General features: G+C 67.9%; 56 protein-coding genes and 1 tRNA gene (2 of these 57 only partly in view). 16 read left to right on the top strand and 41 right to left on the bottom strand.

The features are described 5' to 3' along the window. Window positions 1-217 carry the 5' portion of a hypothetical protein gene (locus J2X20_RS27230; protein ID WP_310272489.1) on the bottom strand. The gene continues 185 nt to the left of window position 1, outside the view, so the window shows 217 of its 402 coding nt (coding positions 1-217); it begins with the start codon at window positions 215-217; the stop codon falls past the left edge of the window. Window positions 218-262: 45 nt separating this feature from the next. Then, complete coding sequence (locus tag J2X20_RS27225) at window positions 263-934, bottom strand: histidine phosphatase family protein (protein ID WP_310272486.1); 672 nt, start codon at window positions 932-934, stop codon at window positions 263-265. A gap of 52 nt (window positions 935-986) precedes the next feature. On the opposite strand from J2X20_RS27225, the gene J2X20_RS27220 reads away from it, so the two are divergent. Genes J2X20_RS27220 through J2X20_RS27210 form a run of 3 tightly spaced genes read left to right on the top strand, consistent with a single transcriptional unit; the run spans window position 987 to window position 3,334 of the window. Beyond that, on the top strand, window positions 987-1,436 hold the full coding sequence (locus tag J2X20_RS27220) for a GNAT family N-acetyltransferase (RefSeq protein WP_310272484.1): 450 nt from the start codon (window positions 987-989) through the stop codon (window positions 1,434-1,436). Then, on the top strand, window positions 1,429-2,088 hold the full coding sequence (locus J2X20_RS27215) for an alpha/beta hydrolase (RefSeq protein WP_310272482.1): 660 nt from the start codon (window positions 1,429-1,431) through the stop codon (window positions 2,086-2,088). Before J2X20_RS27220 ends, J2X20_RS27215 begins: the two co-directional genes overlap by 8 nt. 58 nt (window positions 2,089-2,146) lie before the next feature. Next, on the top strand, window positions 2,147-3,334 hold the full coding sequence (locus tag J2X20_RS27210) for a hypothetical protein (RefSeq protein WP_310272480.1): 1,188 nt from the start codon (window positions 2,147-2,149) through the stop codon (window positions 3,332-3,334). On the opposite strand, the gene J2X20_RS27205 is transcribed toward J2X20_RS27210, so the two are convergent. From J2X20_RS27205 to secA, 6 genes are all read right to left on the bottom strand, one after another. After that, the gene (locus J2X20_RS27205) at window positions 3,331-3,768 is read right to left on the bottom strand and encodes a GNAT family N-acetyltransferase (protein WP_310272479.1); all 438 of its coding nucleotides are present in this window, start codon (window positions 3,766-3,768) and stop codon (window positions 3,331-3,333) included. The genes J2X20_RS27210 and J2X20_RS27205 overlap by 4 nt on opposite strands. After that, on the bottom strand, window positions 3,765-5,894 hold the full coding sequence (locus tag J2X20_RS27200; RefSeq protein ID WP_310272477.1) for a prolyl oligopeptidase family serine peptidase: 2,130 nt from the start codon (window positions 5,892-5,894) through the stop codon (window positions 3,765-3,767). The genes J2X20_RS27205 and J2X20_RS27200 overlap by 4 nt, the downstream gene beginning before the upstream one ends. A 114-nt stretch (window positions 5,895-6,008) precedes the next feature. Next, on the bottom strand, window positions 6,009-7,238 hold the full coding sequence (argJ, locus tag J2X20_RS27195) for a bifunctional glutamate N-acetyltransferase/amino-acid acetyltransferase ArgJ (RefSeq protein ID WP_310272475.1): 1,230 nt from the start codon (window positions 7,236-7,238) through the stop codon (window positions 6,009-6,011). Between the two features lie 88 nt (window positions 7,239-7,326). Next, on the bottom strand, window positions 7,327-8,019 hold the full coding sequence (locus J2X20_RS27190; RefSeq protein WP_310272474.1) for a PEP-CTERM sorting domain-containing protein: 693 nt from the start codon (window positions 8,017-8,019) through the stop codon (window positions 7,327-7,329). A 31-nt stretch (window positions 8,020-8,050) separates the two neighbouring features. Further along, the gene (locus J2X20_RS27185) at window positions 8,051-8,584 is read right to left on the bottom strand and encodes a PEP-CTERM sorting domain-containing protein (protein ID WP_310272473.1); all 534 of its coding nucleotides are present in this window, start codon (window positions 8,582-8,584) and stop codon (window positions 8,051-8,053) included. Between the two features lie 217 nt (window positions 8,585-8,801). After that, window positions 8,802-11,546 carry a preprotein translocase subunit SecA gene (gene secA / locus J2X20_RS27180; protein ID WP_310272471.1) on the bottom strand — a complete coding sequence of 915 codons (2,745 nt, stop codon included), beginning with the start codon at window positions 11,544-11,546 and terminating at the stop codon, window positions 8,802-8,804. A gap of 170 nt (window positions 11,547-11,716) precedes the next feature. Here secA and J2X20_RS27175 point away from each other — a divergent pair, with 170 nt between their 5' ends. After that, window positions 11,717-12,055 (top strand): hypothetical protein, encoded by a 339-nt coding sequence (locus J2X20_RS27175; RefSeq protein WP_310272469.1) that lies wholly within the window; start codon window positions 11,717-11,719, stop codon window positions 12,053-12,055. 69 nt (window positions 12,056-12,124) lie between these two features. On the opposite strand, the gene J2X20_RS27170 is transcribed toward J2X20_RS27175, so the two are convergent. The 6 genes from J2X20_RS27170 to petA all read right to left on the bottom strand — a co-directional run bounded on the left by J2X20_RS27170 (window position 12,125) and on the right by petA (window position 16,322). Further along, window positions 12,125-12,200 (bottom strand) — tRNA-Thr (locus J2X20_RS27170). A 49-nt stretch (window positions 12,201-12,249) separates the two neighbouring features. Beyond that, complete coding sequence (locus J2X20_RS27165) at window positions 12,250-12,756, bottom strand: ClpXP protease specificity-enhancing factor (protein WP_310272467.1); 507 nt, start codon at window positions 12,754-12,756, stop codon at window positions 12,250-12,252. Continuing rightward, window positions 12,756-13,373: a glutathione S-transferase N-terminal domain-containing protein gene (locus J2X20_RS27160; RefSeq protein WP_056192820.1), complete on the bottom strand. Its 618-nt coding sequence runs from the start codon at window positions 13,371-13,373 to the stop codon at window positions 12,756-12,758. Before J2X20_RS27160 ends, J2X20_RS27165 begins: the two co-directional genes overlap by 1 nt. Before the next feature lie 136 nt (window positions 13,374-13,509). Beyond that, window positions 13,510-14,280, bottom strand: coding sequence for a cytochrome c1 (locus J2X20_RS27155; RefSeq protein ID WP_310272463.1), 771 nt, complete (start codon window positions 14,278-14,280; stop codon window positions 13,510-13,512). Window positions 14,281-14,300: 20 nt separating this feature from the next. Beyond that, window positions 14,301-15,704, bottom strand: a complete 1,404-nt coding sequence (locus J2X20_RS27150; protein ID WP_310272461.1) for a cytochrome b — start codon at window positions 15,702-15,704, stop codon at window positions 14,301-14,303. Window positions 15,705-15,725: 21 nt separating this feature from the next. Continuing rightward, a complete protein-coding gene (gene petA, locus J2X20_RS27145; protein ID WP_310272459.1) occupies window positions 15,726-16,322 on the bottom strand; it encodes a ubiquinol-cytochrome c reductase iron-sulfur subunit in 597 nt (198 codons plus the stop codon). 176 nt (window positions 16,323-16,498) lie between these two features. On the opposite strand from petA, the gene mscL reads away from it, so the two are divergent. After that, window positions 16,499-16,921 carry a large conductance mechanosensitive channel protein MscL gene (mscL, locus tag J2X20_RS27140; protein ID WP_310272458.1) on the top strand — a complete coding sequence of 141 codons (423 nt, stop codon included), beginning with the start codon at window positions 16,499-16,501 and terminating at the stop codon, window positions 16,919-16,921. A gap of 131 nt (window positions 16,922-17,052) precedes the next feature. Next, window positions 17,053-19,473, top strand: a complete 2,421-nt coding sequence (locus tag J2X20_RS27135) for a DUF1631 family protein (RefSeq protein ID WP_310272456.1) — start codon at window positions 17,053-17,055, stop codon at window positions 19,471-19,473. Here the strand turns inward: J2X20_RS27135 and pdxA are convergent. Beyond that, the gene (gene pdxA / locus J2X20_RS27130) at window positions 19,457-20,464 is read right to left on the bottom strand and encodes a 4-hydroxythreonine-4-phosphate dehydrogenase PdxA (RefSeq protein ID WP_310272454.1); all 1,008 of its coding nucleotides are present in this window, start codon (window positions 20,462-20,464) and stop codon (window positions 19,457-19,459) included. The two genes, J2X20_RS27135 and pdxA, sit on opposite strands and share 17 nt — an antisense overlap. Before the next feature lie 73 nt (window positions 20,465-20,537). Between pdxA and J2X20_RS27125 the strand changes: the two genes are divergently transcribed. Together J2X20_RS27125 and J2X20_RS27120 are read left to right on the top strand one after the other, a co-directional pair. Further along, window positions 20,538-22,337, top strand: coding sequence for a DUF885 domain-containing protein (locus J2X20_RS27125; RefSeq protein WP_310272452.1), 1,800 nt, complete (start codon window positions 20,538-20,540; stop codon window positions 22,335-22,337). Continuing rightward, on the top strand, window positions 22,334-23,242 hold the full coding sequence (locus tag J2X20_RS27120; RefSeq protein ID WP_310272450.1) for a M14 family metallopeptidase: 909 nt from the start codon (window positions 22,334-22,336) through the stop codon (window positions 23,240-23,242). The genes J2X20_RS27125 and J2X20_RS27120 overlap by 4 nt, the downstream gene beginning before the upstream one ends. On the opposite strand, the gene J2X20_RS27115 is transcribed toward J2X20_RS27120, so the two are convergent. Further along, window positions 23,239-23,985: a Nif3-like dinuclear metal center hexameric protein gene (locus tag J2X20_RS27115; protein WP_310272449.1), complete on the bottom strand. Its 747-nt coding sequence runs from the start codon at window positions 23,983-23,985 to the stop codon at window positions 23,239-23,241. The two genes, J2X20_RS27120 and J2X20_RS27115, sit on opposite strands and share 4 nt — an antisense overlap. A gap of 23 nt (window positions 23,986-24,008) precedes the next feature. Between J2X20_RS27115 and J2X20_RS27110 the strand changes: the two genes are divergently transcribed. Beyond that, window positions 24,009-25,172, top strand: coding sequence for a S1C family serine protease (locus J2X20_RS27110; RefSeq protein ID WP_310272447.1), 1,164 nt, complete (start codon window positions 24,009-24,011; stop codon window positions 25,170-25,172). Here the strand turns inward: J2X20_RS27110 and tatC are convergent. The 14 genes from tatC to J2X20_RS27040 all read right to left on the bottom strand — a co-directional run bounded on the left by tatC (window position 25,160) and on the right by J2X20_RS27040 (window position 33,598). After that, window positions 25,160-25,957: a twin-arginine translocase subunit TatC gene (tatC, locus tag J2X20_RS27105; RefSeq protein WP_310272445.1), complete on the bottom strand. Its 798-nt coding sequence runs from the start codon at window positions 25,955-25,957 to the stop codon at window positions 25,160-25,162. The two genes, J2X20_RS27110 and tatC, sit on opposite strands and share 13 nt — an antisense overlap. Continuing rightward, window positions 25,957-26,433, bottom strand: coding sequence for a Sec-independent protein translocase protein TatB (gene tatB / locus J2X20_RS27100; protein ID WP_310272443.1), 477 nt, complete (start codon window positions 26,431-26,433; stop codon window positions 25,957-25,959). Before tatB ends, tatC begins: the two co-directional genes overlap by 1 nt. After that, complete coding sequence (tatA, locus tag J2X20_RS27095; protein ID WP_310272442.1) at window positions 26,434-26,670, bottom strand: Sec-independent protein translocase subunit TatA; 237 nt, start codon at window positions 26,668-26,670, stop codon at window positions 26,434-26,436. It lies immediately after the preceding gene. 123 nt (window positions 26,671-26,793) lie between these two features. After that, the gene (locus J2X20_RS27090) at window positions 26,794-27,141 is read right to left on the bottom strand and encodes a histidine triad nucleotide-binding protein (protein ID WP_310272440.1); all 348 of its coding nucleotides are present in this window, start codon (window positions 27,139-27,141) and stop codon (window positions 26,794-26,796) included. Between the two features lie 11 nt (window positions 27,142-27,152). Then, complete coding sequence (locus J2X20_RS27085) at window positions 27,153-27,521, bottom strand: DUF4870 family protein (protein ID WP_310272438.1); 369 nt, start codon at window positions 27,519-27,521, stop codon at window positions 27,153-27,155. Beyond that, window positions 27,518-27,850 (bottom strand): phosphoribosyl-ATP diphosphatase, encoded by a 333-nt coding sequence (locus J2X20_RS27080; RefSeq protein ID WP_310272436.1) that lies wholly within the window; start codon window positions 27,848-27,850, stop codon window positions 27,518-27,520. The genes J2X20_RS27085 and J2X20_RS27080 overlap by 4 nt, the downstream gene beginning before the upstream one ends. Then, entirely contained in the window at window positions 27,843-28,232 is a 390-nt protein-coding gene (gene hisI, locus J2X20_RS27075; RefSeq protein ID WP_310272434.1) for a phosphoribosyl-AMP cyclohydrolase, read from the bottom strand. The genes J2X20_RS27080 and hisI overlap by 8 nt, the downstream gene beginning before the upstream one ends. Before the next feature lie 4 nt (window positions 28,233-28,236). Then, on the bottom strand, window positions 28,237-28,662 hold the full coding sequence (locus J2X20_RS27070; protein ID WP_310272432.1) for an NUDIX domain-containing protein: 426 nt from the start codon (window positions 28,660-28,662) through the stop codon (window positions 28,237-28,239). Further along, complete coding sequence (locus tag J2X20_RS27065; protein WP_310272430.1) at window positions 28,659-29,525, bottom strand: ATP-binding protein; 867 nt, start codon at window positions 29,523-29,525, stop codon at window positions 28,659-28,661. The genes J2X20_RS27070 and J2X20_RS27065 overlap by 4 nt, the downstream gene beginning before the upstream one ends. A 13-nt stretch (window positions 29,526-29,538) precedes the next feature. Next, a complete protein-coding gene (slmA, locus tag J2X20_RS27060; RefSeq protein ID WP_310272428.1) occupies window positions 29,539-30,168 on the bottom strand; it encodes a nucleoid occlusion factor SlmA in 630 nt (209 codons plus the stop codon). Window positions 30,169-30,179: 11 nt separating this feature from the next. After that, entirely contained in the window at window positions 30,180-30,866 is a 687-nt protein-coding gene (locus J2X20_RS27055) for a response regulator (RefSeq protein WP_310272426.1), read from the bottom strand. A 77-nt stretch (window positions 30,867-30,943) separates the two neighbouring features. After that, the gene (locus tag J2X20_RS27050) at window positions 30,944-31,624 is read right to left on the bottom strand and encodes a pyrimidine 5'-nucleotidase (protein WP_310272424.1); all 681 of its coding nucleotides are present in this window, start codon (window positions 31,622-31,624) and stop codon (window positions 30,944-30,946) included. Then, on the bottom strand, window positions 31,621-32,526 hold the full coding sequence (gene argB / locus J2X20_RS27045; RefSeq protein ID WP_310272422.1) for an acetylglutamate kinase: 906 nt from the start codon (window positions 32,524-32,526) through the stop codon (window positions 31,621-31,623). Before argB ends, J2X20_RS27050 begins: the two co-directional genes overlap by 4 nt. Before the next feature lie 67 nt (window positions 32,527-32,593). Further along, window positions 32,594-33,598: a dienelactone hydrolase family protein gene (locus J2X20_RS27040; protein ID WP_310272420.1), complete on the bottom strand. Its 1,005-nt coding sequence runs from the start codon at window positions 33,596-33,598 to the stop codon at window positions 32,594-32,596. 46 nt (window positions 33,599-33,644) lie between these two features. On the opposite strand from J2X20_RS27040, the gene J2X20_RS27035 reads away from it, so the two are divergent. From J2X20_RS27035 to J2X20_RS27020, 4 genes are read left to right on the top strand one after another with little or no spacing between them, the layout of a single operon-like run. After that, window positions 33,645-34,538, top strand: coding sequence for a cation diffusion facilitator family transporter (locus J2X20_RS27035; RefSeq protein ID WP_310272418.1), 894 nt, complete (start codon window positions 33,645-33,647; stop codon window positions 34,536-34,538). After that, window positions 34,535-34,975 (top strand): D-aminoacyl-tRNA deacylase, encoded by a 441-nt coding sequence (dtd, locus tag J2X20_RS27030; protein WP_310272415.1) that lies wholly within the window; start codon window positions 34,535-34,537, stop codon window positions 34,973-34,975. The genes J2X20_RS27035 and dtd overlap by 4 nt, the downstream gene beginning before the upstream one ends. Beyond that, window positions 34,975-35,331: a cupin domain-containing protein gene (locus tag J2X20_RS27025; protein ID WP_310272413.1), complete on the top strand. Its 357-nt coding sequence runs from the start codon at window positions 34,975-34,977 to the stop codon at window positions 35,329-35,331. Before dtd ends, J2X20_RS27025 begins: the two co-directional genes overlap by 1 nt. Window positions 35,332-35,384: 53 nt before the next feature. Continuing rightward, window positions 35,385-36,113: a hypothetical protein gene (locus J2X20_RS27020; RefSeq protein ID WP_310272411.1), complete on the top strand. Its 729-nt coding sequence runs from the start codon at window positions 35,385-35,387 to the stop codon at window positions 36,111-36,113. Window positions 36,114-36,125: 12 nt separating this feature from the next. On the opposite strand, the gene J2X20_RS27015 is transcribed toward J2X20_RS27020, so the two are convergent. The 10 genes from J2X20_RS27015 to J2X20_RS26970 all read right to left on the bottom strand — a co-directional run bounded on the left by J2X20_RS27015 (window position 36,126) and on the right by J2X20_RS26970 (window position 52,970). Continuing rightward, complete coding sequence (locus tag J2X20_RS27015; protein ID WP_310272408.1) at window positions 36,126-39,416, bottom strand: GH36-type glycosyl hydrolase domain-containing protein; 3,291 nt, start codon at window positions 39,414-39,416, stop codon at window positions 36,126-36,128. Then, the gene (locus tag J2X20_RS27010; RefSeq protein ID WP_310272406.1) at window positions 39,413-40,135 is read right to left on the bottom strand and encodes a carboxylesterase family protein; all 723 of its coding nucleotides are present in this window, start codon (window positions 40,133-40,135) and stop codon (window positions 39,413-39,415) included. Before J2X20_RS27010 ends, J2X20_RS27015 begins: the two co-directional genes overlap by 4 nt. Further along, window positions 40,132-43,092, bottom strand: a complete 2,961-nt coding sequence (locus tag J2X20_RS27005; RefSeq protein ID WP_310272403.1) for a glucosidase family protein — start codon at window positions 43,090-43,092, stop codon at window positions 40,132-40,134. Before J2X20_RS27005 ends, J2X20_RS27010 begins: the two co-directional genes overlap by 4 nt. Then, window positions 43,089-43,901 (bottom strand): carbohydrate ABC transporter permease, encoded by an 813-nt coding sequence (locus J2X20_RS27000; protein WP_310272401.1) that lies wholly within the window; start codon window positions 43,899-43,901, stop codon window positions 43,089-43,091. Before J2X20_RS27000 ends, J2X20_RS27005 begins: the two co-directional genes overlap by 4 nt. After that, a complete protein-coding gene (locus tag J2X20_RS26995; RefSeq protein WP_310272399.1) occupies window positions 43,898-44,794 on the bottom strand; it encodes a carbohydrate ABC transporter permease in 897 nt (298 codons plus the stop codon). The genes J2X20_RS27000 and J2X20_RS26995 overlap by 4 nt, the downstream gene beginning before the upstream one ends. Continuing rightward, on the bottom strand, window positions 44,791-46,059 hold the full coding sequence (locus J2X20_RS26990; protein ID WP_310272397.1) for a sugar ABC transporter substrate-binding protein: 1,269 nt from the start codon (window positions 46,057-46,059) through the stop codon (window positions 44,791-44,793). Before J2X20_RS26990 ends, J2X20_RS26995 begins: the two co-directional genes overlap by 4 nt. A 1-nt stretch (window position 46,060) precedes the next feature. Continuing rightward, window positions 46,061-47,482, bottom strand: a complete 1,422-nt coding sequence (locus J2X20_RS26985; RefSeq protein ID WP_310272395.1) for a glucoamylase family protein — start codon at window positions 47,480-47,482, stop codon at window positions 46,061-46,063. Between the two features lie 62 nt (window positions 47,483-47,544). Then, window positions 47,545-50,478: a TonB-dependent receptor gene (locus J2X20_RS26980; RefSeq protein WP_310272393.1), complete on the bottom strand. Its 2,934-nt coding sequence runs from the start codon at window positions 50,476-50,478 to the stop codon at window positions 47,545-47,547. A 43-nt stretch (window positions 50,479-50,521) separates the two neighbouring features. Next, window positions 50,522-51,526 carry a LacI family DNA-binding transcriptional regulator gene (locus J2X20_RS26975; RefSeq protein ID WP_310272391.1) on the bottom strand — a complete coding sequence of 335 codons (1,005 nt, stop codon included), beginning with the start codon at window positions 51,524-51,526 and terminating at the stop codon, window positions 50,522-50,524. Window positions 51,527-51,611: 85 nt separating this feature from the next. After that, window positions 51,612-52,970, bottom strand: coding sequence for a GH1 family beta-glucosidase (locus J2X20_RS26970; protein ID WP_310272389.1), 1,359 nt, complete (start codon window positions 52,968-52,970; stop codon window positions 51,612-51,614). 198 nt (window positions 52,971-53,168) lie between these two features. Between J2X20_RS26970 and J2X20_RS26965 the strand changes: the two genes are divergently transcribed. From J2X20_RS26965 to J2X20_RS26955, 3 genes are read left to right on the top strand one after another with little or no spacing between them, the layout of a single operon-like run. After that, window positions 53,169-53,567: a hypothetical protein gene (locus tag J2X20_RS26965; RefSeq protein ID WP_310272388.1), complete on the top strand. Its 399-nt coding sequence runs from the start codon at window positions 53,169-53,171 to the stop codon at window positions 53,565-53,567. After that, window positions 53,564-53,767, top strand: a complete 204-nt coding sequence (locus tag J2X20_RS26960; RefSeq protein ID WP_310272385.1) for a DUF1737 domain-containing protein — start codon at window positions 53,564-53,566, stop codon at window positions 53,765-53,767. Before J2X20_RS26965 ends, J2X20_RS26960 begins: the two co-directional genes overlap by 4 nt. A 58-nt stretch (window positions 53,768-53,825) precedes the next feature. Next, window positions 53,826-54,317: a VOC family protein gene (locus J2X20_RS26955; protein WP_310272382.1), complete on the top strand. Its 492-nt coding sequence runs from the start codon at window positions 53,826-53,828 to the stop codon at window positions 54,315-54,317. A 36-nt stretch (window positions 54,318-54,353) separates the two neighbouring features. Here the strand turns inward: J2X20_RS26955 and J2X20_RS26950 are convergent, their stop codons facing one another. Continuing rightward, window positions 54,354-54,382, bottom strand: the end of a protein-coding gene (locus J2X20_RS26950) for a tripartite tricarboxylate transporter substrate-binding protein (protein WP_310272379.1). Its footprint extends 940 nt past the window's final position; only the last 29 of its 969 coding nucleotides appear in the window; its start codon lies beyond the right edge, outside the window; the stop codon is at window positions 54,354-54,356.

Here is a 54,382-nt window from a genome sequence, read left to right as displayed (position 1 = left end):
GGCGTTCCAGTTCCGTCACGATACTTACCGAATGCCCCGAGAAGGCATAGCGTTCATCCGCCGAGGCCACCGCGGAATTCTTGAATTGCGCATGCGCGCGCGACCGGAACTTGGCGCGGGCCTGCCGTTCCGACTTCTGCATCGCGAACCAGCTCCAGACCAGGCCGGCACCCACGAAAAAGACGGCCAGCCCGATCTCGACAGAGGAAATCTTCATCGTCACTCCACCACGACGACGATTGTCGCGGTGGGCGCGAACACCTCAGGCGTGCGTGATGTGCACCCGCGTCTGCGCCGTATCCAGATGCGGCAGCGTATTGAAGGTGACGAGGTGGTGACGCTTGGGATTGAAGGCGAACTCGGTGACGGCCGAGTTGCGGATGCGCAGGTTCAACTCCACAAAGGTCTCGGGCGGCGTGCTCAGCACCTGGGCCACGGCGGTGGCGATGGGGCCGCCGCTGGAGACGATCAGCACCTGCTTGCCCACGCCCAGGGCCAGCACGCGGGCCAGGGCGTCGGCCACGCCGGCGGCGAAGTCGGCATGGCTGGGCATGCCCATGGGCGCCGTCTCGCCGCTCATCCAGGCCAGCAGCCCCTGGCGGAGCAGGCGGAAGTGCTGCTTGACCATCTCCGGATCGGTCGGCTTGCCCAGGGGCTCGGGATGGATGGCGCGCACGACGGCCTCGCTGTCGTACTCGTTGAGCCCGGGCAGCGCAACGGCGGGCAGATCCTCGCCATAGCCTTCGACGATGCCGGCCAGGGACTGGGCATGGCGCTTCAGCGTGCCGGTGAAGACGGCGTCGAAGCGCTGGCCGCGCTCGCGCCAGTAGGCGCCGAGATGGCGGCATTGCTCATGGCCCTTGGCGCTGAGCTGGTCGTAGTCGGCCGCGCCGAAGCTGGCCTGGCCGTGGCGGACGAGGTAGAGGCTTCCCATGGCCTGCATCATGGACCGCAGAAAGGCCTGCAGCTGTCGCGACAATGACGCCATGTCCCGACTCCGACAAGCCACCCGCGACGACACGGCCGAGCTCTGGCGCGTGCGCTATGCCGTCACCGAAAACAAGCTGACGCCGGGCCGCATCTCCGATGCCGAGCTGCATGCCTATCTTGAGGACCATGGCCGCGGCTGGGTGGTCGAACTGGAACCCGGCCGCATTGCCGGCTTTGCCATCGCCGACGCGCGCGATGGCCATATTTGGGCCATGTTCGTCGACCCGCCCCTGCATGGCCAGGGCTACGGCCGCCAGCTGCACGACGTGATGGTGGAGTGGCTGTTCGCCCAGGGCCACCCGCGCCTGGACCTGGGCACCATGCCCGGCTCACGCGCCGAGGCCTTCTACCGGCGCGCCGGCTGGAAACCGACCGACGAGGGCCTGGATGCCTACGGCGACAAGCGCTTCGAATTGCTGAAACAGGATTGGAATCCCCATGCTTGAAACCCACGTCATCGAGACCGGCCCCAACCCCGGCACGAGCATCATCGTGCTGCACGGCCTGGGCGCCGACGGCTATGACTTCGTGCCCATCTGCGGTGAGCTGGATCTGAAGACCCTCGGCGCGGTGCGCTTCGTCTTTCCGCATGCGCCCGAGCGGCCGGTCACCATCAACGGCGGCTATGTGATGCGGGCCTGGTACGACATCCTGGGCACCGACCTCGTCAAGCGCGAGGACGAAGCCGGGCTGCGCGAGTCGCTGCGCCAGATCAGCGAACTCATCGCCGGCGAGCGCCAGCGCGGCATCCCGGCCGCGCGCATCGTGCTGGTTGGCTTCTCGCAAGGCTGTGCCATGGCGCTGATGACGGCTCTGCGCTATCCCGAGCGCCTCGCCGGTGCCGTGGGCCTGTCGGGCTATCTGCCCCTGGCCGCGACGACGTCGGCCGAGCGCTCAGCAGCCAATGCCGACCTGCCCATCTTCATGGCCCACGGCACGCAGGACCCGGTCGTCGTGCCGGCCCGCGGCACGGCCAGCCGCGACGCGCTGCGCGCCCTGGGACATGAGGTCGAGTGGCACGACTACCCCATGCCGCACTCGGTCTGCATGGAAGAAATTGAAGATCTGAACGCCTGGCTGCTGAAACAACTGGCTTGAATTCGCTCCTCTGTTTTCGCCATCGGCATGCGGCGGCCTCGGGCAAGATCAAGTAGTCATGGAGCGCCTGGCCGAACAGATCGTTGACTGGCACAACCGCCACCCGCTTGCGCGGCGCATTGCTGTGGGCGATGTGCACACCGTGGGCGTGGTGGCCCTGCCCTTTGTGCGCGCCTCGGCCGAGGCCGGCGCCCTGGTGGAGCCGGTGCTGACGGATGTCGTCAGCGCCTTTGACGAACTGCACGGCTCGCCGCCGCTGTCGCGCTGGGCGGCCTGGCAGCAGCGCCTCAAAGCTCTGCCGGCCCTGCTCAGCCGGCGCCCGCGCACGCAATGGCGGGCCTTCAGCGAGAAATTCCTGCCCGGCCTGAGCCCGGCCCAGGTCGAGCGCTTTGCGCTGGCCCATGGCTTTGCCGAGCCGCCCGCCACGCCGGAGAGCAAGCCCTGGCGCGTCATCGTCATCGACGAGAGCCTGGCCAGCAGCCACGGCGGCTGGCCCTTCGAGCTCTATCTGATGACGGCCGGCATCGACGTCGGCAGCGCCCGCACCCGCGTGCTGGCCGGCCGCGGCATCCCTTCGGAGATTGCCGGCCGGCGGCTTTGGGACCCGATCCGACTGGGTGCGGCCGCCACCGTGCTGGCGGTCTTGATCGCCGTGGGCGCCTGGGCGCTGTGGCCCAAACGCGCGGCCGAGCCGGTCGCTGCACCGCCCTCAGCGGCGGCATCGGCTGCCTCGGCACCGGTGCTGCCGGCATCTGCCTCGGCGGCCTCCGCTCCAGCTTCGGCCGCGGAAGCGCCCGCCAGCGAGGCTGCCAGCGACGCGCCACCGCCCGACATCCGCCCCCGCCTCGTGGAGCGCACCGACGGCATCAAGCGCCCGCCCATCCTGCGCTCGGACAAAGCCTCCGAGGTGTCCGCTGAAAAGCCCGCCGACAAGCCCGAGCCTGGCGCCAGCAAACCCGAGCCCGCCGACCCGCGCCTGATTCGCCTGGCCCAAACACCGGACAAGATCGTCGTCGCCCTGGTCGGCCCACCGGGCAGCAAGGCCGAGGCCGAGGCCCTGCTGGCCAAGATGAAGGCCGGCCTGGTCGGCGTGCACAGCGACCCCAATGCCCTGCAGGCCGACGTCATCCAGACGCCGGAAGGCTGGCGCGCCACCATCTGGCCCTTCCCGAGCCGGGAGCAGGCCCAGCTGATCAACGCGACGCTGGTGGCGCGCGGCCTCAAGACCAAGGCGGTGAACTTCTAACGCCGGATGACGAAGGCGCGCTTGTCGCCGGCGTCGAAGCCGCAGCGCTCGTAGAAGGCCCAGACCGCGGGGTCCTTGCGGCCGGTGGTCAGCACCACCTTGTAGCAAGCGACCTTCCAGGCTTCTTCGATGGCATGGCGCACCACCGTCTGGCTATGGCCGCGACCGCGGTGGTCGGCATGGGTCACGACGTTCTCGATGACGCCATAGCTGCCGCCGCCGCGTGTCAGGTTGGGAATGACGGCGAGGTTGCAGCTGGCGATCAGCGCTTCGCCATCGAACACGCCGAAATGGCGCAATCCCGGATGTGCGAACACGGCGAGCACCGCCTCTGGCGAAGGCGGCGCATCGCCAGCGTTCAGATGCTGATAGAGATCAACAAGGGCATCGACATCGCCGATGCCCAGATCACGGATCGCGACCTCTCCCTTCACTTGACCTCGAGCTTCATCGTGTTGGCGATGAAGGCCAGGATGTCGCTGCGCTCCTCGATGATCTTGGAGGTCGGCTTGCCGGCGCCGTGGCCGGCATTGGTCTCGATGCGGATCAGCTTCGGAGCCGGCCCCGTGTCGGCGGCCTGCAGCGTGGCGGCGTACTTGAAGCTGTGGGCCGGCACGACGCGGTCGTCGTGGTCGCCCGTCGTGATCAGCACGGCCGGGTATTTGGCGCCGTTCTTGATGGTGTGGACCGGCGAGTAGGCATACAGCGCATTGAACATCTCCGGGCTGTCGGCGCTGGTGCCGTAGTCGGTGGCCCAGGCCCAGCCGATGGTGAAGTTCTGGTAGCGCAGCATGTCCATCACGCCGACCTGCGGCACGGCAGCGGCAAACAGATCCGGGCGCTGGTTGGTGACCGCGCCGACCAGCAGGCCGCCGTTGCTGCCGCCGTTGATGGCCAGCGTCGCCGGGCTGGCGACCTTGTTCTTGACCAGCCATTCGCCGGCGGCGATGAAATCGTCAAAGACGTTCTGCTTCTTCAGCTTGGTGCCGGCCTCATGCCAGGCCGAGCCGTATTCGCCGCCGCCGCGGATGGAGGCGATGACGTAGACGCCGCCCATCTTCATCCACGTGGCCGCCGTGACGCCATAGCCGGGCGTGATGGAGATGTCGAAGCCGCCGTAGCCGTAGAGCAGGGTCGGGTTGTTGCCGTCCAGCTTCAGGCCCTTCCTGGCGGCGATGAAGATGGGGAAGCGGGTGCCGTCCTTGCTGGTGACGAACTCGCGGCGCGTTTCGAACTCGTCGGCGTTGAAGGCCGTCTTGGGCTTCTTGAACAGGCTGACCTTGCCGGTCTTGACGTCGTAGCGGTGGATCTCGGCCGGGGTCGTCAGGCTGGTGTAGCTGAAGAAGGTTTCCTGGTCGCCCCAGCGGCCGCCGAAGCCGCTTGCCGTACCGACGCCGGGCAGCTTGACCTCGCTGAGCTGCTTGCCGTCGGCGCCATGCACACGCACCAGCGTCGCGGCGTCATGCAGATAGCTGAGCAGGAAGCGGCCGCCGACGGCGGAGGCCATGGTCATGGCGTCGGGGCCTTCGGCGACCAGCGTCTTCCAGCCGGCAGGGGCGGGATTCTTCAGGTCGATGGCGACCAGCTTGCCACGCGGCGCACCCTTGTCGGTCTTGACGATGAGCTTGCCGCCGACGGCGGCGATGGCGCTGTACTGCGCATCGAAGTCCAGCGTGATGGGCTGGGGCTTGCCGCCGGCGAAGGCGCCCTTGGGCAGGGGCAGGACCATCAGGCCGTTCTTGCTGCCGGCGCTCTTCCAGACGCTGATCAAGAGCAGCTGGCCGTCGTCCGACACCTCGGTGCCGAAGCCCCACTCCTTGTCCTCGCGGTTCTCGGCGACGAGCACGTCCTCGGCCTGCGGCGTGCCCAGGCGGTGGTAGTAGAGCTTCTGGAAGTAGTTGGCGCCCTTGAGCTTCTCGCCTTCCTTGGGCGCGTCGTAGCGGGCGTAGAAGAAGCCCTTGCCGTCGATCGTCCAGGAGGCGCCGCTGAACTTGACCCATTCGATGGTGTCGGCGAGGTCCTGGCCGGTGGCCAGGTCGCGCACCTTCCAGGTTTGCCAGTCGGAGCCGGCGCCGGCGATGCCATAGGCCAGCAGCTTGCCGTCGCGCGAGGGCGCCAGGCCGCTCAGGGCCACGGTGCCGTCCTTGCTCATGGCATTGGGGTCCAGGGCGACGGCGGGCGTGTCGGTCAGGGACTTGGCCGTGTAGATGACGTTCTGCTGCTGCAGGCCGTCGTTGCGGGTCCAGAAGTAGCGGCCGCCTTCATGGAAGGGGATGCCGAAGCGCTCGAAGTTGTAGAGCTCGGTGTAGATGCGGCGCGCCGGCAGGCGCTGCGGCATGGCGGCCAGGAACTTGTCGGTGACCTCGTTCTGCTGGACGACCCAGGCCTTGGTGTCGGCGCTGTTGTCGTCTTCCAGCCAGCGGTAGGGGTCGGCAACGGCGGTGTCGTGATAGGCGTCGACCTGGTCGACCTTGCGCGTGTTGGGGTAGCTGAGGCCCTGGGCCTGGGCGCTGGTGGCGAGAACGGCTGCGAGGGTGATGGCAGACAAGGTGAGCTTCATCGAGCGGTATCCGGGGTATTCCGTGAAGGCGCGGATTGTCGGCGCCACCCGCAGGCGGCGCCGATCGTCATGCGATGAAGCCCTGACAGCAATAACCCCAACCGGGGCTCGCGCTCAGCTGCGGTAGTCGGCGTTGATGCTGACGTAGTCGTGACTCAAGTCGCAGGTCCAGACCGTGGCGCTGGCCGAGCCGCGGTTCAGGCCGACGCGGATGGTGATCTCGGACTGTTTCATGACGCGCTGGCCGTCTTCCTCGCGGTAGGTCGTCAGGCGCCCGCCCTGGCGGACCACGGCGACATCGTCCAGGTCCAGGTCGATCAGCCCCTGGTCCAGGTCGCCAATGCCGGCATAGCCCACCGCCGCCAGGATGCGGCCCAGATTCGGGTCGCTGGCGAAGAAGGCGGTCTTGACCAGCGGCGAGTGGGCAATGGCATAGGCGGCCAGCTTGCACTCGGCCTCGTCGCGGCCGCCCTCGATGGTGATGGCGATGAACTTGGTCGCACCCTCGCCGTCGCGCACGATGGCCTGGGCCAGCTCCTGGGCCAGGGCGATCAGCGCCCCGCGCAGGACCTTGGCGTCGGCGCTGTCCAGCGAGGTGATCTCGGCATGCGCCGCCTTGCGGCTGGCGATCAGCATGAAGCAGTCGTTGGTGGACGTGTCGCCGTCGATGGTGATGCGGTTGAAGGAGGCGTCGGCGGCCTCCTTCACGAGCGGCTGCAGCAGGGCCGGGGCGATGTTGGCGTCGGTGGCGACAAAGCCCAGCATGGTGGCCATATTGGGGCGGATCATGCCGGCGCCCTTGGAGATGCCGCTCAGCGTGACCGGCACGCCGCCGATCTGCACGCGCTGCGACGCGGCCTTGGGCAGGGTGTCCGTCGTCATGATGCCGGCGGCGGCCTCGGCCCAGTTGTCGGCCTTCAGCGCCGCCAGGGCGGCCGGCAGGCCGGCCGTGATGCGGTCCACCGGCAGCGTCTCCATGATGACGCCGGTCGAGAAGGGCAGGATCTGCTCGGGCGCGCAGCCGATCAGGCCGGCCAGGGCCTTGCACGTCTCGCGCGCACGGGCCAGGCCGTCGGCGCCGGTGCCGGCGTTGGCATTGCCGGTGTTGATCAACAGGGCCCGGATGGCCGCGCCGCCGGCCAGATGCTCACGGCAGATTTGCACAGGAGCGGCGCAAAAGCGGTTGGTCGTGAAGACGCCGGCCACGGCCGCGCCCTCGTCCAGCGCGATGACGCTGAGGTCGCGCCGGTTGGCCTTGCGCACGCCGGCCATGGTCACGCCGAGGCGCACGCCCGGCACGGGCAACAGGGAGGCGGGATCGGGGGCGGTGAGATTGACGGGCATGGCGCGCTCGGTTGATCAGGGAAAGCGCGCCGATTCTATGAAGCGAAAAAGGCTCCCGAAGGAGCCTTTGCAAGGAGCCGCAAGCGGATCAGCGCGGCAGGCGGCGGCGGGCCATCAGGCCAATGGCGCCCAGGCCGGCCAGAAACAGGGCATAGGTCTCGGGCTCGGGCACCGCGTTGACGGCACTCGCCACGACGAGGTCCTGGTAGGTGGCGTTGCTGAGCTTGGTCAGGCTGTAGAGGCCCGGACCGTTGTAGCTCTCGGCGGCCGACAGGTAATGGGAGGCCAGGGCCTGCACCGAATTGTTGATGCCGTTCTGCTGGCCGGTGGCGCCGGCGGTCTTCAGGAAGAAGTTGCCGTTCCCCTCAGCGATGCTCAGCGTGCCGCTGCTCTCGCGCATGATTTCCCAGACGGCGAGCTGGAAGGCGGCCTGCTGGTTGCCGGAATGGACCGAAGCGAAGCTGCTGGAGTACAGGCCCTGCAGCAGCGAGGCCTGGCTGGCGCTGAAGCTGTCGACCGTGTAGGTCTTGAAGTTGGGCGTGACGCCATCGCTCTTGAAGCTCAGCGCGAAGGACTGGCTGGGCTCGACGCAATAGGCCAGGAAGCTGCCGGTGGCGGCGTCGGTGAAGTTCAGGCCGCCGGTGATGTAGTTGCTGGTCATCGACGTGTTCAGCACCGGAGCGCTGGCATCACGGCTCACGAAGCGAACGCTGACGGTGCTGACGGCAAAGGCCGGCGTGCCGATCAGCAGGGCGGCGGCGAGAGTCAGGGGCTTGAACATGATGGGACTGCTTTCGTGAAGGGGCTGCGGCTCAGCGGGCGCGGCGGCGGGACAGGCTCAGACCGGCCAGGGCCACGGCGACGAGGGCCAGGGCGGTCGGCTCGGGCAGGTCGTTGGCGTTGTTGGTGCGGCCGTCCAGCGTGACGGTGTAGCCTTCCAAGCCCTTGGCGCTGAAGCCGTTGCCGATGACATGCAGCTGCCAGTTGCCGGCGGGCAACCAGTGCGGGGCCAGCGTCCAGGTCTCGGTGCCGAACACGTCCTCGTCCACATCGATGCCCGCGCCGAACTGGGTCAGGGCGACGGTGACCGGGCCGCGGGTCAGGTAGGCGGAGGTGACATCGACGCCGGCCAGTTCTTCACCGGAGAAGGTCAGCAGGCCGCCGGACATCAACGTCGCGCGGCTCAGGTTGAAGCTGAACAGGTCGTCGAAATGGGCGGCGGCACCGCCGCTGGACATGATGGCGCTGTTGGAGAAGCTGAACGACACCGGCGTCGCGGCGGCGTTCGCGCCGGTGGCGGCGGCCACCAGGCCGAGGGCTGCAAGCGCTTTGGACAACGTTTTCATCGTGGACTTTCGAGTTCTCTATACGGGTCTACCCGAGGGCATGGACTGCACTCTAGGGGGGTAAGCATCTGAGGAGCACCCCCCATGCGCGTGGCGGCCGGGGGGGTTTGTGCTCAAACGCACGCTCTTCCCCCCGGATGGGGGCCCCTGCAAGGGGGCGCCGCAATGAAAACGGGCCGGCAAGGCCGGCCCGTGAGGCATCTGGAGCGCCGGCGGATCAAGCCAGCTTGCCGTGGCAGAGCTTGAACTTCTTGCCGCTGCCGCAGGGGCAGGGGTCGTTGCGGCCGATATGGCCGTACTCGGCCAGCAGGGTGGCGGGGTCGACGTCCTGGCTGATGGAGCCGTCCTCGTTGGGGTGCTGATAGGTCACGTTGGACACGGCCTCGGCGCGGCGCTCCATGGCCTCGGCGGCCTGGTTGGCCTCTTCCTGGCTCTGGATGCGCACATTCATCAGCGTGCGGGTGACTTCCATCTTCACCAGGTCCAGCAGCTGCGAGAACAGCTCGAAGGCCTCGCGCTTGTATTCCTGCTTGGGATTCTTCTGGGCGTAGCCGCGCAGGTGGATGCCCTGGCGCAGATAGTCCAGGGCCGCCAGGTGCTCGCGCCAGCGCTGGTCGATGCTCTGCAGCAGCACCATGCGCATGAAGGGGTTGAACTGCTCGATGCCGACGCGGTCCAGCTTGCCCTGGAAGAGGTCGTCGCCGGCCTTGATGACGGCCTCGAGAATGTCCTCGTCGGTGATGGAGTCGCTCTTCTTGACCAGCTCGGTCACCGGCAGGTCAATCTGCCATTCGCCTTGCAGCACCTGCTCCAGGCCGGGCAAGTCCCACTGCTCCTCGACGCTCTCGGCGGGCACGAAGGTGCGCACGACGTCGGTCAGCGTGGATTCGCGCAGCGAAGCGATCTGGGCGATCAGGCTCTCGGCCTCGAGGATGTCGTTGCGCTGCTGGTAGATGACCTTGCGCTGGTCGTTCGACACGTCGTCGTACTCGAGCAGCTGCTTGCGGATGTCGAAGTTGCGGGCCTCGACCTTGCGCTGGGCGCCTTCGATGCTGCGCGTGACGATGCCGGCCTCGATGGCCTCGCCCTCGGGCATCTTGAGCCTGTCCATGATGGCGCGCACGCGCTCACCGGCAAAGATGCGCATCAGCTGGTCGTCCAGCGACAGGTAGAAGCGCGAGGAGCCCGGGTCGCCCTGGCGGCCGGCACGGCCACGCAGCTGGTTGTCGATGCGGCGGCTCTCGTGACGCTCGGTCGCGATGATGCGCAGCCCCCCCTCGGCGCGCACCTTGTCGTGCAGGCCCTGCCACTCGTCCTTGAGCTGCTGGATGCGGCGCGCCTTCTCGTCGGCGGGAATCGCGTCGTCGGCCTCGATGAACTGGATCTGCTTCTCGACATTGCCGCCCAGCACGATGTCGGTGCCGCGGCCGGCCATGTTGGTGGCGATGGTGATGACGCCCGGGCGGCCGGCCTGGGCGACGATCTCGGCTTCCTTGGCATGCTGCTTGGCGTTCAGCACGTTGTGCGGCAGCTTGGCCTGGTCCAGCAGCTTGGAGATCAGCTCCGAGTTCTCGATGGACGTCGTGCCCACCAGCACCGGCTGGCCGCGCGTGTGGCAGCTGCGGATGTCCTCGATGACGGCGTTGTACTTTTCCTTGTCGGTCTTGTAGACCAGGTCCAGCTCGTCCTTGCGGATGGTCGGGCGGTTCGGCGGGATGACGACGGTCTCGAGGCCGTAGATCTCCTGGAACTCATAGGCCTCGGTGTCGGCCGTGCCCGTCATGCCGGACAGCTTGCCGTACATGCGGAAGTAGTTCTGGAAGGTGATGGACGCCAGGGTCTGGTTCTCGGCCTGGATCTGCACGCCTTCCTTGGCCTCGACGGCCTGGTGCAGGCCATCGCTCCAGCGGCGGCCACTCATCAGGCGGCCGGTGAACTCGTCGACGATGATGACCTCGCCGTTCTGCACGACGTAGCTCTGGTCCTTGTGATAGACGTGGTGGGCCCGCAGCGCAGCATTGAGGTGATGCATCAGCGTGATGTTGGCCGCGTCGTAGAGGCTGGCGCCTTCGGCGATCAGGCCGGCCTCGGTCAGCAGCTGCTCGGCAACCTCGTGGCCGTCTTCCGTCAGATGGATCTGGTGCGACTTCTCGTCCACCGTGAAGTCGCCCGGCTCGATGACGCCCTCGCCGGTACGCGGATCCAGCTCGCCGATCTGCTTCTTCAGCTTGGGCACGACGGCGTTGATGCGCAGGTAGACGTCGGTGTGGTCGTCGGCCTGGCCGGAGATGATCAGCGGCGTGCGCGCCTCGTCGATGAGGATGGAGTCGACCTCGTCGACGATGGCGTAGGACAGGCCGCGCTGCACGCGGTCGGCCGTCTCGTAGACCATGTTGTCGCGCAGATAGTCGAAGCCGTACTCGTTGTTGGTGCCGTAGGTGACGTCGGCGGCATAGGCCGTCTGCTTCTCCTCGCGCGGCATCTGCGGCAGGTTGATGCCCACCGACAGGCCGAGGAAGGTGTAGAGCTTGCCCATCCACTCGGCGTCGCGACGCGCGAGGTAGTCGTTCACCGTGACGACGTGGACGCCCTTGCCCGTCAGCGCGTTCAGGTAGACCGGCAGCGTGGCCATCAGCGTCTTGCCTTCGCCGGTGCGCATTTCGGCGATCTTGCCGTCATTGAGCACCATGCCGCCGATCAGCTGCACGTCGAAGTGGCGCATCTTGAGCGCCCGTTTGCTGCCCTCGCGGCAGACGGCAAAGGCCTCGGGCAGGATGTCGTGGACTGTCTCGCCAGCGGCAATGCGCTGCTTGAATGAGGCCGTCTGGGCCCGCAGCTCGTCGTCGCTCAGCGCCTCGTACTTCGGTTCCAGCGCGTTGATCTGCTGCACGGTGCGGCGGTACTGCTTGAGCAAACGCTCGTTGCGGCTACCGAAAATCGAGGTGAGAAGCTTGGGCAACATGCTGCGAAGAATGAGGAGCTGCGCGGCACCGAAAGGATGGACCGACCGGTGAGAGGCGCGAATCTGAGGGCACGGCGAGGCATTGCAAGACGGACTTGCCCGGCCGCGCAAAACGGCGCAGTTTAGCAGCGGGCTTCCGGCCGGACCGGCCGCCTCACTACACTGCGGCTATGGCCACCCCGCCCCGCTATCTCGCTCCCAAGAGCGTGCGCGCCAGCATCCCGTCACCGACGCCGGTGGCCGACGCCCTGCGCGCCCACGCGGGCCTGGCCCAGCTCAATGCGCGGCTGGAGGCCTCGCGGCGGCGGCTGCGCATCATCGCGCCGGCGCTGCCGGGCACCCTGCTGGCCAGCCTGCAACCGGGGCCGCTGGACGAGGACGGCTGGAGCCTGCTGGCCGCCAACGCCGCCGTCGCCGCCAAGCTGCGCCACCTGCTGCCACGCCTGGAAGCCCTGCTGGCCCAGGCCGGTCTGCCCGGACAGATCCGCATCAAGCTGCTGCAGAAATAAGAAAACCCCAGCGCCGTCAGGCGATGGGGTTTCAATAAAACCCACTGTCGCGAGACAGTGGGTTTCTGTTGGTGCCGGCTATCGGATTCGAACTGATGACCTACCGCTTACAAGGCGGTTGCTCTACCAACTGAGCTAAGCCGGCGAAAGACGGGATTCTAGACGTTCACTGCACGCGCTCGCGCGCGGGCTCGCTATTTCACGCGCTTCAGCGAAGGCCGCGGGCCGCCGCTGGGCGCTTCCGGTGGGGTCGGCGTGTCGTCGCCCTCGTCGTCGGGGGTTTCGCTGGCCAGGCGCAGGCCGCTGCGGCGCGGCTCGGGCGTGGGCACGCTGGGGAGAGGCGCGCCTTCGGCGAGCGGTTCGGGCGCGGGGAAGGCCATGCCCTGGCCGTTCTCGCGGGCGTAGATCGCCACGACATGGTCCACCGGCACGATGATCTCGCGCGCGACGCCGCCGAAGCGGGCCTTGAACTGGATGAAGTCGTTGCCCAGATCCAGGCCGCTGGTCGCATCGAAACCGATGTTCAGCACGATCTCGTTGTTGGACACGTACTCCATGGGCACCTGCACCGAACGGTCGACATGGACCGCGATATAGGGCGTGAAGCCGTTGTCCGTGCACCAGTCATGCAGCGCGCGGATCAGATACGGGCGGGTGGAGGTACCCCCACCTGCGCCGCCGGAAGCGGGGGTCTGGTCCATCAGCGTCGCATGACCTTTTCGGACGGCGTCAGCGCCTCGATGTAGGCGGGGCGGCTGAAGATCCGCTCGGCGTACTTCAGCAGCGGCAGCGCGTTCTTGGACATGTCGATGCCGTAGTAGTCCAGGCGCCACAGCAGCGGCGCGATGGCCACGTCGAGCATCGAGAAGTCGTCGCCCAGCATGTACTTGTTCTTCAGGAAGATCGGGGCGAGCTGGGTCAGGCGGTCGCGGATCTGCGAGCGGGCCTTCTCGAGCTGCTTGTCCGTCGCCTTGGTCGTCGTGCCGCGGCCTTCGAGGATGTTCACATGGGCGAACAGCTCCTTCTCGAAGTTCAGCAGGAACAGGCGCACGCGGGCACGGGCGACCGGGTCGCCGGGCATCAGCTGCGGATGCGGGAAGCGCTCGTCGATGTACTCGTTGATGATGTGCGATTCGTACAGGATGAGATCGCGCTCGACGAGGATGGGCACCTCGTTGTACGGGTTCATCAGAGCGATGTCTTCGGGCTTCGCGAACAGGTCAACGTCACGGATTTCGAAGTCCATGCCTTTCTCGAACAGCACAAAGCGGCAGCGGTGCGAGTAGGGGTCGGTGGTACCGGAGTAGAGGACCATCATGGCTTGGGCTCCCGAGGGGTCAGTCAATCAAAACACACGCGGCGCGACGCCGCGCAAAAAGCAAACGCAGTGGGTGGCTGAACGCCCTCCCCACTGCGTGTTTGGCGCCCCTTTGGGGTGCGCCGGGACTTGGCAGTTACTTCACGTCCTTCCAGTACGAGGCGTTCAGACGCCAGGCGAACACGGTCAGGAAGCCGAGGAAGATCAGCACGATGACGCCGAGCTGGAAGCGCTGGCCCTGTGCAGGCTCGCCCATCCACTGCAGATAGGCGACCAGGTCGGCCACGGCTTCGTCGTACTGGCGCTCGGTCAGGGTGCCGGGCGTCAGCTGCTGATAGCCGGCGAAGACATGGGTCTTCTTCTCGTGGTCGTGCGGGTCGGCGACTTCCTCGAACTTGGCGGCGCGCTGGCCCTGCAGCTCCCACATCACATGCGGCATGGCGACGCTCGGGAAGGCCAGGTTGTTCCAACCCGTGGCCTTGGTGTCGTCGCGGTAGAAGTTCCGCATATAGGTGTAGAGATAGTCGGCCCCCGAACCCTTGGCGCCGTCGGCGCGCGAGCGGGCGATGACCGACAGGTCGGGCGGGTTGGCGCCGAAGAAGGCCTTGGCTTCCTTGGCGTCGAGGCTGACCTTCATGGTCTCACCGACCTTGTCGGCCGCGAACAGCAGGTTGTTCTTGATGTCGGCTTCGGTCAGGCCCAGGTCGCGCATGCGGTTGTAGCGCATGTAGGCGGCCGAATGGCAGTTCAGGCAGTAGTTGACGAACAGCTTGGCGCCGTGCTGCAGCGCGGCCATGTCCGACATCTTTTCCTTGGGGAACTTGTCCCACTCGATGCCGCCGCTCGAGGCGTGGGCGGCACCGGCCAGGCTCAGCGAAGCCAGCAGGATGGCGATCAGCTTTTTCATTGGTGTTCTTGCTCCGCGGCTCAGTGGGCGTGGAAGGTCACACGGTCAGGCACAGGCTTGGGCGTCCCCAGGCGGCTCCACCACGGCATCAGCAGGAAGAAGCCGAAGTAGAACAGCGTGCCGGCCTGGGCCACCAGGGTGCCCATGTCGCTCGGCGGCTGGATGCCGAGATAGCCCAGCCACAGGAAGAAGACGACGAAGACGCCGTAGACGTATTTGTGCCAGTCGGGGCGGTAGCGGATCGACTTGACCGGGCTGTGGTCCAGCCAGGGCAGGAAGAACAGGATGATGACCGCGCCGCCCATGACGACCACGCCCCAGAACTTGGCGTCGAAGACCTTGAGCAGGAAGATCAACACGCCGGCCGCGACCAGCAGGGCCACCTTGGCGGCGCCGCCGAACTTGCCCTTCAGGAAGCTCACGACGGCAGCAATGCCGATGACGCCGCACAGCACGTTGACCATCACGTCGGTCGTGGCGCGCAGCATCGAGTAGAACGGCGTGAAGTACCAGACCGGGGCGATGTGGGCGGGCGTCTTCAGCGGGTCGGCCGGGATGAAGTTGTTGTACTCCAGGAAGTAGCCGCCCAGTTCCGGCGCGAAGAAGATGATGGCGGTGAAGACCATCAGGAAGATGCAGACGCCGTAGATGTCGTGCACCGTGTAGAAGGGGTGGAAGGGCACGCCGTCCAGCGGGCGGCCTTGCGCGTCCTTGTGCTTCTTGATCTCGACGCCGTCGGGGTTGTTGGAACCGACGTCGTGCAGGGCCAGCAGGTGAGCCACGACGAGGCCCAGCAGCACCAGCGGCACGGCGATGACGTGGAAGCTGAAGAAGCGGTTCAGCGTGGCGTCGCCGACGACGTAGTCGCCGCGGATCATCAGCGCCAGGTCCGGGCCGACGAAGGGCACGGCGGCGAACAGGTTGACGATGACCTGGGCGCCCCAGTAGGACATCTGGCCCCAGGGCAGCAGATAGCCCATGAAGGCTTCGGCCATCAGGCACAGGAAGATGGCGCAGCCGAAGATCCAGACCAGTTCGCGCGGCTTGCGGTAGCTGCCGTAGATCAGGCCGCGGAACATGTGCAGGTAGACGACCACGAAGAAGGCCGAGGCGCCGGTGCTGTGCATGTAGCGGATCAGCCAGCCCCAGGGCACGTCGCGCATGATGTACTCGACCGACGCGAAGGCCAGGCCGGCATCGGGCTTGTAGTGCATCACCAGGAAGATGCCGGTGACGATCTGGATCACCAGCACCAGCAGGGCCAGCGAGCCGAAGATGTACCACCAGTTGAAGTTCTTCGGCGCGTAGTACTCCGACATGTGGACCTTGTAGGCGTCGAACGCGGTCGGGAACCGGTTCTCCAGCCAGGTCATGGTCTTCACGCCAACCGAGGCGCCTGCGGGAGCTTCTTTGAATTCAGCCATGTCTCGTCCCGTGTTTCCTGTTTAGGCCTTCTTGCTCTCGCCGATCAGCACGCGGCTGTCGGACAGGAACATGTACGGCGGCACCTCGAGGTTGTCCGGCGCGGGCTTGTTCTTGAAGACGCGACCGGCCATGTCGAAGGTCGAGCCGTGGCAGGGGCACAGGAAGCCGCCGTTCCAGTCATCCGGCAGCGAGGGCTGGGGGCCGGCGGCGAACTTGTCGCTCGGCGAGCAGCCCAGATGCGAGCAGATGCCCACGACGACGAGGAATTCGTCCTTGATCGCGCGGGTTTCCTTGTTGACGCCTTCCGGCAGGGGGAAGGCCTTGCGTTCGGAATTCGGGTCGGCCAGCTGGGCATCGTTCTTCTTCAGGCCCGCCAGTTGTTCCGGCGTGCGGCGCACGACCCACACGGGCTTGCCACGCCATTCGACGGTGAGCTTCTCGCCCGGCTTGATGCCGGAGATGTCGACCTCGACGGGGGCTCCGGCGGCCTTGGCGCGCTCACTGGGCGCAAAAGTGCTGACGAAGGGCACGGCCGTCGCGACGCCACCAACGGCGCCGGCACAACCGGTTGCAATCAACCAGGTCCGCTTGCCTTGGTCCACTTGCTGGTCACTCATGAGGGTCCTCTAAAGAGACTTCTGATCAGGGGCAACTCAGGATTCTAGCGGACGCTCACTGCACCTCCCGGACTCGCGCTAAGCTGCCGACCCGAGGTTTACCCGGCTTCTGGCCCCTGGCACTTGGCGCCAACATCGCCCCCGGCCATCCCACTGACACCGCCAAGGAGGCGTGAATGAGTTTCTTCTCCGAGTTCAAGGAGTTTGCCGTCAAGGGCAATGTCGTCGACCTGGCCGTCGGCGTGATCATCGGCGGCGCCTTCGGCAAGATCGTCGACTCCCTGGTTGGCGACGTCATCATGCCGGTCGTCAGCAAGATCTTTGGCGGCCTGGATTTCAGCAACTACTTCATTCCGCTGGCCGGCCAGACTGCCTCGACCCTGGCCGACGCCAAGAAGGCCGGCGCCGTGCTGGCCTATGGCAGTTTCCTCACCGTGTCTCTGAATTTCATCATCCTGGCCTTCGTCATCTTCCTGATGATCAAGCAGATCAACCGCCTCAAGCGCGAGCCCGAAGTCGCCCCCGCGCCGACCGAGCCTCCGCCCACGCCGGAAGACATCCAGCTGCTGCGCGAGATCCGGGATTCGCTGAAGCGCTAAGCTCTCGCCCCGCTCCGCCGCCCGGTAAGCAATGGTTACCGGGCTTTTTTGTGCCACGGATTTGGCAACTGGCTGAAAACTCGCGCTTGTTGCAGGCGCGATACTTTAGAAGCCGCTCGTGCCACCAGTTGATGAACGCGCCAGAGATTCGCCTGAACCCGCACCTCGAAGCCTCGCTGACCCGCATCCGTCTGGCGGGTGAGCAGGCGGCTGAGCGCTGCGCGGAAGGCCTGGGGCTGTCGGCCTTGTCGGCCGGCAACATCAAGCGCCGCGACACCCTGCTCGCGGCTCAATTCGTGTTCCGCCAGCAGCAGGCGGTGTTTTCCCAGAGATTCGTGCAGAGCCTGCGCCGCCAGGTCGCCGCGGAGCAATCCGAAACGCTGCCCGCCACGGCCCCCACCGCCAAGAAGAAGGATTGGGGCGAGCTCTCGCTGATGGACGACGACCAGGTCAACAACCTGGTGGCGGCCGACCGCATCGGCCTGGCCATCGGCCACCACTGCGAGTGGGAACTGCGCGAGGTCGAGTCCTATGTGGCGGGCATCCAGGTCGGCGAGCGCAACCCGCTGCGGCCCGAACTCATCGCCCAGGGCCTGCTGGATGCCATCCAGGCCATCACCGACGACCCCGTCACCCGCCAGACCCTGACCGACGAGCTGACCCGGGCGCTGGCCCAGGAAATGCGCGCCTGCTACGCGGACATTGCCGAGTTGCTGCGCTCGCGCGGCCTGCGCCCCCAGGACCTGCGCGTGCGCGCCACGCCGGACGGCGCGGCCTCGCGCCACGGCGCCCTGAATGCTCCCACCCAGCCGGGCGACCTCGATTCCAGCCATGGCGGCATGTCCACCCGCGGTGGCTACGGCGGCTCCGGCTCCGGCTACGGCGGCTCGGGCCATGGCGGCCTGGGCCAGGGCGGCGGCCGCAACACCGGTTTCGGCGGCATGGGCGGCTATGGCGGCCGTGGCGGCGGCGGTGGCCTCGGGCGCGTCGACCCGCAGATGATGGACCTGCTGCGCCGCCTGGCCCAGGCGCCCGGCGCCTACGAGCCCGCCTACGACAGCCACGGCAACTCCGGCCGCATGGGCCTGGACACCGTCAGCGGCGAGCCCAGCAGCGCCTGGGGCCAGATGCCCCTGCCGACCAACCTGATCCACCAGCATCGCGACGAGCTGCGCCAGCTCGCCACGGGCCGGCTGGACCACATGGTCATCGACGTCGTCGGCAGCCTGTTCGACCAGATCCTGTCCGATCCCAAGGTGCCGCCGCAGATGGCGCGCCTGCTGGCCCGCCTGCAGCTGCCGGTGCTGCGCGTGGCCCTGGGCGACGAGACCTTCTTCTCGTCGCGCCGCCATCCGGTGCGCGCCTTCGTCAACCGCATGGCCTCGCTGGCTTGCGCCTTCGACGATTTCAGCGACGACCCCGGCCGTTCCTTCCTGGCCCATGTGCGTGATCTGGTGCAGGACGTCGCCCAGGGCGACTTCGACCGCATGGACGTCTACACGGCCAAGCTGGACGACCTCGAAGCCTTCATCACCGAGCAGACCCGCAACACGCTGAAGGCCGCGGGCGACGCCGCCGCCGTCGTCGAGCGCCGTGAGACCGACCTGCGCCTGCAGCAGCGTTACGCCCTGCAGCTGCAGCAGCAGCTGGCCAAGGTGCCGATGCAGGACTTCCTGCGCACCTTCCTGGCCCAGGTCTGGAGCCAGGCCATCGTGCTGGCCTCGCGCGAGGGAGCGCCGGAGCGGGCCCTGCGCCTGCGCACCCTGGGCCGCACCCTGGTCATGAGCGTGCAGCCAAAGGGCGGCACGGCCGCCCGCGCCGACTTCCTGCGCGAACTGCCCAATCTGATGCGCACCCTCAACGAGGGCATGGATCTGATCCGCTGGCCGGACGGCCCGCGCAAGGACTTCTTCGGCGTGCTGCTGCCCGCCCATGCCGAATCGCTGAAGGGCCAGGCCCCGAGCGCCCTGGACACCAATCTGCTGATCAAGCAGCTGGACCAGATCTTCGGCGTCGCGCCGCCGGCCGAGGCCGATCTCGCCAAGCCCATGGCCGGCGAGAGCGCGCCCGGCGAGCTGGACGCCAGCCAGCGCCTGACGCCGGCCGAGGCCAAGAGCCTGGGCTTGGTCGAGGACGCCAATGTCGACTGGAACGGCGAGCTGGACCTGGACCTGTCGGGTAACGACGCCGTCGCCGCGGCCGAGCCGCTGCAGGCCGTGGACATCTCCATCGATGGCCTTCCCGCCGCCGAGGCCGCGTCCGAACCCAGCGGCGGCGCCGGGCTGATGGACAACATGCAGATCGGCTTCGCCTACCAGATGCACACCGGCAGCGAGTGGCAGAAGGTGCGCCTGGCCCATGTCAGCGCCGGCCGCAGCTTCTTCATCTTCACGCACGGCAGCCGCCACCAGGAGACGGTGACGATGACGGCCCGCATGCTGCGCAAGCTCTGCGAGTCCGACCGCATGCGCGCCTTCGAGAACGCCTACCTGCTCGAGCGCGCCACCGCGCGCGCCCGCGCCCAGCTCGCTGCGCTCACGCCGGCGCGCTGAGCCGTCGAGCCATTGCCAATGCCGCACCTAGGCTCGCCGGGTCGGCCAAGCCGCGCCCCGCGATGTCAAAGGCCGTGCCATGGTCGGGACTGGTACGCACAAAGGGCAGGCCCAGGGTCACGTTGACGCCCTGCTCCACGCCGAGGTATTTGACCGGGATCAGGCCATGGTCGTGCACCATGGCGACGACGACATCGAACTCGCCGCGGCGAGCGCGCATGAAGATGGTGTCGGGCGCATAGGGGCCGCTGGCGTCCATGCCCGCCGCCCGCGCATCGGCGATGGCGGGCGCGATGTGCAGGATCTCCTCGTCGCCGAACAGCCCCCCCTCGCCCGCATGCGGGTTCAAACCCGCCACCGCGATGCGCGGCGACGCCAGGCCCATGCGCCTCAGGGCCGTGTGGGTGATGCGCAACGTCTCGCCCACCGCCTCGCGGGTCACACGCGCGATGGCCTCGCGCAGCGAACAGTGGATGGTGACCAGCACCGTGCGCAGCTCCTCGTTGGCCAGCATCATGCGCACCGGCACGCCACCCGCCAGGGCCTGCAGCATCTCGGTATGGCCGGGATAGGGCGAGCCGGCCGCATGCAGGGCCTCCTTGTGGATGGGCGCCGTGACGAGGGCGCGCGCCCGGCCGGCCTGGATCAGGCCGACCGCCGCCTCGATGCACTGGGCCGCGGCCGCGCCCGCGCGGGCATCGACCTGGCCCAGCGGCACGTCGGCCAGCCCAGCCGGCAAGCCTGGCGGCTGCCAGACCGGCAGGCAGCGCGGCGGCACGCGACCTAACTCCTCAGGCCCGCGCAGTTCGGCCACCGCCAGGCCGGCACCAACCGCCGCGACGGCACGGCGCATCACGGCCACGTCGCCCACGACCAGGGCGCCGCGCGGCGCCTGCTCAAGCCACAGCTTGGCGATGATCTCGGGACCGATGCCGCAGGCATCGCCCATGCTGACGACCAGGGGCTGGCCTAGGGAGTTTTCCGGGGTCATGCGTCATTCTTTCATCACGTCGGGGGGCGCGCTGGCAGACTGCCCGCAGCCCATACACGATGTGGAGATTCCCTTGCGCCCCACTCTCGTTGCAGCCCTGATCGCGGGCCTGCATCTGACCGCCCCGGCGGCCGCCCAGACGGCAACGCCCAAGCCTCCCGCCACCGCGCCCGATGCCGCCACCAAGGCCCACCAGGCCCTGCAAGCCCTGTTCGACGAAGCCTGGGAATCCGAAACCCGCGCCGCGCCGGAATGGGCCACGCTGCGCGGTGACCTGCGCTTCAACGACAAGCTCAGCGACCGTTCCGAGGCCGGCATCGCCGCGCGCGACGCCTTTGCGCGCGACATGCTGGCCCGTGCCCGCGCCGTGGACGCCAGCCCGCTGAACGATACCGACCGCGTCTCCCTGGCCCTCTTCATCCACCGCTACCAGCAGGACGTCGCCCTGCAGGGCTTTGCCGGCTGGCGCACCCTGACCCTGGGCACCCTCTCCGGCGCGCAGTCGGCCCTGGCCGGTTTTGCGCGCAATGTGCCGGTCAACAACGAGGCCCAGGTCAGGCAATGGCTGGCGCGCCTGGCCGCCTACCCCGCGCGCGTCGACCAGGAGATCGCCATCCTGCGCCACGGCCTGGCCCTGGGCTGGGTCACGTCCAGGCCCGTGCTGGCCCGCGCCATCGCCCAGATCGAGGGGCAGTTGCCCGAGGACGTCACCCGCAGCCCGGTCTACGAGCCCTTCACGCGCATGACGGTGGACGCCAGTGTCAAGGCCAACTACCAGGCCCAGGGCCAGGCGGCCATGCGCGACATCTTCTACCCGGCCCAGCGCAAGCTGCTGGCCGTCCTGAAGGACGAGCTCGGTCCCAAGGCGCCGGAAAGCGGCTCGCTGTCGACCTATCCCGGCGGCGACAGGGTCTACGAAGCACTGATCCTGCGCCATGTCACCTTGCCGCTGGCCGCCGGCGACATCCACGCCACGGGCCTGCGCGAGACCGCGCGCATCCGCGCCGAGATGGAGAAGGTCAAGGCCGAAGCCGGCTTCGACGGCGACCTCGCCGCCTTCAAGAAGTTCCTCTACAGCGACCCCAAATTCCTCAATCACAGCGCCGAGGAATTGCTGGACGGCTACCGCAGCATCGCCAAGCGCATCGACCCCGAACTGCCCAAACTCTTCGCCCAGCTGCCGCGCTCGCCCTACGGCATCCGCGGGATGCCGCCCTATACCGGCGAGGGCGCGGCCGACAACTATAACGGCCCGTCTCTGGACGGCACGACGCCCGGCTGGTTCAACGCCAACGCCATCGCCTTCAAGCGCCGGCCCAAATGGGCCATGGAGACCCTGGTGGCCCACGAGACCGTGCCCGGCCACCACTTGCAGATCTCGCGCCAGGTGGAACTGGGTGAACTGCCCAACTTCCGCCGCCAGTCGCAGTACTCGGTCTTCAGCGAAGGCTGGGCCCTGTATGCCGAGACCCTGGGGCCGCAGATCGGCCTGTTCCGCGACCCCTACGCGCGCTTCGGCCATCTGCAGGCTCAGATGTTCCGCGCCGCCCGCCTGGTCGTCGACACCGGCCTGCATGCCCTGGGCTGGAGCCGCGACAAGGCCACCGCCTACATGATCGAGCAGACCGGCCACGACGCCACCTTCATGACGGCCGAGGTCGACCGCTACCTGGCCCAGCCCGGCCAGGCCCTGAGCTACATGATGGGCGAGCTGAAGATCAAGGAATTGCGCGCCCGCGCCGAAGCCGCCCTGGGCGCCAGGTTCGACCAGCGGCGCTTTCACATGGCCCTCATCGACCAGGGCGCCATGCCGCTACCGCTGCTGGAGCAGCGCATCAACGCCTGGATCCACAGCGAGAAAGCACGACCATGAGCTACGCAATTGGCACACCCGGCCAACCCTGGGGCCCGACCGAGGTCGCCGCCTGGCGGGCGCGCCTCGTCAAGCAACGCAGCTTTGCGCAGGACGTGCTGGCCGCGATCGATGCACTGCGGCAGCACTTCGACGTCAGCGAATACGGCGCGCTCAGCTACGACGGCGAGCGCTTCCCGCTGCTGGCCATCCGCAGCCGCGGCTGGCGCGAGGACCTGCCGGTGCTGGTCGTGACCGGCGGCGTGCATGGCTACGAGACCAGCGGCGTGCACGGCGCCCTGCAGTTCGTCCGCGAACACGCACACGAGCTTGCCGGCCGTGCCAATCTGCTGGTCGTGCCCTGCGTCAGCCCCTGGGCCTACGAGCGCGTGCAGCGCTGGAACTTCGACGCCATCGACCCCAATCGCAATTTCCGCGCGGGCAGCCCGGCGGCCGAATCGGCCGCCCTGGTGGCCCTGCTCGAACCGCTGCGCGGCCGTGTGCTGATGCATATCGACCTGCACGAGACCACCGACACCGACGAATCGGAGTTCCGCCCCGCCCTGGCCGCGCGCGACGGCGAGGTGTTCGAGCCCGGCGTGATCCCGGACGGCTTCTACCTCGTCGACGACGCCGAAGCGCCCCAGCCGGAATTCCAGCGCGCCGTCATCGATGCGGTGGCGCGGGTGACCCATATCGCCGAGCCCGACGCATACGGCCAGATCATCGGCTGCCCGCTGCAGTCGCCTGGCGTCATCAGCTTCGCCGTGCGCAGCCGCGCCCTGTGCGCCGCCATCACGGGCGCCCGCTTCAGCACGACGACCGAGGTCTATCCCGACAGCCCGCGCGCCACGCCCGAGCAATGCAACCAGGCCCAGGTGGTCGCGGTACGGGCCGCCATCGACTACGCCTTGGCAGCCGCCTAGGCTGGGTTGTCCACGTCGATGAACTGCCAGCTCAGGCCCAGGTCCTGGGCCACCTGGGCGCCCACACCCTGCACCCCATAGCGCTCGGTGGCATGGTGGCCGGCCGCGATGAAGGCGACGCCGGTCTCGCGGGCGTAATGGGCCTGGGGCTCGGAGATCTCGCCGGTGATGAAGACATCGGCGCCGGCCGCGATGGCCGACTCGAAATAGCCCTGGGCGCCGCCGGTGCACCAGGCGACGCGGCGCAGCGGGCGGCCGTCGCCGGGCACGGCCGTCACGTTGCGGCCCAGCACCTCGCGCAGCCTGGCCGTCAGTGCCTCGAGATCGGTCGCCTCGAGGGCCGCGCTGAAGCCCAGGTCCTGTTCGCCAAAGCGCCGGTCCGCCGTCCAGCCGAATTGCGCGCCGAGCTGGGCGTTGTTGCCGAGCGTCGGATGCGCATCCAGCGGCAGGTGGTAGGCGAAGAGATTGATGTCATGGGCCAGCAGCCTGGAGAGACGCTGCTTCATCCAGCCCGTCACACGGCCGTCCTGGCCGCGCCAGAACAGGCCGTGGTGGACCAGGATGGCATCGGCCTTGGCCGCGATGGCCGCGTCGATGAGGGCCAGGCTGGCAGTGACCCCGCAGACGAGATGGCGGACCTCTGCCCTGCCCTCGACCTGCAGGCCGTTCGGCCCATAATCCTTGAAACGCGCGGGCTCGAGCAACTCGTTGAGTCGATGTTCCAGCGCGGCGCGATCGGTCATGGCTTGGGAAGGATGTTGGGGTGTTGAAGCGGCTCTGGCTGATTTTCGCGCAGGCGGTCACCATCGCCCTGGCCGCCCTTTTCGTCGTCACGACGCTGAAGCCGCAATGGCTGCAGGCCGCCCGCTTGCGCGACGCGCCCATCGCCGCCACCGCCCGCCAGATCGCCCTGCCCCCGGCTCCCGCGGCCTCCGTCGTGCGCGCCGGCTTCTCGCAGGCGGCGCGCATCGCAGCACCGTCGGTCGTCAGCATCACGGCCAGCAAGGCACCCTCGCGCGCCAGCCGGGCCCACGAGCAGCTGTTCGGCTTTCCCTTCGCGCCGCGCCAGCCGCGCGGCACCCCTCAGCTCGGTCTGGGCTCGGGCGTCATCATCTCGGCCGACGGCGTGCTGCTGACCAACAACCATGTCGTCGAAGGCGCCTCGGACATCGAGGTGCAGCTCAACGACGGCCGCCAGGCCCAGGCCAGGCTGATTGGCACCGATCCCGAGACCGATCTCGCGGTGCTGAAGATCGAGCTGACCGACCTGCCCGCCATCCCGCTGGGCGATGCCGCCAATCTGCAGGTCGGCGACGCGGTGCTGGCCATAGGCAACCCCTTCAACGTCGGCCAGACGGTCACCTCGGGCATCGTCTCGGCCCTGGGCCGCAACCAGCTCGGCATCAACACCTTCGAGAACTTCATCCAGACCGACGCGGCCATCAACCCCGGCAATTCGGGCGGCGCCCTGGTGGACGGCGATGGCCGGCTGGTGGGCATCAACACGGCCATCTTTTCGCGCAGCGGCGGCAATCTGGGCATCGGCTTCGCCATCCCCGTGGACGCGGCGCGGCAGGTGGCGTCCGCGCTGCTGCAGGACGGCGTCGTCGCGCGCGGCTGGATAGGCGTGCAGACGCGCGAGCTGACACCCGAGCTGGCGGAGGCGCTGAAGCTCGGCGATGCCAAGGGCGTGCTGATCGGCGGCGTCGTCAACGACGCGCCGGCCGCCAAGGCGGGCATCAAGCCGGGCGACGTGCTGATCCGCGTCGGCGCACACCCGGTGGCGACGCCGGCGGAGCTGCTGGCCAGCGTGGCGGCCTTGAAGCCGAAAAGCCAGGTTGAGGTCGCCGTGCAACGTGCCGGCAAGGCGATGAGCTTCCAGCTCGCCGTGGCGCAGCGGCCCAGGCCGCCGCGCGATCAGGACGACTGATTGGTTTGATCGACCTCTTCAGGCGCCTTGGTGTGGCGCACGAAGTAGGTGGAAGCAAACAGTCCCACCTCGTACAGCAGGCACATCGGGATGGCCAGGGCGAGTTGCGAGACGATGTCGGGCGGCGTGATGACGGCCGCGATGATGAAGGCGACGACGATGAAATAGCCGCGCCACTCGCGCAACTTTTCCACCGATACGATGCCCATGCGCACCAGCACGACAACGACGATGGGCACCTCGAAGGCCGCGCCGAAGGCGATGAACATATTCATTACGAAGCCCAGATAGGCCTCGATGTCGGGCGCCGCCGTGATGCTCTTGGGCGCGAAGCTCTGGATGAAGGCAAAGACCTTCTTGAAGACGAAGAAGTAGCAAAAGGCCACGCCACCAAAGAACAGCAGCGTGCTGCTCACCACCAACGGCATCACCAGGCGCTTCTCATGCGAGTACAGGCCGGGTGCGATAAAGGCCCAGGCCTGGTAGAGCACGATGGGCAGGGCCAGCATGAAACCCGCCAGCATGGTGATCTTGATGGGCACGAAGAAGGGCGCGATGACATTGGTCGCGATCATCTTGGTGCCCTCGGGCAGATTGGCCACCAAAGGCGCCGCCAGCCAGTCATAGAGCTGGCTCGGGCCCGGATAGAAGCACAACACGCCGAAGCAGACAGCGATGGCGATGATGGCGCGCAGCAGGCGGTCGCGCAGCTCCATCAGGTGGGCGACGAAGGGCTGCTCGGTGCCGGCCAGTTCGTCGTGGTCAGGCTTTTGGAAGGAGCTCATCAACGGATACCGGGCGGCCGGAAACGCGCCACGCGGGCCGCGCCGGACTGGGTGTGGCGGCGCACGCCCGCCTTCTGCTTGAACCACATCGGCGTCGCCCCGCGCTTGAGGCGCCAGTTCTTCTTCGGATGGCGGTATTCAGGCGGCGGAGGGGCGATGGTCGTGCCGGCCTCGTAGGCCGAGTCACTGGTCACGTCGCTCCAGGTCTGGTTCAGCGCCTGGGTGGCGGAGTCGACCTCCTGGCGCACGCTCTGCTCGACATCGCGCGCCGCCGTCTCGAACTGGGACTTCATCTTCTGAAGCTCCTCCAGCTCGATGGAACGGTTGACCTCGGCCTTGACGTCCGCGACATAGCGCTGCGCCTTGCCCAGCAAGGTGCCGACCGTGCGCGCCACGCGCGGCAGCTTCTCGGGGCCGATGACGATGAGCGCCACCGCGCCGATCAGCGCGATCTTGTCAAAACCGAAGTCGAGCACTTAGGACTTGGTCTTGGCGTCGACGTCGACCGTGTTCGGATCGTTGACCTTGTTGGCCGTGACCTGCTGCGGGGGCTTGCCCGGCTCCTCCGTGGACGAGCCGTCCTTCATGCCGTCCTTGAAACCCTTGACGGCGGCGCCGAGGTCGGAGCCGACATTGCGCAGCTTCTTGGTGCCGAAGATGGCGATGACGACGACCAGAACGATCAGCCAGTGCCAGATGCTGAATGAACCCATGATGTTGACTCCTTGTGGACTGGCTCAAATTCTAGGTGAGGGATGACCCTAGCTTTAGGGGTCATCTTGCGGCGGGAGCATCTTCCGGTGCGATCGTGCTCAAGCCTTAGGTTTGGTCACAATTCAGCCCTTCAACCAGGGGCGAGGGCCGCCCATCACATGCAGATGCAGGTGATACACCTCCTGACCGCCATCGGGACCGGTGTTGATGACATGCCGGAAGCCGTTGGTGACGCCCAGTTCCTTCATCAGTTTCGGGCCCAAGGCCGTCATCTTGCCCAGCAGGGCCGCCTCGGCCTCGGTCACGTCGGCCATGGAGGCGATATGGCGCTTGGGGATGATGAGGACATGGACGGGCGCCCAGGGGTGGATGTCGTGGAAGGCCAGGACGTCTTCGTCCTCATAGGCCTTCTTGCTCGGGATCTGGCCGGCGACGATCTTGCAGAACAGGCAGTTGGGGTCGTGGGTCACGGGGATCTCCTTCAAACCGGCATGCGCTTGCCGTCATTCCAGTTCAGGAAGCCCTTGATGAGACGGTACATGACCCAGATCCCATCAATGGCCAGGATCAGGAAACCCACGCCGATCCATACGGTCACGAAACCCAGGATGCCCCAGACCAGACTCCACCAGAAGGTACGGATCTGCCAGGTGAAGTGGCTCGCGTAGATCGTGCCCGCCGTGTCCTCGCGCTTGATGTAGTTGATGATGATGGCCGCAATGCCTGAGAGGCCCGTGAAGGGGCTCACTGCATAGAGGATGTAGATCACCATCGTCAGCTGCTTGAGATTGGCCAGCTTCTCGTTGGGAACGCCCGGCTCCAACGCGGCGGGGCTCAAGTTGTCGCTCATGGGGAGGCTTTCGGGTTGCGGGAGGCGAATTCTTCCAGGCCCGACAGGCCTTCGCGGCGGGCCAGTTCGGCCAGCACGTCCTCGGGCTTGAGCCCGAAATGGGCCAGGGCCACCATGCTGTGGAACCACAGGTCGGCGACCTCGTAGACGACCTTCTGGGCGTCACCATCCTTGGCCGCCATGACGGTCTCGGTGGCTTCCTCGCCGACCTTCTTCAGGATGGCGTCCAGGCCCTTGTCGAAGAGCTTGGCGACATAGCTGGTCGTGGGATCGACCCCTTTGCGAGAGGCTATGACCGCGCCGACGCGGGAGAGGATGTCGTCACTCATAGATCTTCTTCGGGTCTTTCAGCACCGGCTCGGCGGCGCTCCAGACGCCGTTCTCCAGCTTCTGGAAGAAGCAGCTGTGGCGGCCCGTGTGGCAGGCGATGCCAGGGTCATGACCCAGCTGGGTGATGGTCAGCAGCACGACGTCGTTGTCGCAGTCCATGCGGATGGCATGCACCTGCTGGAAATGGCCGCTCTCCTCACCCTTGTGCCAGAGCTTGTTGCGCGAGCGGCTGAAATAGACGGCCTGGCCGCGCTCGGCCGTCAGGGCCAGGGCCTCGCGGTTCATCCACGCGAACATCAGCACGTCGCCCGTGCCCTGCTCCTGGGCGATGACGGGCACCAGGCCCTTGTCGTCCCATTTCACTTCATCAAGCCAGCTCATGGTTTCAGTCTAGGTGAGTCGGGCCGGCATGGCCGCGCTCTTCGGCAAACCAGTTCAAGACCGGGATGGTGCCGGGCAGCACCGGCTTGACCTGCACCGGCAGGTTGGCCCAGGCCATCTGCTGGTTCTCCAGCATCTGGAACTCGCCGGTCCACTCAAACACCTTGCAGAAGTTCAGCCGCACCAGGGCGTGGGGGTAGTCGAAGATCTCGGTCTTCCACGGGTGGGCGGCACCAATTTCGATGCCGATCTCCTCGCGCAGCTCGCGGGCCAGCGCCTGCTCGACGGTTTCACCGGCCTCGACCTTGCCGCCCGGGAATTCCCAGTAGCCGGCGTAGACCTTGCCTTCGGGCCGTGAAGTCAGCAGGAACTGGCCGTCAGGCGCGACCAGCACGCCGACGGCGACTTCGGTGATGAGACGCTCGCTCATTGCGCCCGCCCCGCCATGTCGCGCGCGAATTGGAAGGCGACGCGGCCCGAACGCGAGCCGCGCTCCAGGGCCCAGATCAGGGCCGGCTGGCGCGCGCCTTCGATGGCCGCCTCGTCCAGGCCGAAATGGCGCAGCCACTGGGCGACGATGGCCAGGTATTCGTTCTGGCTGAAGGGATAGAAGCTGATCCACAGGCCGAAGCGCTCGGACAGGGAGATCTTTTCCTCCACCGCCTCGCCGGGGTGGATCTCGCCATGCTCGCCGTGGGTGCCGGACAGGTTGTCCACCATCTTTTCGGGCAGCAGGTGGCGGCGGTTGCTGGTGGCGTAGATCAGCACGTTGTCGCTGGCCGCGGCGACCGAGCCGTCGAGGACGCTCTTCAGCGCCTTGTAGCTGGCCTCGCCTTCGTCGAAGCTCAAGTCGTCACAGAAAACCACGAAGCGCTCCGGGCGGGCCGCGACCTGTTCGACGACGTCCGGCAGGTCGACCAGATCGGCCTTGTCGATCTCGATGAGGCGCAGGCCCTGGCTGGAGAACTCGTTCAGCACGGCCTTGATCAGCGAGCTTTTGCCCGTGCCCTTGGCGCCCGTCAGCAGCACATTGTTGGCCGGCTTGCCGGCAACGAACTGGGCGGTATTGCGCAGCAGCCTCTCCTTCTGCGGCTCGACTTCCTTCAGGTCTGACAAGGCGATGCGGCTGACCGAGCGCACCGGCTCCAGGCAAAGCGCGCCGTGCCGGCGGCGGGCGCGGAAGGCGGTCGAGGCGGCCCAGTCGGGCGGCGTGGCGGCGTGGGGCAGGACGGCCTCGAGCCGGGTCAACAGACCTTCGGCGCGGGCGAGAAAGGATTCCAGGGCGGCGGACATCCCGCCAGTGTAGTTAGCCGATGCTCTTCAGCGAGGCTTCCATCTGCTCCGTCGGCAGCCGCTTGAAGCCCGAGCGGGCATAACGCTGCAGCCGGCCGATGATGAAGCTGACCCAGACCGAGGCCTGGGCATTGGCCTGGACCGTGGGCGTCATCGAGCCTTGCGCCTCGGCCGCGGCGCGCAGCACCTGGCGCAGCGAGGACTCGATGCGGTCGAAGAACTGGTTCATGCGCGCCACCAGGCGCTCGTTCTCGAAGACCAGGGCGTCGCCCACCATCACCCGCGTCATGCCAGGGTTCTTCTCGCCGAACTGCAGCACGACGCTGGCAATGCGGGCGGCCTTGCCCGGCGGCGGCAGCGGATTCGGGTTGTCGGCGATCTGGTTGACCAGGCCGAAGACGCTGGTCTCGATGAAATCGATCAGCGCCTCGAACATCTGCGCCTTGCTGGCGAAGTGGCGGTACAGGGCCGCCTCGCTGACGTCGAGCTTGGCGGCCAGGGCCGCCGTCGTGATGCGGTCGGCACCCGGCTGCTCCAGCATGCCGGCCAGCACCTGCAGGATCTGCGTGCGGCGTTCGCCGGGCTTGGGGCGCTTCCTGGGGGGGGGACTGGGGTTTTCGGCGGCGGGCTGGTCGGCATCCATGGCGGCGGATGCTAATCCCGCAGCCAGCCCAGCCGGCGCGCTTCGTAGATCGCTTCCACCTTGGAGCGGACATGCAGCTTGCGGTAGACCCGTTTGACATAGGTCATCACCGTGTGGGGCGAGACCTGCATGAACTGAGCAATCTCGTCGAAGGTGAAGCCCTTGGCTGCCAGGTGCAACACGCGCGATTCCTGCTCTGACAGCGCGACGACTTCCTCATCAGCCATCGTTGCAGCCATGGCTTCCGGCGATGGGCCGGACGAACCTTGAGTGCCAGGCGCCAGGCGCACCAGCAGGCGGCGGGCGATGACGGGGCTGATGGGGCTGCCGCCGGCGCGCAAGCTGCGCAGCTGGCCCGGCAGATCCAGGGCCAGGCTGTCCTTGAGCAGATAGCCGGTGGCGCCGGCCTCGATGCTGGCCACCACATGCTGCTCGTCGCCGAAGACGGAGATGACCATGACCTCGCACTGCGGGCGGGTCTGGGCGGCGTGGCGGATCAGCTCGATGCCGCTGCCGCCGGGCAGGTCCAGGTCGACGAGGAGGACGTCGGGCTGCAGCTGGTCGAACATGCGCCTGCCTTGCGGCAGGTCGGGCGCGATGCCCAGCAGCTCGATGTCGGGCACGCTGCCCAGGGCATGCGTGAAAGCCTCGCGGAAGCGGGCTTGATCTTCGACGATCAGGACCGAAAAGGGCGTCATGGACTCGGTGGAATTTTTCAAAGCGCGGAAACCCCATTGTCCGACGAAGATTCCCCCTCAGCCATGCGCGTCTTCCTTCATACCTGGGGGGAACGTAACAGCGCCGCCAGGGAGCGCACCCGCCGGTCCACATAGGCGGGGCGGTGCTGCAGGCGGCGGCCATCGGCGGCCTTGCGCAGCCAGCGCTGCATCCAGACCGTGCTCATCCCCAGGCTGCGGGCCGATTTCTGGTGGATCAGGGTGTCCTCGACGAGGATGCACTGCTCGGGCCTCAGCTTCAGCCGCGCCAGCACGACGCGGAACATGCGGGCGTCGGGCTTGGGGCGGGAATGGCCGAAGAGGATCATGTCCTCGATGCAGATCAGGCGCTCGAAGACGTCGGTCAGGCCGATGGCCGACAGCACGCGTTCGGCATAACTGCGCGGCGCGTTGGTCATCAGCAGCTTGCGCCCCGGCAGGCGACGGATCGCCGACAGGTCGTGGCCATGGCCGTGCAGATGCGATTCCAGCCCCGGCAGCTTGTGCGTCTCGGCCAGGAAATGGGCCGGTTTGACGCGATGGTGGCGCTGCAGCCCGCTCAGCGTGGCGCCATAGCGCTGCCAATACAGGGTGCGCAGCACGGCGGCCTCCTCCTCGGTCAGGCCGAGGTAGGTGACCATATAGGCCGACATCGACGCGTTCAGCTCCGCGAAAGCCCGATGTGAGGCGTTGTGCAGCGTGTCGTCGAGGTCGAACAGCCAGACCTTGGAATGTCTCATCGAGACGAGATCATCGTTCCGTAGGCTTGGTCTGTCAGCACCTCCAGCAACATCGCGTGCGGCACCCGGCCGTCGATGATGTGCACGGCGTTGACGCCACTCTTGGCCGCGTCGATGGCGCCGGCGATCTTGGGGATCATGCCGCCGCTGATGGTGCCGTCCTCCACCAGTTCGTCGATGCGCCGAGGCGTCAGCTCGGTCAGCAGCTCGCCGGCCTTGTCCAGCACGCCGCGGATATTGGTCAGCATCAGCAGCTTCTCGGCCTGCAGCACGGTGGCCAGCTTGGCGGCGACGACGTCGGCATTGATGTTGTAGCTCTCGTTGCTCTCGCCGAAGCCGATGGGGCTGACGACGGGGATGAACTGGTCGTCCTGCAGGGCCTTCACGACGCTGGGGTCGATGGAGACGATGTCGCCGACCTGGCCGATGTCGTGTTCCTTGCTGGGATCGTCCTTGTCCAGGATCTTCAGCTGCTTGGCGCGGATCATGCCGCCGTCGCGCCCGGTCAGGCCCACGGCCTTGCCGCCCGCGGCGTTGATCAGGCCGACGATGTCCTGCTGCACCTCACCGGCCAGCACCCACTCGACGACACCCATGGTCTCGGCGTCGGTGACGCGCATGCCCTGGATGAAGTGGCCCTTCTTGCCCAGCTTGTTCAGCGCGTCCTCGATCTGCGGGCCGCCGCCGTGCACGACCACCGGGTTCAGGCCGACCAGCTTGAGCAGCACCACGTCCTCGGCAAAGTCCTGCTGCAGCCCCGGGTCGGTCATGGCATTGCCGCCGTATTTGATGACGATGGTCTTGCCGTGGAACTTGCGGATATAGGGCAGGGCCTGGGACAGGATCTCTGCCTTCTCGCGCGGGGCGATGTGGGAGACGTCGGTGGTGTGGGGGGTGGTCATGCAGCGGACTCCGGAAAGCAGCGGGCGGATTCTAGGGAAGCCGCCATCGCCCTCCCCCGTCAGCGCCTCATTTGTCGCCGAAGAACACCTGCCGCACAAAGGCCTTCACATCCGCCCGCGACTGCCGGAAGGCGGACTCATTGCGCCCGACATGCACACCTCGGGTGACGCAGCTGTCGAAGAACTCGCCAAGCCGGGCTGGGTCGACGGTTGCGCCAGTGCGCTCGGCCGTGATCTTCCAAGGCTCGATGTCCCAGCGCAGCACGCCGCAGGGCGCCGCCGACGTGGCCCCCTCCAGAAAAAAGGGCTGATACATGGCGTCCCAGGAGTGCTGCGCTGCGGCGTATTTGATGCTGCGCACCGGCATGCCCGCCTCGGCATAGCGCTCGGCCAGTTGCTCGCAGGGCCGCGCCGTGGAGTAGTCGTCTTCGGCACCTACTAGGTTGAGCAGCGGCGCCTTCCTCACCTGCGGTGACCAATAGACCTGGTTGCAACCCGCGTAGACGGGAATGTGCAGGGCGAAGCCGAGATCACTCTTGACGACGGCGCGGCGCAGCGGCTCGATGGCAGTCTGGAAGGCCACGCTGCCGCCGCGCGAGAAGCCCATGATGCCGATCCGGGAAGCATCGATGCGCGGATGGCCGGCCAGCAGCATCAGCGCCTGGAAGGCGTCCATCAGGTCGGCGGAGTACGGAACCAACGTCTGGTTCTCCGCCGTGCGCTTGACGCCGCGCGACTCGAAGACATGGACGACAAAGCTGGCCACACCGATGTCGTTCAGCGCATCGACCCATTGCGACATGCTGGCCTCCACGCCGGCGCTGCCATGCATCAGCACGACCGCCGGCAGCTTGTCGCCGGCCGTCCTGGGCAGGCTCAGCTCGCCCCAGACGCGTTGCGGCGCCCAGTTCTGGCGACGCTCGCGGGCGAGATCGAACATGGTCTTGGGCGTGAAGCTGTCGAAGGCAATGCGGCCCTGCGTGTCGGGCTTCAGATCTGCGGCCGAGGCGGCCAAGGGCAAGGCCAGCGCCAGCCAGGCAAGCAGGCGGCCCATGAAAGCTTTTTTCATCATGGGGCGCATTCTGCGGGGCCGCCACAGGCCCGCCGACAATGCCGGCATGCAAGCCAGCGCCTATCTCAAGCTCTCCGTCGCGACGGCCATCGTGACCATCGCCCTGAAGACGGCGGCCTGGTGGTGGACGGGCTCGGTCAGCCTGGCGGCGGATGCGCTGGAGTCCCTGGTTAACCTGGCCGGCGCGGTGTTCGCCCTGGCCATGGTGACCCTGGCCGCCCAGCCGGCCGACGACAACCACCCCTATGGCCACCACAAGGCCGAGTACTTCTCCAGCGGCTTCGAGGGCATCCTCATCATCGCGGCGGCCCTGGGCATCCTGTGGGGTGCGGCCGACCGCTGGCGCCACCCGCAGCCGCTGGAGTCCATCGGCCTGGGCGTGACGCTGGCCGTCGTCAGTTCGGCATTGAACGGCTGGATGGCCTGGGCCATGCTGCGCAAGGCCCGCGAGGTGCGCTCGGTCGCGCTGGCCGGCGACGCCCGCCACCTGATCACCGATGTCTGGACGTCGGCCGGTGTTGTCGTCGGTCTGATCGGCGTGATGGCCACGGGCTGGCAATGGCTGGATCCGCTGCTGGCCGTCATCGTCGCGCTGAACATCCTGCGCGAGGGCGTGCACCTGATGCGCGAGTCCACCGGCGGCCTGATGGACGAGGCCCTGGACGCCGAGTCCCTGGCCAAGGTCCAGGCCGTGCTGGACGACTTCCGGCATCCGCACGCCATCCGCTTCGACCATCTCGTCAGCCGCGTGGCCGGCCAGCGCCGCTTCGTCGACCTGCATATGCACATGCCGGCCAGCTGGACCCTGGGCCGCGCGGCTGCCCTGCGCGTCGACCTCGAGCAGGCGCTGATGAGCGCCGTGCCGGGGCTGCGCGCCAGCATCCAGTTGCTGCCCATGGACGTCGAGGCCCACACCATGGATGAGGAGGACCTGGTTTGATCGCGATCTTGCAAAGGGTGCGCGAGGCGCGCGTGGAAGTGGGCGGCGCCGTCGTTGGCCAGATCGCCCAGGGTTTCCTGATGCTGGTCTGCGCCGAACCGACAGACAGCGAGGCCATCGCCGAGAAGCTCATCACCAAGGTGCTGAAGCTGCGCGTTTTCAGCGACGAGGCCGGCAAGATGAACCGCAGCCTGCAGGACGTTGGCGGCGGCCTGCTCATCGTCAGCCAGTTCACGCTGGCGGCCGACACCAACGGCGGCAACCGGCCGAGCTTCTCGGGTGCGGCGCCGGCCGAGCTGGGCCGCAGGCTCTACGAGCACACGCTGGCCTTTGCGCGCCAGCAGCACGCGACGGTCGCCAGCGGCGAGTTCGGCGCCGACATGCAGGTCCACCTGATCAATGACGGCCCCGTCACCATCCCCATGCGAATGAATTGATGAAGAAGATCGTCCTGATCGATTCGACCGCCGGCCTCGAGCCCGTGCATGACCAGCCGCGCGAAGACCGCCGCGTCAACGGCGCGCCGCGGCGCCGGACCTGGACATTCCACGAACACGGCCCCATGAGCGCGGGCATCTGGGCCTGCGAGGTCGGCCGCTGGCGCAGCGTCTTCCCGGCCGGGCGGCAGGAGTATTTCCATGTGCTCGAGGGGCGCGTCCGCCTGCATGGGCCGCACGGCGAGGTCGATATCGGCCCCGGCCAGGGCGGCGTCATTCCGCCGGGTTTCGAGGGGGAGTTCGAAGTGCTGGAGCCGGTGCGCAAGCACTTTGTCCTGGTAGACGTCGCCAGCTGATCCACGACCTTACATTCGCAGCCTGCCTAACCCAGCTGACGAATGGAGGACTCTTGAGCAAGACCACGGCTTTCCTGAGCGGCTGCGCGGCCAGCGCCACGGCCATCATCGCCATCTCGCTGCTGACGGGCGCCAAGGCGCCGCCGACCAAGTTCGACGAGATCGACGTCGGCCGCATCAACGTGCGTGAACCGGATGGCACGCTGCGCCTGGTCATCTCCAACCGCTCGCAGTTTCCCGGCCTGCCCTGGAAGGGCAGCGAGCAGGCCCGCCCCGACCGCACGGCCTATGCCGGCATGCTTTTCGTCAACGACGAGGGCACCGAGAACGGCGGCCTGATCCAGAACGGCAAGATCGGTGCCGATGGCAAGCCCAATGCCGGCCTCAGCCTGACCTTCGACCGATTCCGGCAGGACCAGGTCATCCAGCTGCTGCACGACGAGGAAGGCGGCCGCGCCACCAGCACGCTGTCCATCAACGACGAGCCCGACAGCACGCAGCAGCCCGACGTGCTGCAGCGCGGCGAGCGCATCACCGAGATCCGCAAGCTGCCGCCTGACGAGCGCAAGGCCGCGATGCAGCAGATGCGCGACCAGGGCCTGCTCGCGACCAACCGCGTGCGCCTGGGTACCACCCCGGGCAAGGCCTCCGCGTTGACGCTCAGCGATGCCCAGGGCCGGCCGCGCCTGAGGCTGATGGTCACGCCGGAAGGCAAGCCCAGCATCCAGATGCTGGACGACAAGGGCCAGCCGGCCAGGACCATCGACCTGGAAGCCAAGTAGTCCGCGCGCGCGTCAGCCCAGTTCTATGGTCCAGCGGTTGACGCTGTCGGGCTCAGGCCTAGCCAGCGCCAATGCTCCGATGCGATAGGCATGAGGACGGCGCGTGGCCGCGATCTCCCGTCCTGACTCGTCACGCACGCGCTCCACGCCATGCCCGCGGGGGCCGACGCGGTAGCTCAGCTCGAAGCGCAGGTCGGCCAGCGTCAATTGCACGCTGAGGCCGTCCAGCACCGCCGGCATGACGGGGTCGATGACCAGGGTGTCGTGCTCCAGCCTCAGGCCCAGCAATGAGGTGACGACGAGGCCGATGGCGATGCCCGGGCCACTGGAGTAGATGCGCCAGCCGCCGTCCAGCGCCACCTCGCCGGCCAGGGCCTGGCCATAGTGGGCCTGGGCCTCGTAGCGGTCGGCGAAGGCGGCGTCGGAGCTGGAGTAATAGCAGTTGGCCTGGCGCCGGCTGGCGCTGGGCACGCGGTCGCTGAGCGCGATCGGGTGGGCCAGCGTCAGCGCCTGCAGAAAGGCCTCGGCGTGGCCGAGATGGGCCAGCATCTGGGCATAGCGCAGATGGGCGTGCATATACATGATGCCGATCTCGCGGCCGAAGAAGCTGCTGGTCTCGGCGCGCTGGAACAGCGTCGACGGTCCGCCGCGGTAGGGCAGAGGCGCGTCGAAGAGGCGGGCACCATCGGGGCCCTTCAGATGCTGCTCGATTAGGGCGGCCTGGGCTCGCGCCTGCTCGGGCGTGAACAGCTCGTCGATGATGGCATGCATCATCGGCAGCAGGCTGTAGCGCAGGCCGGTGCGGGCGTCCTGAGGGTGGATCCACAGCTCGCGCTCGCCCTGCTCGGGGAACAGCGCATAGCCGGCGACGACATCGTCCTGCACCAAGAGGCGCTGGAACTCCGCACGCACGCCGGCCGCTTCGGCGATGAGGCGGGCTGCTTCGTCGGCACGGCCGAGGCGCGCGTGGGCCGCCGCCAGCGTGTGCAGCATCTGATGGTGCAGGGTCACCGTCCAGGCGCTGCACAGGCGCTCGCGCAGGGCCGGGTCGGCCGGCTGCAGGGAGTCGTTCCAGTCGCCATGCCAGTAGGCCGCGAGGCCCGTGCCGGGCACGACCCGCTGGCGGATCAGCGCCAGGGCCTGCTCCACATGCGCGGCCAGCGTGGCCGCCTCGCCGCCGTGGAAGGGCAGCACTTCGTCCAGGATGCTCGCGTCGCCGCTGGCGATCAGGTACTGGGCCAGGCCCAGCAGGGGCCAGAAGACGATGTCGCCATGCGAGTCGCCGGCGCGGATCTCCGCCTCGCGCGCGAAGAACATGAACCATTGCGGCCAGTCGCCATCGGGGTTCTGGGCCGCGAAGACGCGCAGCAGCAGGTCGCGCACGGGCGCCGTCTGACCCAGGGCCAGCAGCATCTCCAGCGGGCCCTGGCAGACGTCACGCGTGCCCCAGCCGCCACCCGAGTACTGCTCCAGGCCGCGCGGCGACAGATAGTGCACCAGGGCGTTGTGGGCATACCAGGGCAGGATGTCGCGCAGCTGGGCCAGGGCGGGATGGGCGAGCTGCCATTGCGGCAGGGCCAGCGGCTGCGGCGCAGGCGGCGCTACCTGCACGAGAGACGCGCTCAACGCCATGGCAACCGCCGTGGTCGGCGCGAACTCCAGGCACAGCAGCGCCTCGCCACGGCTCACGCCATCGTCGAACAGGCGGCCGTCGTCGCCGACGATGGACAGGCCCGGCGCCGTGACGGTGAAGGCACCATCGGGGAAGCGCTCGGCCAGGGCGCTGGCTTCGGGCGGCGTGACGACGACGCGGTCGCCGGTATGCACCCAGGACGGGCGCAAGGCCGCAGCGCCATCGTCGCCCCCCAGGGCCAGGCTGAGGCAGGCACGCACGCGCAGCGGGTCTCCCTCCAGCACCTGCAGAGACAGATCCATGACGTCGGGCCTGGCACCGGCCAGGGCGATCACCTCGATGAGGCCGCCCGCATGGGCATACAGCCAGCGGCAGCGCTGGGGCTGCATCTCGAAGGCCGAGGGCAGGCCGAGCAGCTGCCAGTCACCGCCCTCCTCGGCCTGCACGAACAGGCGCAGGCCGGCCGTGCGGAACAGGCCGAGCAGGCTGCGCTGGGTGGATAGCAGGCGGTTGATGCTGACATGGCCCTGGGTCAGCATGGAATGGAAGACGCCGCCCATCCAGCAGGTCGAGGTCAGCGCCGTCTCGTCGGGCACGAGGTGGGCGCCGCTGCGCAGGATGTGGCCGTGGGGGCGCTGCACCAGCAGCTCCTTGGCACGCAGCACGACGTGGGTGGCCTCGCTGGTGAAGAAGCTCAGCAGCTGGCCGTCCTGCCACTCCTCGTGGCGGCGCTCGCTGCCGAAGAGCTGGCGGCGCGCTTCGGCACCGAGGTCCAGGCTGGCGAGCTGGGGGGCTGTCGCGAACAGGCTGGGCGCGGGGGGGCGGCCCGGCTCGTCGAGGAGCTCGGAGGGCTGGGCCTCGGGCAGGGCCAGCAGAGCCGGCAGCCGGGCCAGTTCGGCCTCGCTGCTGGCTTGCGCGTGGTGGGCTTGCAGGGCAAGGAAGAAGCCTGCCGCCAGCGATTCGCCCGGCGCCAGCATGAGCGCCTCATCCTGCAGGGCGACAACGGCATGCTCCTGCTGCAGGCGCTGGCCCGGCAGGCCGGTGAACAGGGCGGGCGGCATGCTGCCCTCGCGCGCCGCATGGCCCCAGACCTGGACCGCGTCCGTCGCGAAGGAGCCGGCGCGGCGCAGCGAGCCGGCCAGCAGCCAGGGGTGGCGGCCACCCTGGGCCTGGTTCTGGCGCGCGGCCAGCAGCACACCCTGGCCGGCGTCCTGCAGGGGCTGCAGGTCGATGTAGTGGCTGACGTAGAACTCGTTGGTGCGCACGGCACCGTAATCGGCCAGGCCGACGTCCTGCACCAGCACCGCGGCGACCTCGCAGGCGGCGCCCGAGTGGTTCTGCGCTTGCAGATGCCAGAACAGCGTCGCCTCGGTCTCGGCCAGGCGCAGCTGCAGGCGCAGGGCCAAGCCGTCCCAGTCCCCGCGCATCTCGAAGGCGCCCTCTTCCGCATGCACGCTCAGCGGCGACAGCGGGCCCAGCAGCGGCACCACTCGCCAGTCCTCCCCAGCACCGCGCCGGCGCAGCCAGACATTGGCCGGCCCGGCTTCCAGCTCATTGCCGGGGAAGAGATTGACCAGCAGCGCTGGCCCGAACATCAGGCGGCGCAGCCCGCCATGGGACAGCAGCTCGGCCGTCAGGCCGCTTCGATTGCTCAGGGAATGGGAGGTCATGTCTGTTTCTGTGCCAACAGCCAGGGCAGCAGATCGGGATCGTTGTAGGCCGGCGTCCACGAGTCGTGGCCGACGCCGGGATAGATGGTCAGCGTGGCCTTGCCGCCGGCGGCGCGCAGGGCCTCGACGCAGGCAACGTGGGGCGGCAGCGGCACGACGGGGTCCTGGTCGCCGTGATAGGCGCGCACCGGCACATCGCGCATGGCCGCCACCTTGGCCGGATCGCCAAAGCCACAGACGGGCGCAATCGCTGCCAGGTCGCGCGGATAGGCGGTGGCCCATTGCCACATGCCGAAGCCGCCCATGGACAGGCCGGTGCCGACACAGCGTTGGGCGTCAACGTTCAGCTTGGCCTTCAGCGCCCCCAGCAGCCGGTGCAGGCGCTCGGGGTCCCAGCGCTGGTTTTCTTCCAGCTGCGGGCTGACGAGGATGCAGGGCCAGGCGGCGCCAGCGGCGACCAGCTTGGGCGGGCCGTGGACCTTGACCTTCTCCAGTTCGGTGCCACGCTCGCCCGAGCCATGCAGGAAGACGACCAGCGGCCAGGCCTGGCTGCGCTGGCTGTATTCACGCGGCAGCCAGATCCAAAAGCGCTGGCCTTCGAGTTCCCAGGCGCGCTGTTCGCCGGCCGCCAGGCCCGGGGGAGGCACCGGCGGCAGGGCCGCGCAGGCACTGAGCAGGGCGGGCGTCGTCAACAGCAGTTGGCGGCGGTTCATCGTCATGGCGTGGGCTCCAGCTGGATGGTGGTGGCGTTGGCGGGCAGGGGCAGCTCGCGGCCCTGCCATGTCAGGCCCTGAGTCTCGACGTTAGCGCGCGGTAACCGTTCCGTACCGGGCCAGGCCAGGCGCAGCTCGCCGGGCAGGCGATCGGGCCGGCGGTCGATGTGCAGGGTCCAGCCGCCGTCGGCGCGGCGAACCAGGCGGTAGTCCAGCCGGCCCCAGGCGGTGGACAGGCCAGTCACGCCGATATCGCCGGCCGCGCGCCAGGCTTGCGGGATACCAGCGGCCAACACCAGGCTGGCGGTGGACTCGCGTTCGTAGGCCAGCAGGTCCAGGGCCGCGCGCAGGAAGTCCGACGAGATCCAGGCATGGGGCATGTCGCCGCGGAACTGCACCTTGCGCGCACCGGGCAGCACGACCTCGGCCCACTGGTTCCAGCCCATGGGGAGCTGGTGGCCCATGAACCAGGCCAGCAAGCGGTGGGCGTCGTCCACCCGGCCCAGGCGCACCAGGGCGCTGACATTGCGCCATTCATAGGGCGTGTAGTCCAGCCAGGGCTTGCTGCCGTCGATGCGGGCGAACGCCTCGGTCACATAGCGATCGAAGGTGCCACGCACCAACTCCGGCGGCAGCTTGTCAGCCTGGGCAGGGTTGAGGGCCATGGTCGTCGACGTGGCATCGAAGTCGCCTCGGTCGGCGGCGCCGGCAATATGGTTGAGCTTGTAGTGCTGGGCGGTCGCGACGATGGCAGCGCCCAGATCGGCCTCGAACTCATCCCGCGACACGGTCCAGCGCACGGCGTCGGCGGTTTGCCCCAGGGCCTGGGCGATCTGCACCGCATCCTTGTAGCCGCGCAGGGCCCAGAAGTCGTCCCAGTAGGCATAGGCCGGCTTGTCGCTATAGCCCTCGTGGCTGATGGACGGCGGCATCAGGCCCTTGAAGCGGGGTTCGGCGCCGGGCTTGCGTTCGCTCTGGCGCAGCGCCTCCATCCACGCGACGACGCGCTGCACCTTGTGCCAGTGGCGCTCCAGCAGGGCGCGGTCCTGCGTATGCCGCCAAAGCTCTGCCACGGCGAACAGGTATTGGCCATGGCTGTCGTTCTCGACCACGGGGTCGGCACCGCGCTGGTCCACGCAGCAGGGCACCTTGCCGGATTCGAAGATGAAGCCGGCATACCAGTCGACGAATTCGCGCGCCGCCTGGATCTCGCCCATGCGCACCAGGCCGGCCACCATCATGGCGCCATCGCGCACCCAGGAGCGGGCATAGGAGCGCGTGCCGGGGCGCAGGGCCGGGCCGTCGCGGGACATCAGGATCTGGGCCAGCGCGCTGCGCATGGTGTCGGCCACCGGTTGGGCCTGGGGCGGCAGGGTCAGCTCCAGCACACCGAGGCGGTCGCGCCATTGCGCGGCGGCGACGGCCATGCGGGTGTCCAGGGTCGCGGCGTCTCCATTGCCCGTCACCCAGCCGAAACTGCGCGACTCCCCGGCGGCCAGTTCGACGTCGAAGCGCATCAAGGCGGAAGCCAGGGTGTCGACATCGGCCAGATGGGTCAGCGACGGCGCCTGCAGCAGCGTGGTCAGGCCCGGACCGGCCCCCCAGGGCGCGGCGCGGACCTCGGCGGGCGTCTCGCGGGGTGTGACGCGCAAGCCGGGCGCGGTGAGGATGCCGTCGGCCCAGTTCACGGATGGCAAGGGGCTGATGCCGCCCGGGGTCGACAAGAACTGCTGCGGCGGGTTGACCTGCCAGGGGCGCAGCGCCAGCAGCAGGGCGTAATGCTGGGGCTTGGCCGTCGGGTTGCGCAGTGTGTAGCGGGCCAGCAGCTTGGGATCCTTGGCCGGCCCGTCGGCTGCGGCTTCGACGCGCAGCTCCACGTCCGCATGCCGCCATTGCACGACCGGCAGGGCGTTCTCGACCAAGCTGTGCTCGGTGCGCACCTGGGCCCAGGTGACGAGGCGACCATCCGCCAGGCGCACGGCGGGCTCGATGCTCGGGCCGCCCCGGTTCAGCTCGATGGCGCCGTCCTCGCTGACCAGGCCCGAGCGCTCGGCACCGCCATCCACGCCGACGACGGTCCAATAGTTCTGCTCGCCGATGAAGGCCCGCGGCAGATCGCCGCGCGGCAGGGCCTGAGCCAGTTCAGCCACCGCCGCATTGCGGTCGGGCCATTGGGCCGCATCGCGCAACTCGACCTGGGGCGGCTTCCTGCCCTCGTAGCGCAGGCGGATCCAGCGCCATTCCTGCTCGCCGAGGAAGACGGCGCGGCCGGGCTGGGTGGACAGCGGCTTCCAGCGCCGGTTGTCGTCCGACACCTCGATGCGCAGGGCCGCGCCGCTGGCGAACCACAGGCCGTTGAACTCGCGCAGTTGTTGAAAGTCCAGCGTCACCTCGCCGGCGCCCTGCTTGCGACGCGGCTCCGGCCAGGCCTTGGGCGCGGGCGGGCGCGGCTCCAGGCCCAGGCTGGCGACGCACAAGGATCCGGCTCCACCGCCGTCTCGCTGGCCGGCGACGACGACGAACTCGATGAACTGGCTCTTCTTCAGCACGCGGTCTTCGATCGGCCCCCAGGCAAAGGCGATATGGCGGCGCTTGAAGCGCATCTCGGTCAGGGTGTCGGGCAGGGCCATGGCCGGGCGATGGATCCACCAGACGTTGTCGCCGCTGGTGTCTACAAATTTGATCTGCACATCGTTGCGCCCGCCCTGGCCCTTGAGTTGGGTTGTCAACGCGAAGTCGGCCGGCCAGTCCAGCGGCAGCTCGCGGCGCAGCACGGCATAGCCGGAAACGCCGGCAAAGTCGTAGTCCAGGCAGAGGCTGTCGTCGCGGGCATCGCGGCGCAGGCTGGCCTTGACCTGGTCGGAGGCGCTGGCCTTCCACGGGCCGGCATCCTTCATGTCGTCGAGGACGGCGGCACCAACGCATTGCGCGGCCAGCAGCAGGCAGGCGAACCACTTCTTCATTTCACGCTGCCCATCAACAAGCCCTGCATGTAATACCTCTGCAGCGCGATGAACAAGGCCAGCACCGGCAGCACCGTGATGACGGCGCCGGCCATCATCAGCTCGCTGTCCTGCACATGCTCGCGCGACAGGGCCGCCAGCGCGACCGGCAGGGTGTGCATCTCGCCGTCGGTCAGCACGATGAGGGGCCACATGAAGTCGTTCCAGCTGCCGAGGAAGGCAAACACCGCCAGCGTGACCAGCACCGGCTTCAAGGTCGGCAGCACGATGCGCCAGAAGATCTGCCACTCCCCTGCCCCGTCCAGCCTTGCGGCTTCGAGCAGCTCGTCCGGCACGCCACGCGCGTACTGCCGCACGAGGAAGATGCCGAAGATGCCGGCCATGCCCGGGATCAAAACGCCCATCCAGGTGTTCACCAGGCCCATGCCCTTGAGCATCAGGAACAGCGGCAGCATGGCCACCTGGCCGGGAATCACCAAAGCTGCGATCAGCAGGCCGAAGACCCGCTCGCGGTGCCGAAAGCGCAGCTTGGCGAACGCATAGCCGGCCAGGGTGTTGAAGCTGACCGAAAGGAATGTGCTGGCAACCGCCAGGCCCAGGCTGTTGACGAAGGCTCGCTTGAGGCCACCGTCGCCCAGCAGCTGCTGGTAGTGCACCAGCGTTGGGTGCTTGGGAAGGATGGGCGGTGGCAGGCTTTGGGCCGTGCCGGCTGGCATCAGCGACACGCAAACCATCCACAGCAGCGGGAATGCCGCCAGCGCGGCGAAAGCCCATAGCAGGCCGTTGAGGAGGAGAGCCCTGGGCTTCATGCGCCCTCCCCTGTCAGCCGCCGCTGCACGGCGATCAGCCCCTTGCTGACCGCGACGATGACGACGAAGAGGACGAAGGCCACAGCCGAGGCCAAGCCCAGATTCCACCACTTGAAGCCTTCTTCGTACATCAGGTAGAGCACGCTGACCGTGCTCTGCAGCGGCCCGCCCTGGGTCATCACATAGGGCTCGGCGAAAAGCTGGAAATAGCCCGCCGTCGTGAGGATGGTGACCATCAGCAGCGTCGGCGCGATGCTGGCCAGCGTGATGTAGCGGAACTGGGCCCAGGAGCGCGCGCCGTCCAACCGCGCGGCTTCGTAGAGATCGTGCGGCACGGCCTGCAGGGCGGCGATGAAGATGATCATGTTGCCGCCGAAGTTCTTCCAGGCGGCGAACAGGATGATGGTGGGCATGGACCAGTGGGGGTCGCCCAGCCAGTCGACGGGATCGAGGCCGATGGACTGCAGCGTGTAGTTCACCAGCCCGTACTTGACGTGGAAGAGATAGCGCCAGATGACGGCCACGGCCACCAGCGTGGTCACCACGGGCGCGAACAGGGCCGTGCGCAGCAGCGGCTTGAAGCGCACCAGCCTGCTTTGCAGCAGCACCGCTGCGGCCAGCGACACGCCAATGGACAGCGGCACGCCCAGCACGACAAAGTAGAGGGTGTTGCCCAGGGCCTTCCAGAACAGCGGCAGGCTCAGCACATGCAGATAGTTGTCGAAACCCTGCCAGCGCAGATTGCCCAGGTCGGCCAGGGCATAGATGTCGAAGTCGGTCAGGCTCAGCACCAGGCCGGCGAAGACCGGCATGCCGAAGAACAGCGCAATGACGATCAGCGCCGGGGCGGCGAAAGCCCAGGCGGCCAGGGATTCACGGCCGCTGTGCTTCATGCACCGGCCTTCCTGTCCAGCATCCAGCGCCGCTTCTCGAGGATGCCGTCAACGAGGGCATCCAGCCGCTTCACCGTCGTGTCGAGGTCGGTCACGCCATGCACGGCGCGCGTGGCGGCCAGCTGCATTTCCTTCTCGATACGCTCCCATTCCGGCACGGCCGGCGCCGCGCGCACGCGCTGCAGCTGGCGGTGGAAGGCGGCGGCGTGCCTGTCCTCGGCCAGCGTCGCGCCGTTCAGCGGCAGGGCCCAGGCGCTGCGCCGTGCCGGCAGGTCGCCGGTCAGGCGGTAGAACTCCAGCTGCACATCGGGCCGGCTCAGATAGCTGATCAGGGCCCAGACCTCGGGCTTGTGGCGGGCGCGCTTGAACATCACCAGGCTGGCACCGCCGGCGATGGAGGCGCCGGGGCCGTCCGGCCCGGGCAGCTCGGCGGTGATCCAGGCATTGGCGAGTTCGGGCGGCAGGCGGCGCTTGAACTCGCCGATGTCCCAGGGCCCCGACATATAGAAGGCGAAGTTGCCGCGGCCGAACTCCTGCCAGAGGTTGCCGATCTGCACCTCGCTGACGCCGGGCGCCTCGCCGCGCTGGAAGCGCTCCAGATAGAAGGCCAGGGCCTTGCGAAAGCCCGCGCCCGAGAAGTTGCCGTAGCGGCCGCCGTCGCGCAGCACCTCGCCCGGCTGCTGCAGGGCCAGGGCCAGCAGCGGTGCCGACTCATTGGTGGGCAGCAGCATGGGCTTGTCCATGCCGCGTTCGCGCAGGCGGGCCAGGGTCGCGCGCCAGTCGTCCCAGCTCACGGGCATGGACGGGATGCCGGCCTTGGCCAGCAGGTCCTGGCGCACGAACATCAGCCGCGTGTCGACATACCAGGGCAGGCCGACGCGCTGGCCGCCCGGGGCATTGGTCGCCCAGATGCCTTCGAAGTAGTCGCCGGCCGCGAGCATGGGCGTGCGCGCCAGCCAGGGCTCCAGCGGCTCCAGCGCGCCCAGGGCCTGCATCTCGGGCAGCCAGGTGTTGCCGACCTGGGCCAGGTCGGGCGTGGCGTCGCCGGCGAAAGCCGTCAGCAGCTTCTCGTGCGCGGCCGTCCACGGCAGTTGCTCGACCTTGACGCGCACGCCGGGGTGCTCGCGCTCGAAGGCCGGCATCAGCTCGGCCACGACCTCGCTCTCCCGGCCCATGGCCCAGAAGCGCAGCGTGGTGCCGCGCTCTTGCGCGCAGCCTGTCAGGGCGGCAGCGGCGGTGACCGTGAGCAGGTCGCGGCGCTTCATCTCAGCCCAGCCAGCCTCCGGTGAAGCCGGCCTTCTTCAGTCCTCGAACCAGATGCGGGTTCTTGCGCATCACGCTCCAGATCAGCTCGCCGCGATGGTTGCCCATCATGGCCAGCAACGGCCCCTGGTCGATGCCCAGCATGTCGGTGTCGACCCAGCCCTTGCCCGGTTCGATGCGGCCGTGGGTGAGACGCACGTCTGGGTAGTTGAAGCTCGGGTTGAAGGCATCCCAGAAGCCGTAGCGGCCCCAGGTGTGCGGATAGCGCTCCTTGATGGCCATCAACGCCGGGATGACGATCTCGGGCGCGAAGGCGATGGAGGAGCCGGCCGCATAGGGCGCCAGCGTGCCGTCGTCGTACAGGCCCATGCCGCGGCCGGCGTAGCTGATGAAGCGGCGCTTCTCGGTCTTGCCGGTCGTCGTCGTGTAGTTGAGCTTGATGTCGGCCGGGCCGTCGCTGGCGCTGACGCCCCAGACCTCGGCGCTGTAACCCTGCCAGCCCAGCGGGTTGGCGGCCGCGTAGTCGCGCTGCACATAGGTGGCGCGGCGCGAGTTCTCGAAATAGTCCAGGCCCTTGGCCCGCATGTAGGCATCGCGGATGCCGCGGAAGTCCACCCAGCAGTGGGTGAACTGGTGGCCGAACAGCGGCGGGAAGCGCAGCAGGGTCTGGCCATGGCTCTCGCCCCAGCTGTGCGCGTCATAGGTGCTGAGCCAGGCGTCGTAGGCCTCGGGCTTGACGGGCCGCGTCGGCGAGCCCAGGGCCAGCAGATAGACCATCATGGCCTCGTTGTAGCCCTTCCAGTCGCTGGGGATGAAGCCCTTCTCGGGCGTCCAGCCGTGGCCGATGGAGGGCGGGCGCACCTGGGCCCAGGCCCAGTCGACGCGGCCGTAGAGCTCGTCCACGAGGCTGCGGATGCTGGCCTCCTCGGGCTGCTCGCCGTCGAAGTAGCTCTGCGCATGCAGGGCTCCCATCAGCAGCAGGGCGGTGTCGACGGTGGAGAGTTCGCACTGCGCGAAGCGCAATCCCTCCTTCATGTCGAGGAAATGATAGAAAAATCCCTTGTGGCCGGCCACGCCGGTCTTGGCCGGCCCCTGCGGCAGCTGGGCCAGGAAGCGCAGTGTCGTCAAGGTGCGGTCGCGCGCCTGGTTGCGCGTGACGTAGCCGCGTGCGACGCCCACGGGATAGGCGCTGAGCGCGAAGCCGATGGCCGCGATGCTGGCGAAGGACGGCGTCGGCCAGCGGTCGGGCGCCAGCCCTGTCCTGGCATCGGTCGTCTCCCAGAAGAAGTCGAAGGTGCGGCGCTCGAGGTCGGCGAGGAAGGTATCGGCGACTGGCGCCGGCGCCTCGGCCCAGCTGGGCAGGTTGGCGGCCAGGGCGAGGCCGGCGCCGTGTGCGAGGACGGCGCGTCGGGTCAGCAAACTCATGGTGGGAGTGATTGTGGGAGCTGGCCTGACGTGCAGCCCGGCCAGCTCCCGTTCGGCAGGGATCAGAAGGTGTAACTCACGCCGAGCTTGAACTGGCGCATGCTGCCGCGCACGCCGGTGCGGGTGTCGAAGTGGTCGTTGTCGCCGCCCAGCGCGTTCTTGGGTGGGGTGGAGGGGCCGCCGACCCAGTCGTCGTAATAGCCCCAGTTGGCCGTGTTGAACAGGTTGAGCACGTCGGCACGGATCTGCAAGTCGCCGCCATAGACCTTGAAGCTCTTGGACAGGGCCATGTCGAGCTGCCTGTAGTTGTCGGAGCCGCGCGGCACTGCGACGCAGCCATTGACGCCGCTGAAGCCGGTGTGGCAGTCGATGACGCGGCGCGGCTGGCCGTCGCCCAGGGTGAGCTTGCCGGACAGCTGCATGCCCCAGGGCATCTTGTCGTAGAAACCGCCAACGACCAGGCGGTTCTTCTCCGCGTCCTTGCTGGGGTGCCAGCCGTGGCTGGCCTTGCCATAGGTCCAGTCGAAGATGTCATCCGACCATTCGTTGTTGGTGGTCTTGGCGTCGGTGTGGGTGTAGGCCACCGTCATGCTCCAGCCGCTGGCTGCGGTGTAGGGCTTCTCGAGCGACAGGAAGACGCTGGTGGCCTTGTTCTCGCCGACGAAGTCGCCCAGCACCAGGGTGCCGTAGTTGCGCGGCGCACCGCCCCACAGCGGGTCGATGTTGTTGGAGTTGCCGAAGCCGCCATTGGGGTCGCGGTTGCCGTTGAACCAGAAGAACTGGTTCTTGGCGTGGATGTTGGACACCGCGACATCCATGTTCCATTGCCCCAAGGCCTGGCGCAGGCCCAGGCTCATCTGGTCGGCAAAGGGCATCTTGAACTTGTTCTTGATCATCCAGATCTCGCCGTTGGGCGCCGCGTTCTTCTGCAGTTCGTCAAGCGCGTTGTTGGCCATGCGGCGGTCATAGCTGCGGCCCCAGCCGCCGTAGATGACGGAGGCCTTGTCGCCGAAGACGTCGTAGGAGCCTCCCAGGCGCGGCGCGAAGGCGCCCTTGAAGGGCTTGCGCGAATCGCCGGTGGAGATGTAGTCGGCGATGTTGATGCCCCCCTTGGCCAGCGTTTGGACATAGGTCTGGCCGGGCGGCGCGGTGATGCCGTCGACGGTGCGGCCGTCCGGGGCGTTCAGCGCCGCGATGCGGTCGGCCGGCGTGGCGTAGCTGTTGTTCAGCATGTTGTCTTCATAGTCCCAGCGCGCGCCGAGATTGAGCTCCAGCTGCTTGCTGACCTTCCAGTCGTCCTGCAGGTAGATGCCGTACTGCTTGTTCTTGAAGCTGACCGAGACCGACGGGATGGCCAGCCGGATGTTGCACTGGTCGCTCGACAGGCCGCTGCTGCTGACGTTGGTGCCGGTGCAGGTCAGGCCGTTGTAGTAGGGCAGGCCCGTCGTGGTGTTGATCACCGTGTCGATGGTCGGCACGCGGAAGGCCGTGCCGCTGAGGTCGTACTTCATGACCTTGAGCTGCACGCCGCCCTTGATGACGTGGCCGGCCTTGCCCGTGTAGCTGAGGTCGTCCTTCAGGTAGAAGCCGCTCTGGCTGCGGTCCTGGGCGTTGGGCGAGCCGCCGGTGAAGAAGATGTCCTGGACGTTGTTGATCGCATTGGTGGGCGAATACTTGTTGCGGATCAGCGGGGCGCTGGAGTCAGACTGCGGGTTCCACTTGGAGCGCTCCCGGCCGACGCGCGCCTCGTTGAGCCAGTTGTCGCCGGTGTACTCGTGGCTCAGGTCGACGCGGTATTCGTTGTTGCGGTTGTTGATGGCCGTGCTGGGCGCGAAGCGGTCGCCGTCCACCGAGTAGCTGCTCTCGCGGCGCAGCGTCGTCGACAGGTCCAGGCGCTGGCGGTCGTCGATCTCCGCGGAGAGCTTGCCGAACAGCAGGTCCTCCTTGAAGCGCCCCTTGAACGAACCCTGCTGGGCCGCGATCTCAGGAATGACGCCGGGGCTGTTCGGATACTTGTCCAGGTTCATCGCCGTCAGCTGGCGCGGCTTCTCGATGGTCTTGCCGTCGTAGGCGACGAAGTAGTGCAGCGCATCGGGCTTGATGGCGCCGCCGATGCTGAAACCGCCCTCGATCTGCTTGTAGGAAGGCGGCTTGATGCCGTTGGCCTCGTCGCGTTCCTGGATGGGGCTCAGCGACGTCCAGTTGCTGCCCGTGCGGTTGCCGTAGATGTTGCCGTGGGTCTCGTTGCCGCCGGACTTGGTGACGGCGGTGATGGCGACGCTGGAGACCTGGTCGAACTCGGCCTTGTAGTTCTGCGTCAGCACGCGGTACTCGGCGATGGCCGTCTGCGGAAAGGGGTTGCCCTGGCTGGTGTCCTGGCCGGTCAAGCCGCCGCGCAGGATGTTGTTCTTGTGGCCGACGCCGTCGATGAAAACGTTTACAGCGTCAATGTTTTGCGAGCCGCCGCGCAGCCGCGTATTGCCGCCGGCATCGGTGTCGAAGCGCACGCCCGGCGCGAAGTCGGCGGCCGACAGGAAGTTGCGCGTGGCCTGGGGAATGGCCTCGATCATCTTGTTGGAGACGGTGGTGCCGACCTGGGAGTCGATGACGCCCTGGCGCTGCGAGCTGCCCTGGATCACGACGGTGCCGAGCTTGGCGTCCGTGCTGCTGAGATCCAGCGTGGCGTTCTGCCCGACCGACAGCGTGACCTCGCTGCCGCTGCTGGCGCCGGCAACGCGGATCTCGTAGCTGCCCGGGTTCAGGCCCAGCAGCACATAGCTGCCATCGGCCAGGGTCTTGGTGCGATAGGTGCTGCCGGTGGACTTGTTGATGGCGACAACCTCGGTGCCCGCGGGCGCCGTGGCACCGGCGGCGGTGATGGTGCCGCGCACGGTGGCGTTGGAGGTCTGTGCCGAGGCGGCGCCGGCCAGGGCGAAGCAAACGGCCGTGGCGAGCGCGTGGCGACGCCAGTGTTTGCGTGTGAATGCGTTGCTCATGATGTCCTTGTCTCCTGGTTGTGTACTGTGGTTCGGACGGGATTCAGGGCTTGGGGCTGCCGCAGGATTGCCGCACGACGAGCTGCACGGGCATGACGGTGGCACCGGGATCGGCCGCATGGCCTTCGAGGCCGTCGGCCAGCGCATCGAGGGCCTGTTGCCCCAAGGCGGCAATCGGCACATGCATGGTCGTCAGCGCGGGGCTGACATAGCGCGCGATGGGGATGTCGTCGAAGCCGGCCAGGGCCATGTCGGCCGGCAGGCGCACGCCACCCGCCTGCAGCGTGCCGAGCAGGCCGATGGCCATGATGTCGTTGGCGGCGAAGACGGCATCGGGACGCTGGGCGGCCGGCAGGGCCAGCAAGGCGGCGCCGGCGCGTTCGCCGGCGGCCTCCGAGAAGTCGCCTTCCAGCAGCCAGGGCTCAGCATGCGCAGCCAGGCCGGCGCGGTAGCCGCGCTCGCGTTCGCGCGCCTCGAAGTTGGCCTGCGGGCCACCGAGGAAGGCGATGCGGCGGCGGCCGCTGCGCACCAGGTGCTCGGTCATGGCGCGCGCGCCGCCAAAGTTGTCGACGGCAAAGACGCGCTGGGCGGGTTTGCTGACGCCCGAGTTCAGCAGCACGGCCGGCAGGGCCGGCGGCAGGTTCTGCGACAGGAAGTCGTCGTCGGCATGGGGCGACATGACGATGAGGCCATCGACGCGGCCATTCATCGCGCGCAGCGCGGCGGCGGCCTCAACGGCGTCGTCATGCGAGCTCGACAGCAGCAGGTGCAGGCCACGCGCGCGGGCGGCCTGGTCGATCCCGCGGATGAGCTCGGAGAAGAACTCGCCATGCAGGTCGGGCAGCAGGGCGCCGATGGTGTCGGTGCGGCGCGTGATGAGGCTGCGCGCGGCGCCCGAGGGGCTGTAGCGCAGCTCGCGGGCGACCTCGACGATGCGCTGGCGGGTGTGCGGCAGCACGTTCTCGGCGCCGTTCAGCGCGCGTGAGACGGTGGCCACCGAGACGCCCGCGACGCGGGCGACATCTTTGATCGTGGCGGGCGAGCTCATATCAGTGGCGTCCGGCCGCCCGAAGGCATTGATGCGCCCCCTTGGGGGGCAGAGAGCGGAGCGGGCGTGGAGGCTGATGCATAGCTCAGTCGAGTTGTGCGCCATGGCTGGCAATGACGCGAGCGTAGTAGCGCGCGCTGGCCTTGGGCGTGCGCTGCTGTGTCTGAAAGTCCACATGCACCAGGCCAAAGCGCTTGGCAAAGCCCAAGGCCCACTCGAGGTTGTCGAACAGCGACCAGGCGAAATAGCCGCGCATGTCGGCGCCCCGCGCCATGGCGTCCTGCACAGCGGCGATATGGCTGCGCAGATAGTGAACGCGCAGCGGGTCGTCGATGCGGCCTCCTATTGAACTAGGGGGGTCGTAGAAGGCCGCGCCGTTCTCGGTCACGTACAGCGGCAGGCCGCCGTAGCGCTCATGCATCCACACCAGGGTGTCGGCCAGGCTCTGTGGATGCACTTCCCAGCCCATCTCGGTGTGGATGGCGCCGGGCTGGCGCTGCGGCGCGGCTGGCACGGGCCAGGCCTTGACGTCGTGGCGCACGACGGCGCGGGTGTAGTAGTTCAGGCCCAGGAAGTCGACCGGTTGCTGGAGCGCCTCGACCTCGGCGGCAGGCCAGTCAGGCCAGGCCTCACCAAAGACCTCGCGCAGCTCGTCGGGGTAGCTTCCGAGCCGGGCCGGGTCGAGGTATTGCCGGTTCATATAGGCGTCGGCCAGGCGCGCCGCATGGCGGTCGGCCTCGCTGGCGTCGGGCGGCAGATGCTTGGGCTCGATGTTGACGACCAGGCCGATCTTGTGCCTGCCTGAATTGCGAGTGACCGCGCGATAGGCCTGCACGCCCTTGGCATGGGACTGCATCAGACGATGCGCCACGATGGCCGCCTCGAAGGCGCTCTTGTGGCCCGGCGCCAGCACGCCGTGCATGAAGCCGCCGTCGGCGACGACCCAGGGCTCGTTCAGCGTGACCCACAGCGGCACGCGGTCGTCCAGGGCCTTGAAGCAGATCTGGGCGTAGTCGGCGAACCAGTCCGGCATGTCGGGGCTGAGCCAGCCGCCGCGGTCGTCCAGGGCGGCGGGCAGGTCCCAGTGATGCAGGGTCACCATGGGCTGGATGCCGGCGGCCAGCAGCTCGTCGACGAGGCGTTCATAAAAGCCCAGGCCGGCCGCATTCACGCGCCCGCGACCGTCGGGCAGCACGCGGTTCCAGGCGATGCTGAAGCGGTAGGCCTTGAGCCCGAGCTCGCGCATCAAGGCCACGTCGTCCTTCATGCGGCGGTAATGGTCGCAGGCGACGTCACCCGTCTCGCCGCCGTGCACGCGACCCGGCGTGCGCACGAAGCGATGCCAGTTGCTGACACCGGCGCCATCGGCCAGCGGCGAGCCTTCGATCTGGTAGGCGGAAGTCGCGCAGCCCCACAGGAAGCCGGGCGGGAAGGGTTGTCTCATCCGTGGCGCCGGCTCCGCTCGCGCGGGTCGGCCTTCATGTAAACGTTTACATGCATTCTTTCCAAACCGGCGCGAGGAGTCAACCGGGCGTTTACCCCGGGGCAGCCGCCAAGCCCCTGCAGTGCTCGCAATCACGCAGTTGGGGCGCGGAGTCGCGCTGCTATCGTCGCGCCCGTCAACCCAGGGAGGACTCAAAACATGGAAGACCCCATCGTTCGTTCGGGGGCGCGCTGGTTCTGGTGGATCGCCGGCATGTCGCTGCTCAACGCCGGACTGCTGTTGTCCGGCAGTGACACCAACTTCGTCATCGGCCTGGCCATGACGACGCTGGCCGGCGCGGCCTTCGCTGACCAGTTGCCCGTCGCGATGGTGCTCATTGCCATCATCGTGGGCTTTTACTTCTTCATGGGCCTGCAGGCCCAGCGCGGCAAGCTGTGGGCTTTCTACGCGGGCCTGGCGGTCTATGCCGTGGATGCGCTGATCTACGCGCGCTTCGAAGACTGGATGCCGGTGGGCTTCCACGCGCTGGCCGCCTTCTTCATCTTCAAGGGCGTGATGCGGCTGCGCGAGCTGGCCGGCGCCCCGACCGCCGCGTGAGCACGCCGCCCGACGGCCTGCCCGTCTACCGCCTGCTGACCGGCCCCGACGACGCCAGCTTCTGCCATCGCGTCAGCGAGGCCCTGAGCCTGGGCTATCGCCTGTACGGCTCGCCGGCGGCGACCTTCAACGGCGAGCGGGTCATCGTCGCCCAGGCCCTGATCTGGCCGTCGGCCGAGGCCGGCGTGCCCAGCTCGTAACCCACGGCTGCACCGGCATGGCTAGCATGCGCGCCCACGACAGATCGGGAGGGTGCAGATGCTGGAGCAAGCCGTTGGACATGTCTTTGAAGCCGACCCTCGCGACGCTCTTGCGCCGCGCCAACGCCTGCACCTGGTCCTGCTCGGCGTGGCCAGCGTCGCGCGGTCGACGGCCTTCTACGAGGCGCTTGGCTGGACGAAGTCGCCGACGAGCAACGCGGGCTTCGTGAAGTTCGACCTTGGTGGCTACGCGCTCGGCCTGATCTCGCGCGAGGACTTCGCCAGGGATGCCGGCTTCGCGTCGCCGCAAGGCAGCGGCTTTGCCGGCCTTGGCCTGATCTACCTCGCCAAGTCAGCCGACGAGGTGCCCCGCATCCTGGCCCAGGCCGTCACGGCCGGCGGCCGCCTCGTCAAGCCGGCCACACGCACGCACTGGGGCGTGGCGGGCTATTTCGCCGATCCCGACGGGCATCTCTTCGAGGTGGACTACGAGGACGTCTGGGCTCTGGATGACGACCACCGGCTGGTGGTCGACAAGCTCAACGCCTAAAGCCGCTGAAGCGCAAGCGCCCCACCGTCCATCGCATCAATCCGCATAAATGCCGGCGGCCTTGA

The organism is Roseateles saccharophilus (assembly GCF_031458095.1).
Lineage (GTDB): Bacteria > Pseudomonadota > Gammaproteobacteria > Burkholderiales > Burkholderiaceae_C > Pelomonas > Pelomonas saccharophila_A.
This window is presented reverse-complemented; position numbering and strand designations above follow the sequence as displayed.

Bases quoted from the DNA above. Each gene is read 5' to 3' on its own strand.
- J2X20_RS27225 (WP_310272486.1), bottom strand. From the start codon at position 934: ATGGGAAGCCTCTACCTCGTCCGCCACGGCCAGGCCAGCTTCGGCGCG.
- J2X20_RS27220 (WP_310272484.1), top strand. From the start codon at position 987: ATGTCCCGACTCCGACAAGCCACCCGCGACGACACGGCCGAGCTCTGG.
- J2X20_RS27215 (WP_310272482.1), top strand. From the start codon at position 1,429: ATGCTTGAAACCCACGTCATCGAGACCGGCCCCAACCCCGGCACGAGC.
- J2X20_RS27210 (WP_310272480.1), top strand. From the start codon at position 2,147: ATGGAGCGCCTGGCCGAACAGATCGTTGACTGGCACAACCGCCACCCG.
- J2X20_RS27200 (WP_310272477.1), bottom strand. From the start codon at position 5,894: ATGAAGCTCACCTTGTCTGCCATCACCCTCGCAGCCGTTCTCGCCACC.
- argJ (WP_310272475.1), bottom strand. From the start codon at position 7,238: ATGCCCGTCAATCTCACCGCCCCCGATCCCGCCTCCCTGTTGCCCGTG.
- J2X20_RS27190 (WP_310272474.1), bottom strand. From the start codon at position 8,019: ATGTTCAAGCCCCTGACTCTCGCCGCCGCCCTGCTGATCGGCACGCCG.
- J2X20_RS27185 (WP_310272473.1), bottom strand. From the start codon at position 8,584: ATGAAAACGTTGTCCAAAGCGCTTGCAGCCCTCGGCCTGGTGGCCGCC.
- secA (WP_310272471.1), bottom strand. From the start codon at position 11,546: ATGTTGCCCAAGCTTCTCACCTCGATTTTCGGTAGCCGCAACGAGCGT.
- J2X20_RS27175 (WP_310272469.1), top strand. From the start codon at position 11,717: ATGGCCACCCCGCCCCGCTATCTCGCTCCCAAGAGCGTGCGCGCCAGC.
- J2X20_RS27165 (WP_310272467.1), bottom strand. From the start codon at position 12,756: ATGGACCAGACCCCCGCTTCCGGCGGCGCAGGTGGGGGTACCTCCACC.
- J2X20_RS27160 (WP_056192820.1), bottom strand. From the start codon at position 13,373: ATGATGGTCCTCTACTCCGGTACCACCGACCCCTACTCGCACCGCTGC.
- J2X20_RS27155 (WP_310272463.1), bottom strand. From the start codon at position 14,280: ATGAAAAAGCTGATCGCCATCCTGCTGGCTTCGCTGAGCCTGGCCGGT.
- J2X20_RS27150 (WP_310272461.1), bottom strand. From the start codon at position 15,704: ATGGCTGAATTCAAAGAAGCTCCCGCAGGCGCCTCGGTTGGCGTGAAG.
- petA (WP_310272459.1), bottom strand. From the start codon at position 16,322: ATGAGTGACCAGCAAGTGGACCAAGGCAAGCGGACCTGGTTGATTGCA.
- mscL (WP_310272458.1), top strand. From the start codon at position 16,499: ATGAGTTTCTTCTCCGAGTTCAAGGAGTTTGCCGTCAAGGGCAATGTC.
- J2X20_RS27135 (WP_310272456.1), top strand. From the start codon at position 17,053: ATGAACGCGCCAGAGATTCGCCTGAACCCGCACCTCGAAGCCTCGCTG.
- pdxA (WP_310272454.1), bottom strand. From the start codon at position 20,464: ATGACCCCGGAAAACTCCCTAGGCCAGCCCCTGGTCGTCAGCATGGGC.
- J2X20_RS27120 (WP_310272450.1), top strand. From the start codon at position 22,334: ATGAGCTACGCAATTGGCACACCCGGCCAACCCTGGGGCCCGACCGAG.
- J2X20_RS27115 (WP_310272449.1), bottom strand. From the start codon at position 23,985: ATGACCGATCGCGCCGCGCTGGAACATCGACTCAACGAGTTGCTCGAG.
- tatC (WP_310272445.1), bottom strand. From the start codon at position 25,957: ATGAGCTCCTTCCAAAAGCCTGACCACGACGAACTGGCCGGCACCGAG.
- tatA (WP_310272442.1), bottom strand. From the start codon at position 26,670: ATGGGTTCATTCAGCATCTGGCACTGGCTGATCGTTCTGGTCGTCGTC.
- J2X20_RS27085 (WP_310272438.1), bottom strand. From the start codon at position 27,521: ATGAGCGACAACTTGAGCCCCGCCGCGTTGGAGCCGGGCGTTCCCAAC.
- J2X20_RS27080 (WP_310272436.1), bottom strand. From the start codon at position 27,850: ATGAGTGACGACATCCTCTCCCGCGTCGGCGCGGTCATAGCCTCTCGC.
- hisI (WP_310272434.1), bottom strand. From the start codon at position 28,232: ATGAGCTGGCTTGATGAAGTGAAATGGGACGACAAGGGCCTGGTGCCC.
- J2X20_RS27070 (WP_310272432.1), bottom strand. From the start codon at position 28,662: ATGAGCGAGCGTCTCATCACCGAAGTCGCCGTCGGCGTGCTGGTCGCG.
- J2X20_RS27065 (WP_310272430.1), bottom strand. From the start codon at position 29,525: ATGTCCGCCGCCCTGGAATCCTTTCTCGCCCGCGCCGAAGGTCTGTTG.
- slmA (WP_310272428.1), bottom strand. From the start codon at position 30,168: ATGGATGCCGACCAGCCCGCCGCCGAAAACCCCAGTCCCCCCCCCAGG.
- J2X20_RS27055 (WP_310272426.1), bottom strand. From the start codon at position 30,866: ATGACGCCCTTTTCGGTCCTGATCGTCGAAGATCAAGCCCGCTTCCGC.
- J2X20_RS27050 (WP_310272424.1), bottom strand. From the start codon at position 31,624: ATGAGACATTCCAAGGTCTGGCTGTTCGACCTCGACGACACGCTGCAC.
- argB (WP_310272422.1), bottom strand. From the start codon at position 32,526: ATGACCACCCCCCACACCACCGACGTCTCCCACATCGCCCCGCGCGAG.
- J2X20_RS27040 (WP_310272420.1), bottom strand. From the start codon at position 33,598: ATGATGAAAAAAGCTTTCATGGGCCGCCTGCTTGCCTGGCTGGCGCTG.
- J2X20_RS27035 (WP_310272418.1), top strand. From the start codon at position 33,645: ATGCAAGCCAGCGCCTATCTCAAGCTCTCCGTCGCGACGGCCATCGTG.
- J2X20_RS27025 (WP_310272413.1), top strand. From the start codon at position 34,975: ATGAAGAAGATCGTCCTGATCGATTCGACCGCCGGCCTCGAGCCCGTG.
- J2X20_RS27015 (WP_310272408.1), bottom strand. From the start codon at position 39,416: ATGACCTCCCATTCCCTGAGCAATCGAAGCGGCCTGACGGCCGAGCTG.
- J2X20_RS27010 (WP_310272406.1), bottom strand. From the start codon at position 40,135: ATGACGATGAACCGCCGCCAACTGCTGTTGACGACGCCCGCCCTGCTC.
- J2X20_RS27005 (WP_310272403.1), bottom strand. From the start codon at position 43,092: ATGAAGAAGTGGTTCGCCTGCCTGCTGCTGGCCGCGCAATGCGTTGGT.
- J2X20_RS27000 (WP_310272401.1), bottom strand. From the start codon at position 43,901: ATGAAGCCCAGGGCTCTCCTCCTCAACGGCCTGCTATGGGCTTTCGCC.
- J2X20_RS26995 (WP_310272399.1), bottom strand. From the start codon at position 44,794: ATGAAGCACAGCGGCCGTGAATCCCTGGCCGCCTGGGCTTTCGCCGCC.
- J2X20_RS26990 (WP_310272397.1), bottom strand. From the start codon at position 46,059: ATGAAGCGCCGCGACCTGCTCACGGTCACCGCCGCTGCCGCCCTGACA.
- J2X20_RS26985 (WP_310272395.1), bottom strand. From the start codon at position 47,482: ATGAGTTTGCTGACCCGACGCGCCGTCCTCGCACACGGCGCCGGCCTC.
- J2X20_RS26980 (WP_310272393.1), bottom strand. From the start codon at position 50,478: ATGAGCAACGCATTCACACGCAAACACTGGCGTCGCCACGCGCTCGCC.
- J2X20_RS26975 (WP_310272391.1), bottom strand. From the start codon at position 51,526: ATGAGCTCGCCCGCCACGATCAAAGATGTCGCCCGCGTCGCGGGCGTC.
- J2X20_RS26970 (WP_310272389.1), bottom strand. From the start codon at position 52,970: ATGAGACAACCCTTCCCGCCCGGCTTCCTGTGGGGCTGCGCGACTTCC.
- J2X20_RS26965 (WP_310272388.1), top strand. From the start codon at position 53,169: ATGGAAGACCCCATCGTTCGTTCGGGGGCGCGCTGGTTCTGGTGGATC.
- J2X20_RS26955 (WP_310272382.1), top strand. From the start codon at position 53,826: ATGCTGGAGCAAGCCGTTGGACATGTCTTTGAAGCCGACCCTCGCGAC.